The sequence below is a fragment of the Variovorax ureilyticus genome (assembly GCF_037889935.1).
Lineage (GTDB): Bacteria > Pseudomonadota > Gammaproteobacteria > Burkholderiales > Burkholderiaceae_C > Variovorax > Variovorax ureilyticus.
On sequence record NZ_JBBKZU010000006.1, the window covers coordinates 279195 to 334330 of the forward strand.

At 65.9% G+C, this 55136-nt stretch carries 57 protein-coding genes and 1 other RNA gene (2 of these 58 cut by a window edge); 38 read left to right on the top strand and 20 right to left on the bottom strand.

Annotated elements, in window-relative coordinates; all coding sequences use genetic code 11:
• The 14 genes from glnL to ompA form a co-directional block, all read right to left on the bottom strand.
• Positions 1-64 carry the 5' end (the start) of a nitrogen regulation protein NR(II) gene (gene glnL / locus WKW77_RS15950; protein ID WP_340357830.1) on the bottom strand. It extends 1013 nt beyond the left edge of the window, so the window shows 64 of its 1077 coding nt (coding positions 1-64); its start codon is at positions 62-64; its stop codon lies beyond the left edge, outside the window.
• Positions 64-576 carry a hypothetical protein gene (locus tag WKW77_RS15955; RefSeq protein ID WP_340357831.1) on the bottom strand — a complete coding sequence of 171 codons (513 nt, stop codon included), beginning with the start codon at positions 574-576 and terminating at the stop codon, positions 64-66. The genes glnL and WKW77_RS15955 overlap by 1 nt, the downstream gene beginning before the upstream one ends.
• A 206-nt stretch (positions 577-782) precedes the next feature.
• Positions 783-2198, bottom strand: a complete 1416-nt coding sequence (glnA, locus tag WKW77_RS15960) for a type I glutamate--ammonia ligase (protein ID WP_340357832.1) — start codon at positions 2196-2198, stop codon at positions 783-785.
• A 147-nt stretch (positions 2199-2345) separates the two neighbouring features.
• Positions 2346-3146: a competence/damage-inducible protein A gene (locus WKW77_RS15965; protein WP_340357833.1), complete on the bottom strand. Its 801-nt coding sequence runs from the start codon at positions 3144-3146 to the stop codon at positions 2346-2348.
• Positions 3143-4015, bottom strand: coding sequence for an EI24 domain-containing protein (locus WKW77_RS15970; RefSeq protein ID WP_340357834.1), 873 nt, complete (start codon positions 4013-4015; stop codon positions 3143-3145). Before WKW77_RS15970 ends, WKW77_RS15965 begins: the two co-directional genes overlap by 4 nt.
• A gap of 45 nt (positions 4016-4060) precedes the next feature.
• Positions 4061-5032, bottom strand: coding sequence for a sterol desaturase family protein (locus tag WKW77_RS15975; RefSeq protein WP_340357835.1), 972 nt, complete (start codon positions 5030-5032; stop codon positions 4061-4063).
• Positions 5033-5063: 31 nt separating this feature from the next.
• Positions 5064-5858 carry a polysaccharide deacetylase family protein gene (locus WKW77_RS15980; protein WP_340357836.1) on the bottom strand — a complete coding sequence of 265 codons (795 nt, stop codon included), beginning with the start codon at positions 5856-5858 and terminating at the stop codon, positions 5064-5066.
• Positions 5845-6813: a YVTN family beta-propeller repeat protein gene (locus tag WKW77_RS15985; protein WP_422823211.1), complete on the bottom strand. Its 969-nt coding sequence runs from the start codon at positions 6811-6813 to the stop codon at positions 5845-5847. The genes WKW77_RS15980 and WKW77_RS15985 overlap by 14 nt, the downstream gene beginning before the upstream one ends.
• Before the next feature lie 47 nt (positions 6814-6860).
• A complete protein-coding gene (locus WKW77_RS15990) occupies positions 6861-7619 on the bottom strand; it encodes a pseudouridine synthase (protein WP_340357838.1) in 759 nt (252 codons plus the stop codon).
• On the bottom strand, positions 7619-9238 hold the full coding sequence (gene ggt / locus WKW77_RS15995) for a gamma-glutamyltransferase (RefSeq protein ID WP_422823212.1): 1620 nt from the start codon (positions 9236-9238) through the stop codon (positions 7619-7621). The genes WKW77_RS15990 and ggt overlap by 1 nt, the downstream gene beginning before the upstream one ends.
• A gap of 169 nt (positions 9239-9407) precedes the next feature.
• Positions 9408-9795, bottom strand: a transfer-messenger RNA (tmRNA) gene (ssrA, locus tag WKW77_RS16000).
• Positions 9796-9807: 12 nt separating this feature from the next.
• Positions 9808-10479 carry a phosphoglycolate phosphatase gene (gph, locus tag WKW77_RS16005; protein WP_340357840.1) on the bottom strand — a complete coding sequence of 224 codons (672 nt, stop codon included), beginning with the start codon at positions 10477-10479 and terminating at the stop codon, positions 9808-9810.
• On the bottom strand, positions 10479-11198 hold the full coding sequence (gene ubiG / locus WKW77_RS16010; protein ID WP_340357841.1) for a bifunctional 2-polyprenyl-6-hydroxyphenol methylase/3-demethylubiquinol 3-O-methyltransferase UbiG: 720 nt from the start codon (positions 11196-11198) through the stop codon (positions 10479-10481). Before ubiG ends, gph begins: the two co-directional genes overlap by 1 nt.
• Positions 11199-11297: 99 nt before the next feature.
• Entirely contained in the window at positions 11298-11945 is a 648-nt protein-coding gene (ompA, locus tag WKW77_RS16015; protein WP_340357842.1) for an outer membrane protein OmpA, read from the bottom strand.
• A 224-nt stretch (positions 11946-12169) separates the two neighbouring features.
• On the opposite strand from ompA, the gene gyrA reads away from it, so the two are divergent.
• The 23 genes from gyrA (at position 12170) to WKW77_RS16130 (ending at position 35792) form a co-directional block, all read left to right on the top strand.
• The gene (gene gyrA / locus WKW77_RS16020; protein ID WP_340357843.1) at positions 12170-14818 is read left to right on the top strand and encodes a DNA gyrase subunit A; all 2649 of its coding nucleotides are present in this window, start codon (positions 12170-12172) and stop codon (positions 14816-14818) included.
• A complete protein-coding gene (locus WKW77_RS16025; protein WP_340357844.1) occupies positions 14815-15405 on the top strand; it encodes a DUF2059 domain-containing protein in 591 nt (196 codons plus the stop codon). Before gyrA ends, WKW77_RS16025 begins: the two co-directional genes overlap by 4 nt.
• Positions 15402-16523 (top strand): 3-phosphoserine/phosphohydroxythreonine transaminase, encoded by a 1122-nt coding sequence (serC, locus tag WKW77_RS16030; protein WP_340357845.1) that lies wholly within the window; start codon positions 15402-15404, stop codon positions 16521-16523. The genes WKW77_RS16025 and serC overlap by 4 nt, the downstream gene beginning before the upstream one ends.
• A gap of 20 nt (positions 16524-16543) precedes the next feature.
• Positions 16544-17659: a prephenate dehydratase gene (pheA, locus tag WKW77_RS16035; protein WP_340357846.1), complete on the top strand. Its 1116-nt coding sequence runs from the start codon at positions 16544-16546 to the stop codon at positions 17657-17659.
• A 10-nt stretch (positions 17660-17669) separates the two neighbouring features.
• A complete protein-coding gene (locus tag WKW77_RS16040) occupies positions 17670-18548 on the top strand; it encodes a prephenate dehydrogenase (protein WP_340357847.1) in 879 nt (292 codons plus the stop codon).
• Between the two features lie 15 nt (positions 18549-18563).
• Complete coding sequence (locus WKW77_RS16045; protein ID WP_340357848.1) at positions 18564-20558, top strand: bifunctional 3-phosphoshikimate 1-carboxyvinyltransferase/cytidylate kinase; 1995 nt, start codon at positions 18564-18566, stop codon at positions 20556-20558.
• A gap of 159 nt (positions 20559-20717) precedes the next feature.
• The gene (gene rpsA / locus WKW77_RS16050; protein WP_340357849.1) at positions 20718-22406 is read left to right on the top strand and encodes a 30S ribosomal protein S1; all 1689 of its coding nucleotides are present in this window, start codon (positions 20718-20720) and stop codon (positions 22404-22406) included.
• 68 nt (positions 22407-22474) lie between these two features.
• Positions 22475-22792: an integration host factor subunit beta gene (locus WKW77_RS16055; RefSeq protein WP_340357850.1), complete on the top strand. Its 318-nt coding sequence runs from the start codon at positions 22475-22477 to the stop codon at positions 22790-22792.
• 68 nt (positions 22793-22860) lie between these two features.
• A complete protein-coding gene (locus WKW77_RS16060; RefSeq protein ID WP_340357851.1) occupies positions 22861-23181 on the top strand; it encodes a LapA family protein in 321 nt (106 codons plus the stop codon).
• Entirely contained in the window at positions 23171-24355 is a 1185-nt protein-coding gene (gene lapB / locus WKW77_RS16065; RefSeq protein ID WP_340357852.1) for a lipopolysaccharide assembly protein LapB, read from the top strand. Before WKW77_RS16060 ends, lapB begins: the two co-directional genes overlap by 11 nt.
• Before the next feature lie 115 nt (positions 24356-24470).
• Positions 24471-24818: a ComEA family DNA-binding protein gene (locus WKW77_RS16070; protein WP_340357853.1), complete on the top strand. Its 348-nt coding sequence runs from the start codon at positions 24471-24473 to the stop codon at positions 24816-24818.
• Between the two features lie 180 nt (positions 24819-24998).
• The gene (locus tag WKW77_RS16075; protein ID WP_340357854.1) at positions 24999-25967 is read left to right on the top strand and encodes a TRAP transporter substrate-binding protein; all 969 of its coding nucleotides are present in this window, start codon (positions 24999-25001) and stop codon (positions 25965-25967) included.
• A 3-nt stretch (positions 25968-25970) separates the two neighbouring features.
• Positions 25971-26567, top strand: a complete 597-nt coding sequence (locus tag WKW77_RS16080; protein ID WP_340357855.1) for a TRAP transporter small permease — start codon at positions 25971-25973, stop codon at positions 26565-26567.
• Between the two features lie 155 nt (positions 26568-26722).
• Entirely contained in the window at positions 26723-28036 is a 1314-nt protein-coding gene (locus WKW77_RS16085) for a TRAP transporter large permease (RefSeq protein WP_340357856.1), read from the top strand.
• Positions 28037-28063: 27 nt separating this feature from the next.
• The gene (crcB, locus tag WKW77_RS16090) at positions 28064-28441 is read left to right on the top strand and encodes a fluoride efflux transporter CrcB (protein ID WP_340357857.1); all 378 of its coding nucleotides are present in this window, start codon (positions 28064-28066) and stop codon (positions 28439-28441) included.
• Positions 28442-28480: 39 nt separating this feature from the next.
• Positions 28481-31429: a monovalent cation/H+ antiporter subunit A gene (locus WKW77_RS16095; RefSeq protein ID WP_340357858.1), complete on the top strand. Its 2949-nt coding sequence runs from the start codon at positions 28481-28483 to the stop codon at positions 31427-31429.
• Positions 31429-31782: a Na+/H+ antiporter subunit C gene (locus WKW77_RS16100; protein ID WP_340357859.1), complete on the top strand. Its 354-nt coding sequence runs from the start codon at positions 31429-31431 to the stop codon at positions 31780-31782. The genes WKW77_RS16095 and WKW77_RS16100 overlap by 1 nt, the downstream gene beginning before the upstream one ends.
• Before the next feature lie 41 nt (positions 31783-31823).
• Positions 31824-33479, top strand: coding sequence for a monovalent cation/H+ antiporter subunit D (locus WKW77_RS16105; protein ID WP_340358001.1), 1656 nt, complete (start codon positions 31824-31826; stop codon positions 33477-33479).
• Positions 33479-33973 (top strand): Na+/H+ antiporter subunit E, encoded by a 495-nt coding sequence (locus WKW77_RS16110; protein ID WP_340358002.1) that lies wholly within the window; start codon positions 33479-33481, stop codon positions 33971-33973. Before WKW77_RS16105 ends, WKW77_RS16110 begins: the two co-directional genes overlap by 1 nt.
• A complete protein-coding gene (locus tag WKW77_RS16115) occupies positions 33970-34248 on the top strand; it encodes a K+/H+ antiporter subunit F (RefSeq protein WP_093163386.1) in 279 nt (92 codons plus the stop codon). Before WKW77_RS16110 ends, WKW77_RS16115 begins: the two co-directional genes overlap by 4 nt.
• A 28-nt stretch (positions 34249-34276) precedes the next feature.
• Positions 34277-34636, top strand: a complete 360-nt coding sequence (gene mnhG, locus WKW77_RS16120; RefSeq protein WP_340357860.1) for a monovalent cation/H(+) antiporter subunit G — start codon at positions 34277-34279, stop codon at positions 34634-34636.
• A gap of 66 nt (positions 34637-34702) precedes the next feature.
• Positions 34703-35014 (top strand): hypothetical protein, encoded by a 312-nt coding sequence (locus WKW77_RS16125; protein ID WP_340357861.1) that lies wholly within the window; start codon positions 34703-34705, stop codon positions 35012-35014.
• Between the two features lie 223 nt (positions 35015-35237).
• Entirely contained in the window at positions 35238-35792 is a 555-nt protein-coding gene (locus WKW77_RS16130) for a DedA family protein (protein ID WP_340357862.1), read from the top strand.
• A gap of 44 nt (positions 35793-35836) precedes the next feature.
• Here WKW77_RS16130 and WKW77_RS16135 read toward each other — a convergent pair whose 3' ends face one another.
• The gene (locus WKW77_RS16135; RefSeq protein WP_422823201.1) at positions 35837-37177 is read right to left on the bottom strand and encodes an MFS transporter; all 1341 of its coding nucleotides are present in this window, start codon (positions 37175-37177) and stop codon (positions 35837-35839) included.
• Between the two features lie 148 nt (positions 37178-37325).
• On the opposite strand from WKW77_RS16135, the gene cyoA reads away from it, so the two are divergent.
• From cyoA to WKW77_RS16170, 7 genes are read left to right on the top strand one after another with little or no spacing between them, the layout of a single operon-like run.
• Positions 37326-38390, top strand: coding sequence for a ubiquinol oxidase subunit II (gene cyoA, locus WKW77_RS16140; RefSeq protein ID WP_340357864.1), 1065 nt, complete (start codon positions 37326-37328; stop codon positions 38388-38390).
• Positions 38391-38392: 2 nt separating this feature from the next.
• Entirely contained in the window at positions 38393-40396 is a 2004-nt protein-coding gene (gene cyoB, locus WKW77_RS16145) for a cytochrome o ubiquinol oxidase subunit I (protein WP_340357865.1), read from the top strand.
• Positions 40389-41030 carry a cytochrome o ubiquinol oxidase subunit III gene (gene cyoC, locus WKW77_RS16150; RefSeq protein WP_340357866.1) on the top strand — a complete coding sequence of 214 codons (642 nt, stop codon included), beginning with the start codon at positions 40389-40391 and terminating at the stop codon, positions 41028-41030. Before cyoB ends, cyoC begins: the two co-directional genes overlap by 8 nt.
• On the top strand, positions 41027-41431 hold the full coding sequence (cyoD, locus tag WKW77_RS16155) for a cytochrome o ubiquinol oxidase subunit IV (protein WP_340357867.1): 405 nt from the start codon (positions 41027-41029) through the stop codon (positions 41429-41431). The genes cyoC and cyoD overlap by 4 nt, the downstream gene beginning before the upstream one ends.
• Positions 41431-42216: an SURF1 family protein gene (locus WKW77_RS16160; RefSeq protein WP_340357868.1), complete on the top strand. Its 786-nt coding sequence runs from the start codon at positions 41431-41433 to the stop codon at positions 42214-42216. Before cyoD ends, WKW77_RS16160 begins: the two co-directional genes overlap by 1 nt.
• On the top strand, positions 42200-43567 hold the full coding sequence (locus tag WKW77_RS16165; RefSeq protein WP_340358003.1) for an ATP-binding protein: 1368 nt from the start codon (positions 42200-42202) through the stop codon (positions 43565-43567). Before WKW77_RS16160 ends, WKW77_RS16165 begins: the two co-directional genes overlap by 17 nt.
• Positions 43551-44093, top strand: coding sequence for a response regulator transcription factor (locus WKW77_RS16170; RefSeq protein WP_340357869.1), 543 nt, complete (start codon positions 43551-43553; stop codon positions 44091-44093). The genes WKW77_RS16165 and WKW77_RS16170 overlap by 17 nt, the downstream gene beginning before the upstream one ends.
• 156 nt (positions 44094-44249) lie before the next feature.
• Here WKW77_RS16170 and WKW77_RS16175 read toward each other — a convergent pair whose 3' ends face one another.
• A complete protein-coding gene (locus WKW77_RS16175; RefSeq protein WP_340357870.1) occupies positions 44250-45071 on the bottom strand; it encodes an alpha/beta fold hydrolase in 822 nt (273 codons plus the stop codon).
• Between the two features lie 211 nt (positions 45072-45282).
• Between WKW77_RS16175 and WKW77_RS16180 the strand changes: the two genes are divergently transcribed.
• On the top strand, positions 45283-45807 hold the full coding sequence (locus tag WKW77_RS16180) for a DUF2306 domain-containing protein (protein ID WP_340357871.1): 525 nt from the start codon (positions 45283-45285) through the stop codon (positions 45805-45807).
• 6 nt (positions 45808-45813) lie between these two features.
• Here the strand turns inward: WKW77_RS16180 and WKW77_RS16185 are convergent, their stop codons facing one another.
• Complete coding sequence (locus tag WKW77_RS16185) at positions 45814-46002, bottom strand: hypothetical protein (protein ID WP_340357872.1); 189 nt, start codon at positions 46000-46002, stop codon at positions 45814-45816.
• Positions 46003-46186: 184 nt separating this feature from the next.
• Between WKW77_RS16185 and WKW77_RS16190 the strand changes: the two genes are divergently transcribed.
• From WKW77_RS16190 to WKW77_RS16200, 3 genes are all read left to right on the top strand, one after another.
• The gene (locus WKW77_RS16190; RefSeq protein ID WP_340357873.1) at positions 46187-46513 is read left to right on the top strand and encodes a hypothetical protein; all 327 of its coding nucleotides are present in this window, start codon (positions 46187-46189) and stop codon (positions 46511-46513) included.
• A gap of 107 nt (positions 46514-46620) precedes the next feature.
• A complete protein-coding gene (locus tag WKW77_RS16195; RefSeq protein ID WP_340357874.1) occupies positions 46621-48057 on the top strand; it encodes a DHA2 family efflux MFS transporter permease subunit in 1437 nt (478 codons plus the stop codon).
• Positions 48058-48108: 51 nt separating this feature from the next.
• On the top strand, positions 48109-48327 hold the full coding sequence (locus WKW77_RS16200; RefSeq protein WP_340357875.1) for a hypothetical protein: 219 nt from the start codon (positions 48109-48111) through the stop codon (positions 48325-48327).
• Here WKW77_RS16200 and WKW77_RS16205 read toward each other — a convergent pair.
• Positions 48324-49547, bottom strand: coding sequence for an NAD(P)/FAD-dependent oxidoreductase (locus tag WKW77_RS16205; protein ID WP_340357876.1), 1224 nt, complete (start codon positions 49545-49547; stop codon positions 48324-48326). The genes WKW77_RS16200 and WKW77_RS16205 overlap by 4 nt on opposite strands.
• 76 nt (positions 49548-49623) lie before the next feature.
• Between WKW77_RS16205 and WKW77_RS16210 the strand changes: the two genes are divergently transcribed.
• From WKW77_RS16210 to WKW77_RS16225, 4 genes are all read left to right on the top strand, one after another.
• On the top strand, positions 49624-50763 hold the full coding sequence (locus tag WKW77_RS16210; protein WP_340357877.1) for an FAD-dependent monooxygenase: 1140 nt from the start codon (positions 49624-49626) through the stop codon (positions 50761-50763).
• Positions 50764-50778: 15 nt separating this feature from the next.
• On the top strand, positions 50779-52419 hold the full coding sequence (locus WKW77_RS16215; RefSeq protein ID WP_340357878.1) for a (2,3-dihydroxybenzoyl)adenylate synthase: 1641 nt from the start codon (positions 50779-50781) through the stop codon (positions 52417-52419).
• Complete coding sequence (locus WKW77_RS16220) at positions 52416-53117, top strand: glutathione S-transferase family protein (RefSeq protein ID WP_340357879.1); 702 nt, start codon at positions 52416-52418, stop codon at positions 53115-53117. The genes WKW77_RS16215 and WKW77_RS16220 overlap by 4 nt, the downstream gene beginning before the upstream one ends.
• A gap of 115 nt (positions 53118-53232) precedes the next feature.
• Positions 53233-54126: a RibD family protein gene (locus WKW77_RS16225; RefSeq protein ID WP_340357880.1), complete on the top strand. Its 894-nt coding sequence runs from the start codon at positions 53233-53235 to the stop codon at positions 54124-54126.
• Positions 54127-54135: 9 nt separating this feature from the next.
• Here the strand turns inward: WKW77_RS16225 and WKW77_RS16230 are convergent, their stop codons facing one another.
• Positions 54136-55020, bottom strand: coding sequence for a class I SAM-dependent methyltransferase (locus WKW77_RS16230; protein ID WP_340357881.1), 885 nt, complete (start codon positions 55018-55020; stop codon positions 54136-54138).
• Positions 55017-55136, bottom strand: partial view of a glycosyltransferase family 4 protein gene (locus WKW77_RS16235; RefSeq protein WP_340357882.1) — the 3' end only. It continues 945 nt past the right edge of the window; the window shows 120 of its 1065 coding nt (coding positions 946-1065); its start codon lies off the right edge, out of view; the stop codon is at positions 55017-55019. The genes WKW77_RS16230 and WKW77_RS16235 overlap by 4 nt, the downstream gene beginning before the upstream one ends.

Consider the following 55136-nt stretch of genomic DNA (forward strand, 5'->3'; position numbering starts at 1 on the left):
GGGTGGAGAGCAGGTCGAAGGCCTGAAAGCGTTTGCCGCGGCCCGCCGGCTTGCCAAAAGCCATCAGCGGTTGGCCGCGGCAGGCAATCGGCCGATTTCGCGCTGGATGCCGTCGATGTCGCTCTGGTTGCGGTCGATCTCGGCCTTCATCTCCGCGACGCGGTCCAGGTACTTCTGGTAGTTCTTGGATTCGCTGCCCTGCTTTTCGGGCTCGCCGTTGTTGTATTCCTTGAGCAGTTGCGCCCGGCGATCCTGCGCCTTCTTGAGCTCGGATTCGAGCACCGAACGTGCTTCGCCGTCTCGCGCGCGCTGGTCGGCGCTGTCGACGCGCGGGCTGCCGGCCGGTGAGCGTGCGGCGGACGCCCCGCTCGACGGCGCGGCCGACGCCACCGGCCGCGTGCCCTGCACGACGGTGACGTTGCCGCCTTCCATGATCTTGCAGCCGCGCTGCTGAGCCAGCGTCGCGTTGTTGGTGTATTCGTTGCCGCAGCGCCAGACGCGCTCCTGCGCAGCGGCTTGCAAAGTGAGGCCGCCAAACGCAACGGCGGCCAGCAGGAAAGCGGAAAGAGTCTTCATGATCGTCGATGGAGTGCGCTCAGCTGGACATTTTGATGCAATTCGATGCCCGCCCACCCGAAGCGTTCCCCCTGAAAAGGAAAAGCCCGTCAAAGACGGGCTTTTGTTCGTGAAACACCGTGGAACCGGCTCCGCCGGTCCGCTGGTGTTGCCCCCGGTAGGGGTTGGCGGCTACACGAAGTGAGCAAGCCTGGGGGCGAGCAACATTACAGCGAGTAGTACATGTCGAACTCGACCGGGTGGGCGGCCATGCGGAAGCGCGTGACTTCCTGCATCTTGAGTTCGATGTACGCGTCGATGTAGGCATCGGTGAACACGCCGCCCTTAGTCAGGAACGCACGGTCCTTGTCGAGGTACTCGAGCGCCTGGTCGAGGCTGTGGCAGACGGTCGGGATCAGCGCGTCTTCTTCCGGCGGCAGGTGGTAGAGGTCCTTGCTCGCGGCTTCGCCCGGGTGGATCTTGTTTTCCACGCCGTCGAGACCGGCCATCAGCATCGCGGCGAAGCCGAGGTACGGGTTCATCATCGGATCGGGGAAGCGAGCCTCGACGCGGCGGCCCTTCGGGTTCGCCACGAACGGAATGCGGATCGATGCCGAGCGGTTCTTGGCCGAGTAGGCCAGCTTCACCGGGGCTTCGAAGCCGGGCACCAGGCGCTTGTAGCTGTTGGTGCCGGGGTTCGTGATGGCGTTGAGCGCACGGGCGTGCTTGATGATGCCGCCGATGTAGAACAGCGCGAATTCGCTCAGGCCGGCGTAGCCGTCACCGGCGAAGAGGTTCTTGCCGTCCTTCCAGACCGACTGGTGCACGTGCATGCCGGAGCCGTTGTCGCCGACGATCGGCTTGGGCATGAAGGTCGCGGTCTTGCCGTAGGCGTGGGCGACGTTGTGGATCACGTACTTCTGCAGCTGGACCCAGTCGGCGCGCTGGATGAGCGTGCTGAACTTGGTTCCGAGTTCCATCTGGCCGGCGTTGGCCACTTCGTGGTGATGCACTTCGACCGGGATGCCGAGCGATTCGAGCACCAGGCACATTTCCGAACGCATGTCCTGGAAGCTGTCGACCGGGGGAACCGGGAAGTAGCCGCCCTTGACCGCCGGGCGGTGGCCGGTGTTGCCGTGCTCGTATTCCTTGTCGGTGTTCCACGAGGCCTCTTCGGAGTCGATCTTCACGAAGCAGCCGGACATGTCGTTCTTCCAGCGCACGCTGTCGAACACGAAGAACTCGGGCTCCGGTCCGAAGTAGGCGGTGTCGCCCAGGCCCGATGCCTTCATGTAGGCCTCGGCGCGCTTGGCGAGCGAACGGGGATCGCGCTCGTAGGGCTTGCCGTCGGTGGGATCGACCACGTCGCAGGTCAGGATCATCGTCGTCTCTTCGAAGAACGGATCGATGTTCGCGGTGTTCGGATCGGGCATGAGCAGCATGTCCGAGGCTTCGATGCCCTTCCAACCGGCGATCGACGAACCATCGAAGGCGTGGCCCGAATTGAACTTGTCTTCATCGAAGTGCGAAACCGGCACGGTCACGTGCTGTTCCTTGCCGCGGGTGTCGGTGAAGCGGAAGTCGACGAACTTGACCTCGTTTTCCTTCACGAGTTTGAGTACATCGGCGACGGTCTTTGCCATCAGGTTCTCCTGGTTTGGATGGTGGTTGGTATGACGGGGGAAAGGGAATGCAGTTTCTATGCCATTGTCACTGGCGCGCAGAAGGCTTTGGTGCACTCATGCACAGCCTGGAACATGCAAGTTGTAACCAAATTGGTGCGTCGACACTCATCGCACCAATTCGGGGCCGAGACGTGCATCAAAGCCGTGCAGGCCCTGCAGAAGTTGTGCGTAGGCGGCCTCGACCTTGTCGGCGTCGCCCTTGACGCCGAGCTCGATGTGGCGGCCGTGTTCGGCATGGTCCACACTCGGCAGGCTGAAGACCTTGATGCCCGGATGCTCGCGCTCGATGGCCTCCATGAGCGGCGTCAGCGTCGCTTCCATTGAGCCGAAGACGATCACCGATTTCTCGACGGCGCGCCCGCGCGCGAAGAGGCCGGCATAGCGCTCGTCGAGCACCGACTCGATCATCGGCCAGGCCATGACCGGGAAACCCGGCACGAAATGCACGTCGCCGACACTGAAGCCCGGGATCTTGTTGTACGGGTTGCGGATGATCTTCGCGCCCAGCGGGAACACGCCCATGTTCAGGCGATGCACGTTGTCGGGGCGATCCGGTTCGTAGGGCACCCCCTGCTCGCGCGCGGTGTCCTGCATGCGCTCGCGGATCAGCACCTCGGCCTCCGGATGCAGTGCCAGCGGGACGCCGAGCGCCGCGGCCGCGCATTGGCGCGTGTGGTCGTCGGGCGTGGCGCCGATGCCGCCCGTGGAGAACACCACGTCGCCCGATGCGAAAGCGCGGGCGAGCGCCGCGGTGATGCGCGCCGGAACGTCGCCGACGTACTCGGCCCAGGCGAGTTGCAGCCCGCGTGCAGCGAGCAGTTCGATGACCTTGGGCATGTGCTTGTCCAGGCGCTTGCCCGACAGGATTTCGTCGCCGACGATGATCAGACCGAATGATCGGCTCATGGTGCGCTCCATTGGCTTGCGGCGGCCTTGGCGTCCGCCATGTCGATAGCTGGCGGCGCGACCGCGGCGACCGCCTGCTGGAGGCGCAGTCTTGCGAGCGCGTCGAGGCAGTAGTGGGCGAACCAGAGCGCGGAGAACGCGAACACCAGCGTGTAGATCCAGATGGCCATCGGCGCGAGCACGAAGAACGCCGCCGCGAACAGCAGGCCCGATGCCCAGACGATGCTCGGCGCCGCGCCCAGATAGCCGCACAGCACGCCGATCCCCAGCAGTTGCATCCGGTGGGTGCGCAGGAGCGTGTTGCGTTCCTCCGCCGTGGCGTGCTCGGCCAGCGCGTCGAAGCTCATCACCCGATAGGTGAGCCAGCCCCAGATCAGCGGCGGAAGAACCAGCACCAGCGGCGGAATGAGCCACAGCGGCATCGAGACCACGAGCGCAAGCATGGCAAGGACGGTCAGTCCGAACGAGCGGGCCGCACTGCCGATGAAGGACGCTCCCTTCTTCTGCTCCAGCTCAGGAAATCTGCGTTCGGCGACCAGACGGGTCAGCGCCGGCGCCATGAATCCGGCCACGATCAGCAGCGACACGACCACGATCAGCGGCGTGACCGCCAGCACCACGAGCAGCGGCGCGAGGATCGCCTTGACGTCGCTGGAGAAGATGCCGCCGATCCATGCCCACACGCCCGAGAGCAGCGGCCACGCATCGAGCGCCTGCCGCATCCAGGCGACCGAAGCATCCCAGTAGAAGTAGCCGAGCACCGCCGAGATGACCACCATCAGTCCGAGCGGAAGGAACGACAGCACGATCACCCGAGGGTGCATGCAGTAGGCGACCGCGCGCCAGAACGAATCGAGAAGAAGTCGCATGGGGGCCCGAGGATAACGCCATCGCGTGAAGCGAAAAGCTGCGTTTCAACCCCTGCCCGCCAGCCGCTTGAGACCGAGCCACTGCTGCGACCAGAAGCCGCGGCCGTAATCGCGGACACGGCCTTGCGCGTCGGGTTCGACCTGGTCGCGAATGCCGGTCGGGTCGTAGCGGTCGTCGAAGTTCACGGTGCGGAACAGCATGTCCCACCAGGGCAACAGAACACCGAAGTTGTGTCCGCCAAGCGTGCGCGGCCCCTCGGATTCGTGCCCGATCCCGATGCTGTGGTGCACACGATGGAAACGCGGGCTGATCCAAAGCCGTTCGCCGAGCCTGCCAAAGCTCAATCGGAGATTGGCGTGCTGCAGGCTTTGACTGAGCTGGGTGAACGCCACGATCGCGATGAATTGCCCGGGCGCGACGCCGATCAGCTGCGCAACGATCACGATGATCGCGTCATGGATCACGTCGTCGAGCAGATGGTTGCGGTCGTCGCTCCACATCGTCATCTGCCGCTGCGAGTGATGCAGCGAATGCAGCGCCCACCACCAGTTGAAGCGATGCTGCCCGCGGTGGATGAGGTATTCGACGAAATCGATCACCACCAGGTACGCCGCGAAGGCAACCCACGGGATGTCGGTGACGCCAGGCCAGAGCGCGTCCAGGTGCATCGTCCCCCAGCCGGCGGCGCGGACCATGCCGAGCGCGTCGTCGAACAAAGGCGTCACCGCGAAGAACATCGCCAGCCGGAAGAGGCCCAGCCGATGGATCAGCGTGTACAGCACATCCGTGCGGATCGCAGGCCGGTCGACCACCGGCTCCACCGGCTTCCAGCGCTGCAGGGGGCCGATCACCGCAACGAGCACCGCGATCTGGATCAGCCCGACCAGCAGCCAGCCGGTGGCATCGAAGGCATCTTCGACCCGGCCGCCGAGGCCGATCGCATAGACGATCGGCTGCACCACGGCCTCGAACAGCCATTGCTGCAGTGCCGAGAATTGATCGGTGAGCCACTCCATGGCGATGCGATCCGGTTCAGGCGCCGATGGTTCAGGAATGCGCCGCGATCCACTCGCGGTACGCCGGATGCTGCCGAAGCGTCTGGAAGCAGAAGCCCCGGGCCTTGAGGCCGACGATCAGCGGTTCGAGGACGGCCGGCGCCCACGGGTCCTTGCGCGACCAGATGCCGAGGTGCGCGAGCAGGATGTCGCCCGGCCGGATGGTGTCGAGCGCCTGCTGGAGCAGCTTCTCGTTGCTGTATTTCTCGCTCGGCAACTCGTCGCCGAGGAAGCCTGCGGGCGCCCAGCCGACATGCTCGTAGCCGCAATTCTTCGCGGCCTGCAGCAGCTTCGGCGAGGTCTTGCCGCCGGGCGCGCGGAACAGCGGCAGCGGCTTCTTGCCGGTGACGAAGGCGAGCCGATCGGCGGCTTTCGTGATGTTCTCGCAGTACTGCTTCGCGTCCCAGGTGAATTCGCGTCCGGCAAAGGCGCCGGCCGTGGGCTTGATGCGAAAGCGCGGCTCGATGCCCTTGAGGTCGCCGCGCCAGTAGGCGTGGTCGTAGGTGTGGGAAGCGAACTCGTGGCCCTCGGCGGCCCTCGCTTTCCACCAGGGCGCCCATTGAGTGTCGAGGCTGTCGCCGCCGCTCTCTGTGCGCTCCGCCGCGGCGAAGAAGGTCACACGCACGTCCTGGCGCTTGAGCACATCGGCCACCAGCGGCGCGATGCCCATGTGGCCGGTGTCGAAGGTCAGGTAGACGGGCTTGCTGCAGGTGTCCTGCGCCGACGCATTGCCTGCCAGAGCGGCCGACAGCAGCAACGCGCCGAGCGCGCGCCTACGACTTGGCATGGTCGAGGGTCCAGACACCGTGCGGCGAGCGGCCGACGTTCACCTGCCGCAGGACCTTGTTGCCGACGAGATCGACCACGGTGAGCTTCTTGGCCCAGCGCGAGGTCACGTAGAGCGTCTTGCCGTCGGCGGAAACGTCCATGCAGTCCGGGCCGCCCGGCACGGCATAGGTGTCGGTGACTTTGAGGGTCGCGATGTCGATGCGGCTGATCGTGTTGGCCACCCGGTTGCTGATGAACACGCTGCGCCCGTCGCCGGCCGAGCGGAAGGCATGCGCGCCCTTGCCCGTCGGGAGCTTGCCGACCAGCTTGGGCTGCGGCCCCGCGACATCGAACACCTGCACGCCATCACTGCCGGTGAGACCCACCAGGAGGGTCTTGCCGTCATGGATGCCGAAGATGTCGGCCGGCATCGGGCCGGTGGGCATGCGCCAGCGGATGGTCTGCGAAGGAAGGTCCACCGCGATCAGCTCGTCGCTGTCCTGCATCGTCACGTAAGCGGTGGTGCTGCGTGGGTCGATCCAGATGTGGCTCGGCGTCTTGCCGGTGGGAATGCGCTTGACGAGCTTGGGCTCCTTGCCGTCCCAGCGGTAGACGTCGACATGGTTCAGTCGGTTGCCCGCGGTGACGAACCACTTCATGTCCGGCGAGAAGCGCAGGTGGTACGGATCGATGATCCCGTAGACCACGCGCTGCACTTCGGCCGTGCGCGGATTCAGGAAGGTCAGCGAATCGCCTGCCGAATTGGCGACGATCAGCGACATCTCATCCGGGGTCAGGTAGAGGTGGTGCGGCTCCTTTCCGGTCGGGATGCGGACTCTTTCGGTCCACGAGGCGGGATCGATCACGCTCACCGTGGCATCGAGGGAGTTCAGCACGAAGACGGGAGGCGGCTCCGCGGCATGCGACGCCAACGCCGCACAAGCAAACAAAAAGGCCGCAAGGCGGCCTGTCAGGTGGGAAGTGAGACGCAAGGGAGGTTTCCGAAAGAAGATTTGGGATTTTAACGATCGACCCCTGCGGCTGGCTGACTTGCGCGCGCGTTTCGCAACGCTTCGACTTGAGCCATGTCAAGCCAACGCCATTGGCCCGGCGCCAGATCTTCCGGGAGCGCCAGCATGCCGATGCGCGAGCGGTGCAACGCCTCGACACGATTCCCCACGGCGGCCAGCATCCGCTTGACCTGATGGTACTTGCCTTCGGTGAGCGTCAGGCTCAGATGGTGCGGCCCGGCGATCTCGCAGGCCGCAGCGCGCACCGGCTTCGGATCGTCGTCGAGCACCACGCCTGCCAGCAGGCGCTCCACCTGCTTCGCGTCGATCGGATGCTTGGTCGTCACTTCGTAGACCTTCGGCACGTGGTGCTTGGGCGAACCCATGCGGTGGATGAACTGGCCGTCGTCGGTCAGGAGAAGCAATCCGGTCGTATCCTGATCCAGCCGGCCGATCGCCTGCACGCCCTGCACCGCGCCCTTGTTGGGCCTCTGGCGCAGCGGGGAAGGCAGCAGCGTGTAGATGCTCGGATAGGTCGACGGCTTCTGGGAGCACTCGGTGCCGGCAGGTTTGTGCAGCATCAGGTAGGCCTTCTCGTGATACGCCCACTCGGTGCCCTGCACGGCGAACCGTAGCCCTGCGGTCTCGAAATCCTCGGCGGGGTTCGTGACCGAAGCGCCATTCACCGAAACGTACCCCTGCTGGATCAGCCCCGCACACACCCTGCGCGTTCCGAAGCCCTGCGTGTAGAGGATCTCGTCGATGTGCATCAGTACCCCAGGGCCAGTCCGGTGTTGCGGCGCGGGTCGTTCGCGCCGTAGAAGCGGTTGTTGCCGACCGGCGAGCCACCGAGGGTGGGCGCGCCCACGATGATCGCCTCCGCATGGTTGGTCGGCTGAGGCGGCCCGAATTGGTGCCCCATGCCCTCCAGGATCTTGCGCGTATCGGGCGACAGCGCGAACTTCTCCACCTCGGTCGCCTCCGGAAGCCATTGTTGATGGAAGCGTGGCGCGTCCAGCGCCTCCTGCACGTTCATGCCGTAGTCGACGACGTTGAGGATCGCATGCAGCACCACGGTCGTGATCCGGCTGCCGCCGGGCGTTCCGACGACGAAGACCGGCTTGCCATCCTTCGTCAGGATCGTCGGGGTCATCGAGCTCAAAGGGCGCTTGCCCGGTGCGATGGCGTTGGCCTGCCCTTGCACCAGTCCATACATGTTCGGGACGCCGGCCTTCGAGGTGAAATCGTCCATTTCGTTGTTGAGCAGCACGCCCGTGCCCGCCGCGGTGACCTTCGCGCCGAACCAGTCGTTGAGCGTGTAGGTCACCGACACCGCATTGCCCCAGCGATCGATGATCGAATAGTGCGTGGTGTTGGTACCCTCGTGCGGCGGGACGCCCGGCTTGATCTCCAGCGACACCCCGGCCTTGGCGGGATCGATGACGGCGCGGATGCCGTCGGCATAGCCCTTGTCGATCAGCCGGCCCACAGGATTGCTGACGAAATCCGGGTCGCCGAGCTGGGTGTTGCGGTCGGCGTACGCATGGCGCATGGCCTCGATCTGGTAGTGCACCGCCTGCGCCGAACGAAAGCCCAGTTCCTTGAGTGGATAGCCCTCGAGGATGTTGAGCATCTCGCAGAGCACCACCCCGCCCGAACTCGGCGGCGGCGCCGAGACCACGTGGTAGCCGCGGTAGTCGCATTCGACCGGCGGGAGCTCGCGCGTGCTGTACCGGTCGAGGTCGGCCTGCGTGATGACCCCCTTGCCCGCCCGGCTCGAGGTCACGATCGCCGCAGCCACGGGGCCCTTGTAGAAGCCGTCCACGCCATTGCGGGCGATGGCCTCGAGGGTTCTTGAGAGGTCCTTCTGGACGAGCTTCTGGCCCACGGCAAAGGGCTCGCCCTTGTTCAGGAAAATGGCCGCGGAGGCCGGATCGTCGCGGAAATTGCCCGTCGCGGTCGACAGCATGTCGATATCGCCCTGAGTCAGTTCGAAGCCCTGTTCCGCCAGTTCGATCGCAGGCGAGATCAGCGCGCTGCGCCCCATGGTTCCGTACTTTTCGCGCGCCACCTCCAGTCCCGACACCGTCCCCGGCACGCCGACCGCGAGATGGCCGAGCGTGCTCAGGTTCCTGACGACATTGCCGTCCTTGTCCAGAAACATGTCGGGCTTCGCGGCGAGCGGCGCCTTCTCGCGGAAGTCCAGGAAGGTCTTGCGCCCATCGGCGAGTTGAAGGGTCATGAATCCGCCGCCGCCGAGGTTGCCAGCCGCCGGGTACACCACGGCCAGTGCATACCCCACCGCCACGGCGGAATCGATGGCATTGCCACCGCGCCTCAGAACATCGACCCCGACCTTCGACGCGAGATGCTGGGCAGTCACGACCATGCCGCTTTCGGCCGCGACCGGCGCCTGCGAAGCGGCATCCACCTGCGACGCGGCAGCCAGGACGAGAACGGCGCCGACCGCCTTGCGGAGCGCGCGGCTCCATCGAAGTTGTCTCATGTCAAAGAAGACCGGCGCCGATGGGTCATCCACCGGCGCCGGTTGCATTGATTGGTGGAGCTGGGGGGATTTGAACCCCCGTCCGTAAGCCTTCTTCGCGCAGTTCTACATGTTTAGCGATCTGTTTTGGATCTCGCCGCCGGTGTCGCGCAGTCGCACGCTACACCGGCCGCCAGCACCCTATGTTCTCGCCCTGACCCAAGGTACCCGGATCAGGGCCAGCCGATGTAGATTAACTTTGCAGCCGGGAGGCGTCGGATTGCTCCTTCACCCCCTTGCCCAGCCCATCGGCCTGCTGTTGCAAAGCTCACTGGCAATTAAGCAGCGAGTGCGAAACGTTCGTCGTTTGCAGTTAGTTTGTTTGAATCTGTTTAACGAGCGCATTCAGCTCGACATGCCCCGCTGCGATTCCGAACCCACGTCGAAACCAGTGCAGCCCCAAGCCTGCTATTTTAGGCCTGATTGAGTAGTTGCAAGAGCTCAAGGGGCGAGGCGATGGCCGCGTCGGCGTCCCAGCGCGCCACTTCCGCCTGTTCGCCCATGTAGCCGTAGGTGGCGGCGATCGTCCGCATGCCCGCCGCGCGCCCCGCCAGGATGTCGCGCTCATCGTCGCCGACGTAGACGCAGGCTTGCGGCGCCACGCCGAGCCGCCTCGCCGCCTCGAACAGAGGCTCGGGATGCGGCTTCGAGTAGGGGGTCGTATCGCCGCTGATGATCGCGCCGGCGCTGCCGAACAGCGGGATCGCGCGCGTGAGCGGATCCGTGAAGCGCACGGATTTGTTCGTCACCACGCCCCAGCGCAAGCCGCGCTCGCACAACGCCTCGACGAGTTCGGCCACGCCGGAAAAGACCTGCGTATTGCGCAGCATCCTCGCCTCGTAGTTGAGAAAGAACTCCTCCCGCAGGCTCACGAATTCGGGTGCGTCCGGCGTGATGCCGAAGGCAATGCCCAGCATGCCCCGCGCACCGGCACCGGCCATGGGGCGGTAGCGCTCCAGCGGCAGGGAGGCGAGCCCCCTGGCGACGCGCATCTGGTCCGCCGCCGCACCGAGATCGGGGGCGCTGTCGATCAGCGTGCCGTCCAGATCGAACAGGATGGCCTGCGTATCCCGTCCACCCCCCATCACTGCACCTGCCCCGGCTTTTGCGTGGCGATCATGTAGTTCACGCTGGTGTCGCCACTCAGCCAATAGCGCCGCGTGATGGGGTTGTGCTCCATCCCGCGCGTCTGGCGGAGGTCGAGTCCGGCTGCCCGGCAGTACGCCGCGAGTTCGCTCGGACGGATCAGCTTCTGGTATTCGTGGGTTCCGCGCGGCAGCAGGCCCAGCAGGTACTCGGCCCCGACGATGGCAAACAGGAACGACTTCAGGTTGCGATGGATGGTCGAGAAGAACACCCAGCCTCCTGGCTTCACCAAATCGGCACAGGCCTTGACAACCGACGCAGGTTGCGGCACGTGCTCGAGCATCTCCATGCAGGTCACGACATCGAAATTCCCTGGCTGCTCGGCGGCGAGCGCCTCGGCGCTGACGGCGCGGTACTTCACGCCCCGGGTGCTGGCCTCCAGTGCATGAAGCTGCGCGACCTTGAGCGCCTTGTCGGCGAGATCGATGCCCAGCACCTCGGCACCCTTGCGCGCCATCGAGTCCGCCAGGATCCCGCCGCCGCAGCCGACGTCGAGCACCTTGCGCCCGGCAATCGGTGCAATACCGTCGATCCACTCCAGACGCAACGGGTTGATTTCGTGCAGCGGTCGAAATTCGCTTTCGACGTCCCACCAACGGTGGGCCAGCTCTGAAAATTTGGCGAGTTCGGCCGGATCGGCATTCACGGTATCGGTCATGTGCTGATTATGAATCGGGTCGAATTCGGGCCATTGCCAGCGCCGAGCAGACATAAAAAAACCCCGCCGAGGCGGGGTTTCATCAGCGATTCGGAAGAATCACTTGTTGGGACGGGTACCCACCACTTCGATTTCCACGCGGCGGTTCTTGGCGCGGCCTTCGGCGGTGCGGTTGTCAGCGATCGGCTGGGTCTTGCCCTTGCCTTCGGTGTACACGCGGTTCTTTTCGATGCCCTTCGAGACCAGGTAGGCCTTGACGGCTTCAGCACGGCGAACCGACAGCTTCTGGTTGTATTCCTTCGTGCCGATCCAGTCGGTGTGGCCAACCGCGATGATCACTTCGAGGTTCACGTCCTTGATCTTCGAGACGAGGTCGTCCAGCTTGGCGCGGCCTTCCGGCTTGAGGACGTACTTGTCGAAGTCGAAGAACGCGTCAGCAGCGAAGGTCACCTTCGAAGCAGCGACTGCCGGGGGAACCGGAGCCGGAGCGGGAGCAGGAGCTGCAGCAGCCGGGGCGGGCGGAACGAGCGCGCCGTCGCAGCCAGCAGCGGCGGTAGCCGGCGTCCAGTTGGCATCGCGCCAGCAGAGTTCGTTGGTGCCGTTCTTCCAAACCAGTTCGCCAGTGCCGTTTTGCCAGTTGTCGATCACCGGACCACCGTTCGCGGCGGTGACACGGTTCTGCGCGCCGGCGGCAGTGGCGAGCGCAGCGACTGCAAACATCATCGCCACTTTATTCAGTTTCTTCATGGTTCTCCTCTTGGGGAAAAAGCCGCAGCCGCGCTGCGAATCAAGGACGCTTTAAGTGACCACCACCCAAAACGTTGAGGCGATTGTGCCATAGGGTCTTTCGCAAACAGCCCGGCAGACGCCCCCGAAGCGTAGGACGGAGGCGGAATAGCCGCCTTGTGTTGCGGCGGTGCGACACCGTCCGCAGCGTAAAATTTCGCCTCCTTGCCGTCAGACCGCCGTTCATGACCTCGTTCGCCAAAGAAACCCTCCCTATCAGCCTCGAAGAGGAAATGCGCCGCAGCTACCTCGACTACGCGATGAGCGTGATCGTGGGACGCGCCCTTCCCGACGCCCGGGACGGCCTCAAACCGGTGCATCGCCGCGTGTTGTATGCGATGCACGAACTCAACAACGACTGGAACCGCCCCTATAAGAAATCGGCGCGTATTGTGGGCGACGTGATCGGTAAGTATCACCCGCACGGCGACCAGTCTGTCTACGACACGATCGTCCGATTGGCGCAGAACTTCTCGATGCGCCACATGCTGGTGGACGGTCAGGGCAATTTCGGATCGGTGGATGGCGATATGGCGGCAGCCATGCGATATACCGAGATCCGGCTGGCGAAAATTGCGCATGAAATGCTCGCCGATATCGACAAGGAAACTGTCGATTTCGGCCCGAATTACGACGGCTCCGAAAAAGAGCCATTGGTATTACCGAGCAAACTGCCGAATCTTCTGGTCAATGGCGCTGGCGGCATCGCAGTCGGCATGGCGACCAATATTCCCCCGCACAACCTGAACGAGGTGGTGGACGCATGCCTTCACCTGCTGCGCCACCCCGACGCCGGCATCGACGACCTGATGGAGATCGTGCCGGCCCCGGACTTCCCGACCGCCGGGATCATCTACGGCATCAACGGCATCAAGGAGGGCTATCGCACCGGCCGCGGCAAGGTCGTGATGCGGGCCAAGTGCCACTTCGAGGAAATCGATCGCGGCCAGCGGCAGGCGATCATCGTCGACGAGCTGCCCTACCAGGTCAACAAGAAGACACTGCAGGAGCGCATGGCCGAGCTCGTGCACGAGAAGAAGATCGAAGGTATCAGCCACATCCAGGACGAATCCGACAAGTCGGGCATGCGCCTGGTGATCGAGCTCAAGCGCGGCGAAGTGCCCGAGGTCGTGCTGAACAACCTCTACAAGCAGACGCAGCTCCAGGACACCTTCGGCATCAACATGGTGGCGCTGGTCGACGGCCAGCCCAAGCTCTGCAACCTGAAGGACCTGATCGAAGTCTTCCTGCAGCACCGGCGCGAAGTGGTGACGCGGCGCACCATCTTCACGTTGCGCAAGGCGCGCGAACGCGGGCATGTGCTCGAAGGCTTGGCCGTCGCGCTGGCCAACATCGACGAGTTCATCGCGATCATCCGCAATGCGCCGACACCGCCGGTCGCGAAGGCGGAGCTCATGACGCGCGCCTGGGACAGCAAACTCGTGCGCGAAATGCTCACCCGCACGCGCGCCGACGGCGGTGTGGTCAACGCCGACGACTATCGGCCGGATGGCCTGGATCGCGAGTTCGGCCTGGCCTCCAACGGCCTCTACAGGCTGTCGGACACCCAGGCGCAGGAAATCCTGCAGATGCGCCTCCAGCGCCTGACCGGCCTCGAGCAGGACAAGATCGTCGCCGAATACAAGGACGTCATGGCCGAGATCGACGACCTGCTCGACATCCTGGCCAAGCCCGAGCGTGTCTCGATCATCATTGGCGACGAGCTGACCTCCATCAAGCAGGAGTTCGGTCAGAGCAAGCTCGGCACGCGCCGAAGCCAGATCGAGCACAGCGCGTTCGACCTGTCGACCGAAGACCTGATCACGCCGACCGACATGGTCGTGACGCTCTCCCATGGCGGCTACATCAAGAGCCAGCCCCTAGGCGAATACCGTGCCCAGAAGCGCGGTGGACGCGGCAAGCAGGCGACGACGACCAAGGAAGACGACTGGATAGACCAGTTGTTCATCGCGAACACGCACGACTACATCCTGTGCTTCTCGAACCGCGGCCGGCTCTACTGGCTCAAGGTCTGGGAAGTGCCGGCCGGCTCACGCGGCTCGCGCGGACGCCCGATCGTCAACATGTTCCCGCTGCAGGAAGGCGAAAAGATCAACGTCGTCCTCCCGCTCACGGGCGAGAAGCGCACCTTCCCTGCCAACCATTTCGTCTTCATGGCGACGTCCATGGGCACCGTGAAGAAGACGGCGCTCGACGAATTCAGCAATCCGCGCAAGGCCGGCATCATCGCGGTCGACCTCGATCCGGGCGACTACCTGATCGGCGCCGCGCTGACCGATGGCGCCCACGACGTCATGCTCTTCTCCGATGGCGGAAAGGCCGTGCGCTTCGACGAAAACGACGTCCGCCCCATGGGCCGCAACGCCCGCGGCGTGCGCGGAATGACCCTCGAGGACGGCCAGGGCGTGATCGCGATGCTTGTCGCCGAGGACGAGCAGCAGAGCGTCCTCACCGCGACCGAAAACGGTTACGGAAAGAGGACAAGCATTACCGAGTACACGCGCCATGGCCGCGGAACCAAAGGCATGATCGCCATTCAACAAAGTGAACGGAACGGCAAGGTGGTAGCGGCGACCCTCGTCCATACCGACGACGAGATCATGCTCATCACCGACAAGGGCGTGCTGGTGCGCACCCGCGTCGCCGAGATTCGCGAACTCGGTCGCGCGACGCAAGGCGTCACGCTGATCGGACTCGACGAAGGCGCCAAGCTCAGCGGGCTGCAGCGCATCGTCGAGAATGACGCGAACGTCGAAAACGAGTCCGGCGCCGACGACACTTCCTCAACATCTTCAACGGAGAATCCTCAGTGAAAAAAGTCAAACTCGCGCTCCTGACGGCTGCGCTCGCCGCAAGCTCGCTGGCCATGGCCCAGGACAAGGCTGCGCTCGTGAAGCAGTTCGTCGATCTGCAGCGCCCCGGCGTCGAATCCCTGGCGCGCGGCCTGGTCGAGCAGTCGAGCGCTCCGATCGCTGCGGCCGGCTCGCAGTACCTGCAGACACAGGTTCCCGCAGAGAAGCGCGAAGCGGCCGCCAAGGCAGCCGATGCCGAACTCAAGAAGTACTTCGACGACGCCTACCCAATCGTGCGCGACAAGGCAGTGCAACTCGCACCGGGCGCACTGGGCCCGATCATGGAGCAGAACTTCAGCGAAGATGAACTGAAGCAGCTGCTGGCCTGGATCAGCTCGCCGCTCAGCAAGAAGTACCAGGAAATCAATCCGAAGCTGCAGCAAGCGCTCACCGAAAAGCTGGTTGCCGAGACCCGCGCAACGATCGAACCGAAGATGGTGGCGCTCGACAGCAGCGTCGCCAAGGCTCTCGGCGCGCCGACCAATCCGCAAGCTGGCGGCGGTGCAGCTCCGAAGGCTGCGCCCGCCAAGGCGCCCGCCAAGAAGTGACGCGGCCGACGAGTCCGCGCCCCTACAACTTCTCTGCCGGTCCGGCCGCAATGCCGGATGCGGTGCTTGAACGCGCCGCTTCCGAAATGCTCGACTGGCAGGGCAGCGGCATGGGCGTGATGGAAATGAGCCATCGCGGCAAGGAATTCGGCGCGATCTGCACGCAGGCCGAGGCGGATCTGCGCTTTCTCCTGGCGGTGCCTGAGAACTTCCACATCCTGTTCATGCAGGGCGGCGGGCTCGGCGAGAACGCCATCGTTCCGATGAACCTCTCGCGCGGGACCCGCGCGGATTTCATCATCACGGGCAGTTGGAGCACCAAGTCCCACAAGGAAGCCCAGCGCTATTGCACCGCGAACATCGCCGCCACCAATGCGGCGGACCAGCACACGCGCCTGCCCGATCCGGCATCGTGGCGGCTTTCCGATGATGCTTCGTACGTGCACGTCTGCTCCAACGAGACGATCCACGGCGTCGAGTTCCAGGAGCTTCCGGACCTCGCCGCCCTCGGCAGCAAGGCACCCCTGGTCATCGACTTCTCCTCGCACGTGGCGTCGCGCCCCGTCGACTGGAACCGCGTCGGCCTGGCCTTCGGCGGCGCGCAGAAGAACCTCGGACCTGCCGGACTGACGATCGTGATCGTTCGCGACGACCTGCTGGGGCATGCGCTCGACATCTGCCCGAGTGCCTTCAACTACAAGACCGTCGCGGACAACGGCTCGATGTACAACACGCCGCCGACCTGGGGCATCTACATCGCCGGACTGACCTTCCAGTGGCTGCGTGCGCAGACGGAGGGCGAACTCACGGGAATGGCGGCCATGGAGGCGCGCAACATCGCGAAGGCCCGTCTGCTTTACGACTTCATCGACGCCTCGCCCTTCTACGTCAACAAAGTCGACCCGTCCTGCCGTTCGCGGATGAACGTGCCGTTCTTCCTCAACGACGAGAGCCGCAACGACGCCTTCCTCTCGGGTGCACGCGAGGCAGGCCTGCTGCAGCTCAAGGGACACAAGTCCGTCGGCGGCATGCGGGCCAGCATCTACAACGCGATGCCGCTCGCCGGCGTGCAGGCACTGGTGAGCTACATGCGAGAATTCGAGCGGTCGCATGCCTAGAGGGCATGTGCACCCGACCGATGACCGCACCCGCTCCACAGCCCCAGCACCCTGACAACGCCTCCCTCGCCGATCTGCGCGTGCAGATCGACTCGCTCGACCAGCAGCTTCTCGACCTCCTGAACCGGCGCGCCCACGTGGCCGAACAGGTGGGAGAGGTCAAGAAGCGCGAGGGCACTCCCTACTTCCGTCCCGATCGCGTCGCCCAGGTGATCGAGAAGATGCAGCAGAGCAACCAGGGCCCGCTCAAGTCGCAGCATGTCGCCGCGATCTGGCGCGAGATCATGTCGGCCTGCCTCGCCCTCGAGTCGCCCCAACGGGTCGCGGTGCTGGGTCCGGAAGGCACCTTCACAGAGCAGGCGGCGATCGAGTATTTCGGCGGCGCCGCCGACCTGATCTACTGCGCAAGCTTCGACGAGGTCTTCCATGCGACGGCCGCCGGCAGCGCCCAGTACGGCGTCGTCGGTGTCGAGAACTCCACCGAAGGCGTGGTCGCCCGGTCGCTGGACCTCTTCCTGCACTCGCCCACCCATGTGGTCGGCGAAGTCAGCCTGCTCGTGCGCCACCACCTCCTGCGCAGCACCAACTCGCTGGAAGGCATCGAAGCCGTCCTGGCGCACCCGCAGGCCCTCGCCCAGTGCCAGACCTGGCTTTCCAAGCACCTGCCGAACGCCGAGCGCCGTGCGGTTTCCAGCAACGCCGAAGGCGCCAGGCTGGCCGCCGGCAACCCCGCCTGGGCAGGTCTTGCAAGCGAGCGTGCCGCCACGCGCTTCGGGCTGCACATCGTCTCCCACGCGATCCAGGACGATTCCTACAACCGCACCCGCTTCGCCGTGATCTGCCTGCCGCAGACGCTGGCGATGCCGCCGGCGACGGGCAAGGATTGCACGAGCCTCGTCGTCTCCGTGCCCAACCGACCCGGCGCCGTGCACGACCTGCTGGTGCCGCTGAAGACCAACAACGTCTCGATGACCCGGTTCGAATCGCGTCCCGCGCGCACCGGCCAGTGGGAGTACTACTTCTACATCGACCTCGACGGCCACCCCACCCAGCCCAACGTCGCGGCCGCGCTGACCGAACTTCGCAAGCTCTGCGCGTTCTACAAGGTCATCGGCGCCTATCCGGTCAATTCCTGAGGCACGGACGATGTTTGAACAACTCGGCCTGATCGGCTGCGGCCTCATGGGCGGCTCCTTCGCGCTCGCGCTCAAGCGGGCAAAGCTCGTGAAGCGGGTCGTCGGCTACAGCAAGTCGCCTTCGACGACGGAACGCGCGAAGCAACTCGGCGTGATCGATGTCGCGGCGCCCTCCGCCCTGCTCGCGGTGTCGGGCGCCGACCTGGTGCTGATCGCCGTGCCCGTGGGCGCCTCCGAGCAGACGTTCAAGGCGATCCGCCACGGGATCACCGACCAGATGCTCGTGATGGACGTGGGCTCGACCAAGGGCGACGTGATCGAGGCCGCCCGCCGCGGCCTGCAGGACCAACTGTCGTCCTTCGTGCCGGCCCATCCGATCGCCGGCAAGGAGGTCGCCGGCGTCGAACACGCCGATGCCGGCCTCTATACCGGCAGGCAGGTCGTGCTCACGCCGATCAAGACCACCCTGCGTTCCAACGTCCAGCGCGCGACGCAGGTCTGGAGCGGGATCGGCGCGAAGGTTCGTACCATGACGCCCGACGAGCACGACACCACCTTTGCGGCTGTGAGCCATTTGCCGCACCTCATCGCCTTCGCCTTCACCAGCGGCATTGCCACGCAACCGCAGGGCGAGCGCTTCCTGGAAATGGCCGGCCCGGGGTTTCGCGACTTCACGCGCATCGCGGCCAGCGACCCGGCCGTGTGGCGCGACATCCTCATGGCCAATCGGGAGAAGGTGCTGCTCCAATCCCAGACCTTCCGGGACGCGCTGCGGCAATTCGAGGCGCTGCTGGCGTCCAGCGATGCGCAGGCGCTCGAGAACGCCATTGCGGCCGTGAGCCAGGTGCGAAGCCAGTGGCAACCCGGCGCAATGGGCTCACCCGAATAAGCCACGCGCACTGACATGTACGCCACGCCATTCCTGGACATTCCCGCGCTCAACGGCGCATCCGGCACCGTCCAACTGCCGGGATCGAAAAGCATTTCCAACCGCGTGCTGCTGCTGGCCGCGCTCGCCAGCGGCACCACCACGATCCACGACCTGCTCGACTCGGACGACACGCGGGTCATGCTGGACGCCCTGGCGGCCCTGGGCTGCGTCATCGGACGCGATGGCACGACGGTGAAGCTCGAAGGTCTCGGCGGCGCGCTGCGCAGCACCAGCGCTTCGCTGTTCCTCGGCAATGCAGGCACCGCCATGCGTCCGCTGACGGCCGCGCTCGCGCTGCTCGGCGGCGAGTTCGAGCTCAAGGGCGTGCCGCGCATGCACGAGCGGCCGATCGGCGACCTGGTCGACGCGTTGACCCAGCTCGGCTGCCGGATCGACTACCTTGGCAACCCTGGCTATCCGCCACTCGCGATTCACCCGGTCGCGATCGACACCCTGCAGCTCGACGCCCCGATCCGCGTGCGCGGCGATGTGTCGAGCCAGTTCCTCACGGCGCTACTTCTCGCGCTGCCTCTGGCCGCGCGGCGTGACATCGTGATCGACGTGGTCGGCGAGCTGATCTCCAAGCCCTACATCGAGATCACGCTCAACCTGCTCGCCCGCTTCGGCATCGCGGTGCGCCGCGACGGCTGGCAGCGCTTCACGATCCCGGCCGGCAGCCAGTACCGCTCGCCCGGCGAGATCCATGTCGAGGCCGACGCATCCTCGGCCAGCTATTTCATTGCACTCGGTGCGATCGCCAACGGTTCGGGCATTCGGATCGAAGGCGTGGGGGCCGAATCGATCCAGGGAGACATCCGCTTCATCGACGCCGCTCGGCAGATGGGCGCGCGGATCGACAGCGGTCCCAATTGGCTTTCGATTTCTCGCGACGCGTGGCCGCTGAAGGCGATCGACATCGATGCCAACCACATCCCCGACGCCGCGATGACGCTCGCCGTGATGGCGCTCTATGCCGACGGCCCGAGCACCCTGCGCAACATCGCCAGCTGGCGCGTGAAGGAGACCGATCGCATCGACGCGATGGCGAACGAGCTCGCGAAGCTGGGTGCGACCGTCGAAGCCGGGCCGGACTTCATCCGCGTCCACCCGCTGCCCGCGGGCGCCTGGCAGGCGGCCAGCATCCGCACCTACGACGATCACCGGGTTGCGATGTGCTTCTCGCTCGCGGCCTTCAATCCGGACGGAAAACCGGTGCGCATCCTCGAGCCGCATTGCGTCGCCAAGACCTTCCCCGAGTATTTCGAAACGCTGTTCTCGGTGGCGCGGACCGTAGAGGTTCCCGTGATCTGCGTCGACGGCCCGACCGCCTCGGGCAAGGGCACGCTCACGATCGAGGTAGCGCGACGGCTGGGCTATCACTACCTGGACTCGGGTTCGCTCTACCGCGTCACGGGCATCGCGCTGCGGCGCGCTGGCCTCGCCCCGGACGCGGAGCATGAGGCCCGGATCGCGGAGATCGCCCACGCGCTGCCGCTCTGCTTCAGCGAGGGCAAGGTCCTGCTCGCCGGCGAGGACGTCAGCGACGCGATCCGCACCGAAGCCGCGGGCATGGACGCATCGCGCGTATCGACGCTCCCCGGGGTGCGCACCGCCCTCGTCGACCTGCAGCGAAGCTTTCGCAAGTTGCCTGGACTCGTCGCCGACGGCCGCGACATGGGCACCGTGATCTTTCCCGACGCCAAGCTCAAGGTCTTCCTGACTGCAAGCGCCGAACACCGGGCCGAGCGGCGCCATAAGCAATTGATTTCAAAGGGAATTTCGACTACACTCGACAGTCTTCGCGCCGATTTGGAAGCGCGTGATCTGCGGGACTCTTCCCGCAGTGTCGCGCCTTTGAAGCCAGCGCAGGACGCCCGCCTCCTGGACAACTCCCATCAAACGGTCGAGCAATCGGTCGGTCAGGTGTTGCACTGGTGGCAGGAAATACAGCCGTTCAAGGCCTCTTGACCGGCGTTTCGGTCCAGCAGGTCCCCACCGCGCGTCAGCGCACCGGCCTGCTGGTTGTTCAACCCCAACCGGGCCTCAAGCCCAAACAACCGCCGTCTCCAGACCCAATCCAGGCGCAATGGTGCGTCTGCAAACCCTGCGTGACGGAAGGAACACACAATGTCTGAATCTTTTGCCGACCTGTTCGAAGAATCCCTGAAGCGCTCCGAAATGCGCGCCGGCGAGGTCATCACCGCCGAAGTCGTGCGTGTCGAACACAACCACGTCGTGGTCAACGCAGGCCTCAAGTCCGAAGCCTACGTGCCGATCGAGGAGTTCAAGAACGACAAGGGTGAACTCGAAGTCCAGGCCGGCGATTTCGTCTCCGTCGCCATCGGCAGCGTCGAGAACGGCTACGGCGACACCATCCTCTCGCGCGACACGGCCAAGCGCCTCGCTTCGTGGCTCGCGCTCGAGAAGGCCCTCGAATCCGGCGACTTCGTCACCGGCACGACGAGCGGCAAGGTCAAGGGCGGCCTCACGGTGCTGGTCAACGGCATCCGCGCCTTCCTGCCGGGTTCGCTGATCGACACCCGTCCGATCAAGGACCTGACGCCCTACGAGAACAAGACCCTCGAGTTCAAGGTCATCAAGCTCGATCGCAAGCGCAACAACGTGGTGCTCTCGCGCCGCGCCGTGGTCGAAGCCAGCATGGGCGAAGAGCGCGCCAAGCTGATGGAAACGCTCAAGGAAGGCGCGATCGTGCGCGGCGTGGTCAAGAACATCACCGAGTACGGTGCGTTCGTCGACCTCGGCGGCATCGACGGTCTGCTGCACATCACCGACATGGCATGGCGCCGTGTCCGCCACCCGAGCGAAGTGGTGCAGGCCGGCCAGGAAATCACCGCCAAGATCCTCAAGTTCGACACCGAAAAGAACCGTGTCTCGCTGGGTCTCAAGCAGATGGGCGACGACCCGTGGATGGGCGTTTCGCGCCGCTACCCGCAAGGCACCCGCCTGTTCGGCAAGGTCACGAACATCGCCGACTACGGCGCGTTCGTCGAACTCGAGCCGGGCATCGAAGGCCTGGTGCACGTGTCCGAGATGGACTGGACCAACAAGAACATCGCCCCGAACAAGATCGTCTCGCTGGGCGACGAAGTCGAAGTCATGGTCCTCGAGATCGACGAAGACAAGCGCCGCATCAGCCTCGGCATGAAGCAGTGCAAGGCCAACCCGTGGCAGGAGTTCGCGCAGAACACCAAGCGCGGCGACCGCGTCAAGGGCCCGATCAAGTCGATCACCGACTTCGGCGTGTTCGTGGGTCTGGCTGCCGGCATCGACGGCCTCGTCCACCTGTCCGACCTGTCGTGGAACGAGCCGGGTGAAACCGCCGTGCGCAACTACAAGAAGGGCCAGGAAGTCGAAGCGATCGTGCTGGCCGTCGACGTGGACCGCGAGCGCATCAGCCTGGGCATCAAGCAGCTCGACAGCGATCCGTTCACCACATTCACGACCGTGAACGACAAGGGCCAGATCGTCACCGGCAAGGTCAAGACCGTCGACCCGCGCGGTGCCGAGATCGACCTCGGCGACGACATCGTCGGCTACCTGCGCGCCAGCGAAATCTCCCGCGACCGCGTGGAAGATGCCCGCAACGTGCTCAAGGAAGGCGACGAAGTCACGGCCGTGGTGGTCAATGTGGATCGCAAGACCCGCAACATCCAGCTGTCGATCAAGCAGAAGGACATGGCCGACCAGCAGGAAGCCATGGCCAACCTGAGCCAGCAATCCGCGCGTGAAAACGCCGGTACGACCAGCCTGGGCGCCCTGCTGCGCGCCAAGCTGGACGGCAACAGCGACAAGTAAGCTGAGTCCGGGGACAGGGCAGGCCTTCGGGCCGCCCTGTCCTTTTTTTCGTCCTCCACGTTTCTGCCATGACCCGTTCCGATCTTGTCGAAGAACTCGCCGCACGCTTTGCACAACTGACGCACCGCGACGCCGAATACGCCGTCAAGACCATCCTCGACGCGATGAGCGACGCACTCGTGCGCGGCCACCGCATCGAGATCCGGGGCTTCGGCAGCTTCACGGTGAACCGGCGCCCTCCGCGCATCGGACGCAACCCGCGTTCGGGCGAGAGCGTGCAGATTCCCGAAAAGCGCGTGCCGCACTTCAAGCCGGGCAAGGCCTTGCGCGAGGCGGTCGATGCGCGGAGCGCGGAACTCGACGCCGAGAAGCAGAAGCGCGCATAAAGCGACGCGCCTGCCCTGCGAGTCCAGCGACATGCAGGCATAGAATTCCCCCGCCAACGGGGAAGCGCATGAAATATCTCCTGTGGCTGCTGAAGGCAGCCATTTTTTTTACCCTCTTCGCCTTCGCGCTGAACAACCAGCACGACGCGACGGTCTACTTCTTCTTCGGGACCTCCTGGCGCGCCCCGCTGGTGCTAGTGGTCCTGGCCGCCTTCGCGGGCGGCATGGTGGTCGGCGCCCTCGGCATGCTGCCGGGATGGTGGAAGCATCGCAGCGCGGCGGCACAGCAGTCGCCCGCCCCGGTCGTTCCGCCGCCAGCCTCGGCAACCGCTCCCCCCGCCACCGTTTCCGCCGCCGACCTTCCCGCCGTACGCCAACATGGACTTTGACCTCAGCTGGCTGCTGCTCGGCCTTCCCATCGCCTTCGTTCTCGGCTGGCTCGCGTCGCGCTTCGACCTGCGCCAGCTCAGGATCGAGAACCGGCAGGCGCCCAAGGCCTACTTCCGCGGCCTGAACTTCCTTTTGAACGAACAGCAGGACCAGGCGATCGACGCCTTCATCGAAGCCGTCCAGAACGATGCCGACACGCAGGAGTTGCACTTCGCCCTCGGCAACCTGTTCCGCCGCCGCGGCGAGTACCAGCGTGCGGTGCGCGTGCACGAACACCTGCTCGGACGCGGCGACCTGAGCCGTGCCGATCGCGATCGCGCGCAGCATGCGCTGGCACAGGACTTCCTGCGCGCAGGGTTGCTCGACCGCGCCGAAGCCGCACTGCAGAAGCTCGAAGGCACGCGCTACGAGAACGAGGCCCGGCTCTCGCTCCTTGCCATCTACGAGCGTTCGCGCGAATGGGCCCAGGCGGAAGACGTGGCGCAGAAGCTCGACGAATCGGAACAGGCCAGCTACAGCGCGCGGCGCGCCCACCATCTCTGCGAACAGGCCGCCGAGCGCGTCGCCGCTGCGGACCTGGACGGGGCAGCGCAATTGCTTCGCGAGGCCGCGACGCTTGCCCCCCAGGCGCCGCGTCCCGCCATCGACACCGCGACGCTCCAACTGCGCAGGGGCGACGCCGCCGCTGCCTTCGAGACGCTCAAGTCGCTCAGCGAGCGCGCACCGCTTGCGTTGCCGCTGTACGCAGCGATGCTCCAGCAGGCTGCGGTCGCGTCGCAGCGATCGGGCGAAGCGCTCGCCCTGCTGCAGCGCCGGTACGTTGCCTCGCCATCGATCGATGTGCTCGAGGCCATCATCGCCCTCGGCGGCACGCCGGCGCTGCCGGACGATGCACGCACCGCCGATGCCCCCCCGCCCGAACCGCGCGACGGCTACATCGCTCACCTTGCACGCCAGACCTCGCTGGTGGCCGCATCGCGCTGGCTCGCCAGCGAGCGATTCCAGCACGAGCAGTTCCATCCGCAGGTCCAGCGCTCCCTCGATCAGGCAACGCGTCCCCTGATGCGGTACCGCTGCGCCGCGTGCGGATTCGAGGCGCACCAGTACTTCTGGCACTGCCCCGGTTGCCAGGCCTGGGACAGCTATCCGCCGCGTCGCGTCGAAGAGCTCTGATCGCGGCGGCCTGCAAGCGGCCGCCGCCCTCCCCGCTATCATGTGGACGCCGCGCGCGATCTGTGCGCGGTGGAGCGCTTCGCGTTCCTCACACAACAATCTCAGGGAGTTAGTCATGTTCAAGAAGATCCTGGCCGCCACGGCCATGCTGTTTGCCGTCGCCTCCTGGGCCGCGGTCGATGTCAACAAGGCCACCGAAGCCGAGCTCGACAGTCTGAAGGGCGTAGGCCCGGCACTTTCCAAACGCATCATCGAAGCCCGCAAGCAGGGCGAGTTCAAGGACTGGGGCGACTTCATGAGCCGGGTCAAGGGCGTGAAGGACAAGTCGGCGACCAAGCTTTCTGGAGAGGGCCTCACGGTCAATGGGCAGTCCTTCAGCGGGCACGCGCCTGCGAACAAGGCCAAGGAGAACGATGCGAAGAAGGTGGTGCCGACCGCGCACAAGGCGCCGGCCAAGCCCTGAGATCCATCCATGCGCACATCGATGCGCTGAATCGAAGGCCGCCCTCGGGCGGCCTTTTCGCTTCCTTCGCTGACCCCGGGCCAGACCGGGCAAGTGGCAGGGAAATGCCCGAGCGATGGCGCACAACTTGCAACGTATGCTCCCCGTCGACTTTTCCACCATGCACATTCCGGAGAGCTCATGATTCACAAGTTCGGCATCGCCCTGGCGGGTCTCACCCTCGGTGCAGCAGCGTTCGCACAGGCCAAGTGGGACCTGCCCACGGCCTATCCGCCCGCGAACTACCACACCGAGAACATCGTCCAGTTCGCGAAGGATGTCGACGCGGCGACCGGCGGCAAGCTCAAGATCACGGTGCATTCCAACGCCTCGCTGTTCAAGGCGCCCGAGATCAAGCGCGCGGTGCAGAGCGGCCAGGCGCAAGCCGGCGAGATCCTGCTCGCCAACTTCGCGAACGAGAACCCGATCTATGCGCTCGACGGCGTGCCCTTCCTCGCCACGACCTATCCTGAAGCGAAGAAGCTCTACGGCGCTTCCAAGCCCGCGATGGAGAAGCTGCTTTCCGCCCAGGGGATCAAGGTGCTGTTCATGGTGCCCTGGGCGCCGCAGGGCATCTACTCGAAGAAGGAGATCGGCTCGGTGGCCGACCTGCGCGGGATCAAGTGGCGCGCCTACAGCCCGGCCACCGCGAAGATTGCCGAACTGATCGGCGCGCAACCCGTACAGATCCAGCAGGCCGAGCTCAGCGCCGCGATGGCCACGGGCGTGATCGAAAGCTACATGAGCTCGGGCTCGACCGGCTACGACACCAAGACCTACGAGAGCATCAAGAACTTCTACGACACGCAAGCCTGGATTCCGAAGAACGCCGTGCTCGTGAACGCCAAGGCCTTCGACACGCTCGACCCGGTGACCAAGGACGCGGTCACCAAGGCCGCCGCCGAGGCCGAAGTGCGCGGCTGGAAGACTGCGCAAGAGAAGAACGACGAGTACAAGCGCCTGCTGACCGAGCGCGGCATGAAGATCCACAAACCCTCGCCCAAGCTCGATGCGGACATGCGACAGGTCGGCGGCATCATGCAGGCCGACTGGCTGAAAGTCGCAGGGCCCGATGGCGCAGCCATCGTGGACGCCTACAAGAAGAACTGACCCATGACGCAGTCTTCGGCCGGGCGCCCCGCAGGTGTCGCTCTCGATGAGAGGCGCGCGGGTCGCGCTCGCGTGTGGCTCGATCGCCTGTACGACGGCGCCGGTGCACTGGGCGCAACCTGCGTGTTTGTCATCTTCGTGCTGATGGTCCTCGGCGGCGTCGGGCGTCAGATGAACTGGCATGTGAGCGGACTCAACGACGTGGTCGCGTGGCTGTGCGCCGCCGCCGGCTTCTTCGCCATGGCGCACGCCTTCCGTCATGGTGATTTCGTCCGCGTGACGCTGCTGCTCGAAGCCGCGTCGCCAAGGGTTCGGCGTGCGCTCGACGTCGGCTGCCTGCTGATCGCGGCGATCTCGGTGTCCTACCTGACCTATGCGGCCACCAGCTTCACCTGGGAGAGCCATGAGTTCGCCGAGATGGCCACCGGCCTCGTGGTGATACCGATCTGGATTCCGCAATCGACCTTCGTGCTCGGCTGCTGGCTGCTCCTGATCGCGATGATCGACGAGCTCGTGGGTGTGCTGCGCGGCGACAAGCCGAGCTACCAGCGCGCGGTCGAAGAACGGCATGCGGCAGGCGACTTCTCCTCCGATGTCTAGGCTCACCCCCAGGCTCGCGCACTTCGTGTCGCTCTCCACCCCCTCGCCGGGGGCAATCCCTGCGGCCCGGCAAAGCCGGTTCCGCGGGATTCCTGGTCTTGGCCGTGTCGGTTTCATGCGCCGCGAATCGCGGGGCACTCTGGTGGACCACTGAAATGCTCGAAACGCTTCTCATGGGCGCGCTGCTGCTCGCCATCATGCTGGTGCTGCTCGCCGGCGGCGTGTGGATCGCGATGACGCTCGCGATCGTCGGCTGGGTCGGCCAGGCCTTCTTCACCCAGACGCTGCCCGCCAAGAATCTCTTCTCTTCGTTCTGGGAGTCGAATGCCTCCTGGGAGCTTGCCGCGCTGCCGCTCTTCATCTGGATGGGCGAAATCCTCTTCCGCACGAAGCTGAGCGAAGAAATGTTCGAGGGCCTGCGGCCATGGCTCAACCGCGTGCCGGGGCGCCTGATGCACACGACGATCCTCGGCTGCGGCGTGTTCGGCTCGGTCTCCGGTTCATCCGCCGCGACCTGCGCGACGATCGCGAAGGTCGCGCTGCCGGAACTCGTGCGCCGCGGCTACAACGAGAAGCTCGCGATCGGCTCGCTCGCCACTGCGGGCACGCTGGGCATCCTGATCCCGCCGTCGATCACGATGGTGGTGTACGCCGTCGCAGCCGACGCGTCGATCATCCGCATCTTTCTCGCCGGCTTCCTGCCCGGGCTGCTGCTGATGCTGCTCTTCTCGGGCTATATCGGCTGGTGGAGCCTGCGCCATCCCGACCAGGTCCCGCCCGCCGATCCACCGACGAGCTTCCGCGAGAAGATCCGGCTCTCGGGCAACCTGATCCCCTGCACGCTCCTGATCGTCTTCATCGTGTGGGTACTGGTCGCCGGCTGGGCCACCGCCACCGAGTGCGCGGCGTTCGGCGTGCTGGGCTCGCTCGCGATCGCCGCATGGGGACGCAGCCTCACCTGGCAGAACTTCAAGGACGGGATCATGGGCGCCACGCGCACGAGCTGCATGATCATGTTCATCCTTGCGGGCGCGGCCTTCCTGACCAAGACCATGGCCTTCACCGGCATCCCGCGCGAGCTGGCGGAATGGGTGGACAGCATGCACCTTTCGCCCTACGCGCTGATCGGCGCGCTGGTGCTGGTCTATCTCGTCCTCGGCACCGCGCTCGACGGGATCTCGATGATCGTGCTGACCAGCGCCGTCGTGCTGCCGATGATCCAGAAGGCGGGGTTCGACCTCGTGTGGTTCGGCATCTTCATCGTGCTCCTGGTCGAGATCGCGGAAGTCACGCCGCCCGTCGGCTTCAACCTGTTCGTGCTGCAGAACATGACCGGCAAGGACAGCAATGTGATCGCGAAGGCGGCGATTCCGTTCTTCTTCTGTCTCGTGCTCTGCATCGCCCTGATCACGGTGTTCCCGAGCATCGTGACCATCCTGCCGGACGTCGTGATGGGCGCGGAGAAATAGGCGGCGCGGCACGACGACAATCGCCCCATGCTGCTGAACGTCCTCGTCATCTGTGTCTCCGCGTGCGTTGGCGCGCTGCTGCGCTGGGGCTTCTCCACCTGGCTCAACCCGGGCGGTTGGCTGCCGTGGGGCACGCTGGCCGTGAACCTGATCGGCGGCTACCTGGTCGGCCTCGCGATCGCAGGTTTCACGGCACTGCCCGACATCAACCCGGCATGGCGATTGGTCGTGGTCACGGGGTTCCTGGGTTCTCTCACCACCTTTTCAAGCTTCTCCGCCGAGGTCGTCGGCATGATGGTGGCCGGGCGGCCAGGAGACGCGGTGGTGACGGTCGCGCTGCACCTCGGCGGCTCGCTGCTGCTCACGTGGCTCGGGTTCAGAACGGTGCAATACCTCATGGCTTGAGCGGAGATCGCAGAGGGTCGATCGATAGAATCGATCGCAATGCCCCTTGTCTTTCTGGTCGCACTTCCGTTCATCGCCAGCGTGCTTGCCGCGCTGCTGCCCTCGGACGCGCGCAATCGTGAATCGACGCTCGCAGGGCTCGTCGCGCTGGGGTGCGCGGTGCAGACCGCGTGGTTCTTCCCGAAGGTCGCCAGCGGCGAAGTGATCCACCAGAAGATCGAGTGGCTGCCCGTCTTCGGACTCGATCTCGTCTTCCGCATGGATGGCTTCGCGTGGCTGTTCTGCATGCTCGTGCTGGGGATCGGAACGCTGGTGGTGCTGTACGCGCGCTACTACATGTCGCCGTCCGATCCGGTGCCGCGCTTCTTCTCGTTCCTGCTTGCGTTCATGGGCGCGATGGTGGGCGTGGTGCTGTCGGGCAACATCATCCAGATGGTGCTGTTCTGGGAACTCACCAGCCTCTTCTCCTTCCTGCTGATCGGATACTGGCACCACCGGCGCGACGCACGCCGCGGCGCGACCATGGCACTCGTGGTCACCGGCGCAGGCGGTCTGTGCCTGCTGGCCGGCGCATTGATCCTGGGACGCATCGCGGGCAGCTACGACCTCGACGTGGTGCTCGCATCGGGCGATGCGATCCGCGCGAATCCGCTCTACCCCGCCGCACTCGTGCTGGTGCTGCTCGGCGCCTTCACCAAGAGCGCGCAGTTCCCGTTCCATTTCTGGCTGCCGCGCGCGATGGCGGCGCCCACGCCCGTTTCGTCCTACCTGCATTCGGCCACGATGGTGAAGCTCGGCGTGTTCCTCATGGCACGCCTCTGGCCGGTGCTGTCGGGCACCGAGCCATGGTTCTGGCTGGTGAGCGGCGCCGGCGCGATCACGCTGCTGCTCGGCGGCTACGTGGCGATGTTCCAGCGCGACCTCAAGGCGCTGCTGGCGTACTCGACAATCTCGCACCTGGGGCTCATCACCCTGCTGCTGGGCCTGAACAGCCCTCTCGCGGCGGTGGCGGCGGTCTTCCACATCATGAACCACGCGACCTTCAAGGCGTCGCTCTTCATGGCCGCCGGCATCATCGACCACGAGAGCGGCACGCGCGACATCCGCAAGCTCAGCGGCTTGCTCAAGCTGATGCCGATCACCGGCACGCTGGCGATCATCGCGAGTGCGTCGATGGCGGGCGTGCCGCTGCTCAATGGCTTCCTGTCGAAAGAGATGTTCTTCGCAGAGACAGTGTTCATCGAGGCCACGCCGTGGGTGAGCCGCAGCCTGCCGATCGTCGCGACGATCGCCGGTCTCTTCAGCGTGGCCTATTCGGCGCGCTTCGTGTTCGACGTGTTTTTCGGCCCGCCCTGCGCGCCTCCCGAGGTGCCCAGGCAGCCGCACGAGCCGCCTCACTGGATGCGGGTACCCGTGGAACTGCTGGTGCTGATCTGCCTGGTGGTGGGGGTGGCGCCTGCCTGGTCCGTCGGCGCGTTTCTGGCGACGGCCGCACGACCGGTGGTCGGTGGCACCTTGCCCGAATACAGCCTTGCGGTATGGCACGGGTTCAACCTGCCTCTGCTCATGAGCTTCATCGCCCTGATCGGCGGCGGGATGCTCTATCTGATGCAACGCCGCGGCCGCGAGCGCGGCGCGCTGGCGGAAGCGACGCCATTGCTGCACCGCTTCGACGGCCAGCGCATCTTCGAGAACCTGCTTGCGCGGCTGAGCGAGACCGGTCGCCGCAGCCGCCGCATCCTTGGCACGCGGCGCCTGCAGATCCAGTTGCTGCTGCTCGTCGGCGTTGCGATCGCGGGCGCGGGCGCGTCGCTCCACTTCACGCCGGCCACGAGCGGTGCGCGCGAGTTGCTGCCTTTCTCGCCCATGTTCGCGATGACCTGGCTGATCGGCTGCACCTGCGCCATCGCCGCCGCACAGCAAGCCAAGTTCCACCGCCTCGCATCGTTGATGCTGGCCTCGGCCGCCGGGCTGGTGAGCTGCATCACCTACATCTGGTTCTCCGCGCCCGATCTCGCGCTCACGCAGCTCGTGGTGGAGGCGGTGACGACGGTGCTGATCCTTCTCGGCCTGCGCTGGCTGCCGATGCGCACCGCGACACCCGAGCCCACGTGGACCTGGCTGCGCCAGTGGGGTCGGCGCGGCCGCGACCTGGCGATCGCCATCACCGCCGGCGCAGGCCTCGGCTCGATCGCCTGGATGATGATGACGCGCACCTTCCCGCAAAGCATCTCGCCCTTCTTCCTCGACAACGCGCTGACGCGTGGCGGCGGCACCAACGTGGTCAACGTCATGCTCGTCGACTTCCGCGGCTTCGACACCTTCGGCGAGATCACGGTGCTCGGTGTCGTGGCGCTGACGGTCTATGCGCTGCTGCGCCGCTTCCGTCCTGCGCCGGAATCCATGGCGCTGCCGCCGCAGCAGCGCGCGCATCCGGACGACGGCAGCAGCGACCTGCTCAATCCGCGCCGCGCCAAGGACACCGCGGTCGGCTACCTGATGGTCCCGGCGGTGCTCGTGCGGCTCTTGCTTCCGCTGTCGGTGCTGGTGTCGGTCTACTTCTTCATGCGCGGCCACAACCAGCCCGGCGGCGGCTTCGTGGCGGGACTGGTGATGTCGGTGGCCTTGGTGCTCCAGTACATGGTGTCGGGCACCGAATGGGTGGAAGAGCATCTGCGCATCTATCCGCGGCGCTGGATCGCCGTCGGGCTGCTGCTCGCGCTGATCACGGGCGACGGCGCGATCCTCTTCGGCTACCCCTTCCTCACCACGCATACCGCGCATCTGCACCTGCCGCTCGTCGGCGAAGTGCATGTGCCGAGCGCGCTGTTCTTCGACACCGGCGTGTTCGCGCTGGTGCTGGGTGCCACCATGCTGATCCTCACCGCGCTCGCGCACCAGTCGATCCGCAGCCACCGCTGGTCCGACGAGCAGGCCGAGAAGGAAGCCGAGCGCGCCGTCACGGGCGAAGCCAAGGACGCAGCCTGATGGAAATCGTCCTCGCCATCGCCATCGCCGTCCTCACCGCCTCGGGCGTGTACCTGCTGCTGCGTCCGCGCACCTTCCAGGTGATCATGGGCCTCACGCTGATCTCGTACGCGGTCAACCTGTTCATCTTCAGCATGGGCCGCCTCAAGGTCGACAGCGAACCGGTGCTGACGCCGGGCTTCGCCGCCACGCTCGCCAACACGGCAGACCCGATGCCGCAGGCCCTGGTGCTCACCGCCATCGTGATCGGCTTCGCGATGACCGCGCTCTTCCTGGTGGTCCTCCTCGCCTCGCGAGGGCTGACCGGCACCGATCACGTCGACGGTGAAGAGCGCCGGGGGACCGACCCGTGACCGGCTTCTTCCACCTGGTCGACCGCATGCTCGAGTTCAGCATGCCGCACCTCGTCGCCGCGCCGATCCTGGTCCCGATGCTGACCGCCGCGCTCATGCTGCTGCTGCGCGAGGAGCGCCGCCGGACCAAGTCGGCGCTCAGCGTGGCCTCGGGCCTGATCGGCCTCCTGGTCGCGCTCGCGCTGCTGCGCTGGGTCAACGCGCCGGCGACCGGAGGCGGCCCCGGCTCGATCGGCGTCTACCTGCCAGGCAACTGGCAGGCGCCTTTCGGCATCGTGCTGGTCGCGGACCGGCTCTCGACGATGATGGTCGCGCTGACCGGTGTCGTGGCGTTCGCGGCCTCGATCTACTCGACCTCGCGCTGGGATCGCGCGGGCGTCCATTTCCATCCGCTGCTGCAACTGCAGTTGATGGGCCTCAATGGCGCCTTCCTCACCGGCGACCTGTTCAATCTCTTCGTCTTCTTCGAAGTGATGCTCGCCGCCTCGTACGGCCTGCTGCTGCACGGATCGGGACGCGGCCGCGTGCATGCCGGCCTGCACTACATCGCGATCAACCTCGCGGCGTCGTCGCTGTTCCTCATCGGCGCCGCGATGCTCTACGGCGTGACCGGCACGCTCAACATGGCCGACCTCGGCGTGAAGATCGCGCACATCAACCCAGCGGACCGCGGGCTGGTGCATGCGGCGGCAGCCATCCTCGCCACGGCCTTCTTCGCCAAGGCGGGCGCGTGGCCGCTCAATTTCTGGCTGGTGCCCGCCTACAGTTCGGCGGTCTCGCCCGTTGGCGCGGTGTTCGCGCTGCTGACCAAACTCGGCATCTACACCTTGCTGCGGCTCTGGACGCTGATGTTCGCCCCCGACGCCGGCGCTTCGGCGGGATTCGGGCAGCCCGTGCTGATCGCGATGGGCCTGGCGACGCTGTTCGTCGGCGCGCTCGGCATCGTGGGCACGCAGCGCCTGTCGAACCTCGCCGGCTTCAGCGTGCTGGTCTCGGCCGGCACGCTGCTGACCGCGGTCGGCTTCGGCCGGACGGCCGTGTGGGCCGGAGCGCTCTACTACCTGCTCAGCTCGACCCTGGCGGTGAGCGCCTTCTTTCTGCTGATCGACATGATCGAACGCTGGCGCAATGCCGGCATGAGCATCGCACCACACGAGGGGGCGGATGAGGTGCCCTTCCTTTCCGCCGACCTGCGGCATCTGGACAACGTGAACCTCGACGATGACGCGCAGGCGCTCTCCGGCCGCGCGATACCGGCCGGCGTGGCGTTCCTCGGGCTCGGCTTCGTCGGCTGCACGATCCTGCTCGCCGGCTTGCCACCGCTGTCCGGCTTCCTCGGCAAGTTCGCGATGCTGTCGGCTCTGCTCGACGCCAAGCGGGTCACACCGGCGGCCTGGAGCTTCCTGGTGCTGTTGCTGATGTCCGGCTTCTTCACGCTCATCGCGCTCAGCCGCACCGGCATCCGGCACTTCTGGACGCAGGAGCACGGCAACCTGCCGTCGCTGCCCGCCCTGGAGGTGATCCCCGTCGGGTTGCTCCTTGCCGCCTGCCTCGCGCTGGCGCTCGGCGCCGGGCCGGCCATGCAGCATGCGGTCGCCACGGCCGACGGCCTGCGCACGCCGACGGCCTATCGAGATGCGGTGCTGCATGCGCGCGAAGTGACCAGCCCGCCGTCGAAACCCGGAGTCGCCAGATGATCAAGCGCTGGCTGCCCTTTCCGCCGCTGTCGCTGGGCCTCTTCGTGGTCTGGCTGCTGCTCAACCAGTCGCTCGACGTCGCAACGCTGCTTCTGGCCGCGATCTTCGCCATTGCGGTGCCGCTGCTGACACAGTCGCTTCGCCCGCGAGGGACCGTGCGCATACGCCGGCCGGGCACGGCGGTGAAGCTCGCCTTCGTGGTGGTGCACGACATGGTCGAATCGGCGATCACCGTTGCGCGCCTTCTGCTGACCCGCCGCAATGACGAGATGCAGTCGCGATTCGTGCGCGTTCCGCTCGAACTGCGCGATCCCAACGCGCTCGCAGCGCTCGCGATGATCGTCTGCCTCACGCCCGGCACGGCGTGGGGCGAGATCTCGCTGGACCGATCGAGCCTGCTGATCCACCTGTTCGACGAGCGTGACCCGGAGGCCTTCATCGCGCTCGTGAAGTCGCGCTACGAGCGCCCGCTGATGGAGATCTTCGAATCATGACGCCAGTCCTCTTCTGGGCGCTCAAGCTCGCTCTCTTCCTGCTCGCGGTGGCGATGCTCTGCGCGGTCACGCGCCTGCTCATCGGCCCGACTGCGCAGGATCGCGTGATGGCGCTCGACTGCCTCTACATCAATGGCATGCTGATGATGCTGGTCCTCGGCATCAACTACACCAGCAACGTCTACTTCGAGGCCGCGATGCTGATCGCCTTGTTCGGCTTTCTCGGCTCGACGGCGCTGGCCAAGTTCCTGCTGCGCGGCGAGGTGATCGAATGACGCTCACCGCCAGCGATGGAGAACCGAAATGAACGGCCTCATCGCCACGCCACTGCCCCTGTGGGCGGAAATCCTGACCGCCGCCTTCGCGGTGCTGGGTGCCGGCTTCGCGGCCATTGGATCGTTCGGCCTCGTGCGGCTTCCGACCTTCTTCCGCCGCATCCACCCGCCCACGCTGGGTGCCACGCTCGGCGTCTGGAGCATCACGCTCGCGACCGTCATCTACTTCTCGGTGCAAGGTGGCAGCCTGTTCCTGCACGCCATCCTGATCACGCTTTTCGTGGCTTTGTCGGCGCCGGTGACCACCATCTTCCTGATGCGCGCCGCGCTCTTCCGCGAGCGGCTCAAGGGCGGCAACGTCCCCAGCGCAGATTCCCGCCAGCCCTGAAGACCGGGCCCCAGCCATGCAAAAAAGGCGGATCATTCCATCGCAATGTTTCCTGGAGTTCGTGCCATGAAGGCTCTCGTTCTGACAGCGGCGCTCGCCGTCGTCCAACTGGTCGCGTTGAATGCGCAGGCGCAGGTCTTCGGTGTGGACGACGGCGGCGCGGCGCGCACCGAGCGCGCCCGGCAAGGGAAAGCCGCCGCGCGCAATCCGCAGGCGAGCGAAGGCAATCCGATCCCCGATGCAGCGCCCAGGGCTTCGACCGACGAGCGCGCCGCGGCACGCGCCAAACGCGCCAAGACCGGCGCGCAGGCGGCGCGCGGACCTCAGATGGGCGAAGGCGATCCGATCCCTCGCCCTGCGCCCGCCACCAGCCGATAGCTCACTGCCGCGCGCGCAGGCCGCCGCGCGCACCATGATGTCGGCCACCCGTTGCATTGCAAACGACCGGCCCATGCCGCGAGCCTCATCGTGAGCACGAAGCTACGGCGTTCGCGGTGATTGATCGGCGACCCGAGCAGGGCTGGATGAGTTGCCGGCGGATGGTCGACGAATGCCGCCCGACGCGAAACCGTTCGCCCGCGCTTGCCTGCATCATTGGCGCATGCATCTGTCCGAATTCCTGCAGAACTACGGCTACCTCGCCGTCTTCCTCGGTGGCCTGTTCGAGGGCGAAACCATCCTCATGCTGGGCGCGTTCGCGGTGCACCAAGGCTATTTGTCGCTGGGCCCGTTGATTGCCTGCGGTGCTGCGGCGGCGTTCTGCACCGACCAGTTCTACTTTCATCTCGGTCGCCGCAAGGGCACGGAGCTGCTCGCGAAGCGCCCCAAACTGCGCTCGTACGTCGAGCGGATCGATGGTTTCGTCACGCGGCACCCGGTCGCGACGATCTTCGTGATGCGATTCGCCTGGGGCCTGCGGATCGCGATGCCGCTGACGCTCGGCATGGGCCGCATGGCGGCGCTGCCCTACGCCGCGTTCTGCGCGATCGCTGCGGTGGTCTGGTCCGCAGTGATCAGTCTGTTCGGGATCAAGGTCACGGGATGGATCCATGCCCTGGTCGGCCATCTGCGCCCCCACGAACACACGCTGATCGCCTCGGCGCTGGCGATCACCGTGGCGCTTGCATTGTTCAGGCAGTGGCGCACCCGGCGCTGAAGGCCGGGCGGAGAGCGGGCCGCTGGCGCGGCCCCACGTGGATCTCAGTCGTTTTCGCCGCGCTCGAGAATCGCGCGGTTCACGTACAGAGCGGCGAGCGTACACAGGGCGCCGGAGAGCAGGTAGACGCTGACATAGCCCAGGCCGAAGCTCGAAGACAGACCGAGCGCGACGAGCGGCGCGAAGGCGGCCCCGATCAGCCAGGCCAGATCGTTCGTCAGCGCAGCGCCGGTGTAGCGGTATTGCTTCTCGAAGTTCGCGGTCACCGCGCCTGCGGCCTGGCCGTAGGACAGACCCAGGATCAGGAAGCCCACCAGGATGAAGACGTCCTGGCCGAGCTTGCCGCCATCCAGCAGCGTCGGCGCGAAGCCGCTGAAGACCGCGATCAGCACCGCAAGGCTGCCCAGCGTGTTGCGACGGCCCATGCGGTCGGCGATCACGCCCGAAGCCACCGTGCCGATCGCACCGAGCAGCGCACCGACCATCTGGACCACCAGGAATTCGCTGATCGACTGGGTCGAGAACAGCGAGATCCACGAGAGCGGGAACACGGTGATCAGGTGGAACAGCGCGTAGCTGGCAAGCGCGGCGAAGGCGCCGATGACGATGTTGTAGCCCTGCGACCGCGTCATCTCCAGCACATTGGTCGGCTGGAGTTCCTTGGATTCGAGCGCGCGGTCGTATTCGTTGGTGGACACCAGTCTCAGGCGCGCGAACAGGGCCACGACGTTGATGGCAAACGCGACGTAAAAGGTGTAACGCCATCCCCAGTCGAGGAAATCCTCCGTCGAGAGGCTCGAGTAGAGGTAGGCAAACAGCGCACTGGCCAGGAAGAAGCCCAGCGGCGCGCCGAGCTGGCCCAGCATCGCATACCAACCACGGCGATTCGGCGGCGCATTCAGAGCCAGCAGCGATGGAAGACCATCCCACGACCCTCCCAGCGCCAGGCCCTGGCCCACGCGCAGGATCGACAGCAGCACGATCGACGCCGTACCCAGGCTGGCGTAGCCCGGCAGGAAGGCGATCCCGGCGGTGGAGATGCCAAGCAGGAACAGCGCCATCGTCAATTTGGCTTCGCGTCCGAAACGGCGCTGGACCGACATCGAGATCAACGTGCCGAGCGGCCGCGCAATGAAGGCGAAGGAGAAGATCGTGAAGGCGAGAAGCACCCCGTCGAGGCGGTTCTCGAACGGGAAGAACACCGCCGGGAACACCAGGACCGAGGCGATCCCGTAGACGAAGAAGTCGAAATACTCCGATGCACGGCCGATGACCACACCGACCGCGATCTCGGAGGGCGTGATGTGCGAGTGATCATCCCCTTGATGGAGGGTCTCGCTGATTTCGGTATGGGCGTTGGTGGGACTGATGCCGGACATCATCATTTCTGCAAAGGTTCGTAAGTCATCCTAGGACCCCGCGAGGTTCTCACCGATTCGGGATTGCCGCCATAGGACAAAACGTCCAATATCCGGCACCTGCCAAACCAAGTAGATTCTGGACTCTTTGCCCAGCAAAAGCTCACTCTTCGGCATGCCTCCCCTCACCAAACTCCGCGGACTGCTGTTGCTGCCGCTCGCCCTGTTGGCGGGCTGCAACATGGTGGTATTGAACCCTTCCGGCGACATCGCCCGCCAGCAAGGCCAGCTGATCGTCATTTCCACGGTGCTCATGCTCCTCATCATCGTGCCGGTGATCGGGCTGACCATATTCTTCGCCTGGAAATACCGCCAGTCCAACAAGGAGGCGAAATACCAGCCGGAGTGGGATCACTCCACCGAACTGGAACTCGCGATCTGGGCCGCACCGCTGATGATCATCATCGCGCTGGGCGCCATCACCTGGATCAGCACCCACACGCTCGATCCCTACCGTCCGCTGCGACGCCTCGAGGTCAACCGTCCGATCCCCGACAACGTGAAGCCCCTGACCGTCGAAGTCGTTGCGCTCGACTGGAAGTGGCTCTTCATCTACCCCGAGCAGGGCATTGCCACCGTCAATGAACTGGCGGCGCCCGTGGACCGGCCGATCGAATTCAAGATCACGGCTTCCTCGGTGATGAATGCCTTCTACGTTCCTGCGCTGGCCGGCATGATCTATGCGATGCCCGGCATGGAGACCAAGCTCAACGCGGTCATCAACCAGCCGGGCGAGTTCGAGGGCTTCTCCGCCAACTACAGCGGTGCAGGCTTCTCCGGCATGCGCTTCAAGTTCCATGGCGTGACCCACGAAGGCTTCGACCAGTGGGTCCAGAAGGCCCGCGCGGAAAGCACCGAGCTCAGCCGCGAGGTCTACCAGAAGCTCGAGCGTCCCAGCGAGCGCGAACCCGTGCGCCGCTTCGGCACCGTGGCCCCCGACCTGTACGACGCGATCCTCAACCGCTGCGTCGACCGCAACAAGATGTGCATGAAGCAGATGATGGCCATCGACGCGACCGGCGGCATCGGCGGCGCGCCCGGTGCGTACAACGTCGCCAGGAAGCCCTGGCAGCCTGATGAGAAGAATTCCCCGATCCGCAGCTACGTGACGGCCATGTGCACCGTCGAAGACCCTGCCGGCATCTCGATCCCGCGTACCAACTTTCGCATCGAAGAGTAACGATGTCCGAACATCTTGATTTGACGAAGCTGATCTTCGGCCGTCTCAGCTGGGAAGCGATTCCGCTTCACGAACCGATTCTCCTGGTGACCTTCGCCGCCGTCGTGCTCGGCGGTATCGCGGTCCTCGGCGCGATCACCTACTTCCGCCTCTGGGGCACCCTGTGGCGCGACTGGATCACCAGCATCGACCACAAGAAGATCGGCATCATGTACGTGATCCTCGGTCTCGTCATGCTGCTGCGCGGCTTCGCCGACGCGATCATGATGCGCGCCCAGCAGGCCATCGCCTTCGGCGACTCGGCCGGCTATCTCCCGCCGCACCACTACGACCAGGTCTTCACCGCCCACGGCGTGATCATGATCTTCTTCGTGGCGATGCCGCTGGTCACGGGCCTGATGAACTACGTCGTGCCGCTGCAGATCGGCGCGCGCGACGTGGCCTTCCCGTTCCTGAACAACTTCAGCTTCTGGATGACGACCTTCGGCGCCATCCTGGTGATGGCATCGCTCTTCGTCGGCGAATTCGCGCGCACCGGCTGGCTGGCCTACCCGCCGCTCTCGGGGCTGGACTTCAGTCCCGACGTGGGGGTCGACTACTACATCTGGTCGCTCCAGATCGCGGGGGTCGGTACCTTGCTCTCGGGCGTCAACCTGATCGCGACCATCGTGAAGATGCGCGCTCCCGGCATGACGCTCATGAAGATGCCGGTGTTCACCTGGACCGCCCTGTCCACCAACATCCTGATCGTCGCTGCCTTCCCGGTGCTGACCGCAGTGCTCGCGCTGTTGTCGCTCGACCGCTACGTTGGAACGAACTTCTTCACCAACGACCTCGGCGGCAATCCGATGATGTACGTCAACCTCATCTGGATCTGGGGCCACCCGGAGGTGTACATCCTGGTCCTGCCGGCCTTCGGCATCTTCTCCGAGGTGGTGGCGACGTTCTGCGGCAAGCGCCTCTTCGGCTACGCCTCGATGGTGTACGCGACGCTGGTGATCACGATCCTCTCGTACCTCGTGTGGCTGCACCACTTCTTCACGATGGGCTCGGGCGCGAGCGTGAACTCCTTCTTCGGGATCACGACGATGATCATCTCGATCCCGACGGGCGCGAAGATCTTCAACTGGCTGTTCACGATGTACAAGGGCCGCATCCGCTTCGAGCTGCCCATGATGTGGACCATCGCCTTCATGATCACCTTCGTGATCGGCGGCATGACCGGCGTGCTGCTGGCGGTGCCCCCGGCCGACTTCGTGCTGCACAACAGCCTGTTCCTGATCGCGCACTTCCACAACGTGATCATCGGCGGCGTTCTGTTCGGCCTGCTGGCCGGCATCACCTACTGGTTCCCGAAGGCCTTCGGCTACAAGCTGGATCCGTTCTGGGGCAAGTGCTCGTTCTGGTTCTGGGTGGTGGGCTTCTACGTCGCCTTCATGCCGCTGTACGTGCTCGGACTGATGGGCGTGACGCGCCGCCTGAACCACTTCGAGGACCCGTCGCTGCAGATCTGGTTCGTGATCGCCGCCTTCGGCGCCGTGCTGATCGCGCTGGGCATCGCCTCGTTCATCATCCAGCTCGTGGTGAGCTTCTTCCGCCGCGAGCAGCTGCGCGACAACACGGGCGATCCGTGGGACGGCCGCACGCTGGAGTGGTCGACCTCGTCGCCGCCACCGGCCTACAACTTCGCGTTCACGCCGCGCGTGCATGACAACGACGCCTGGGCCGACATGAAGAAGCACGGCTTCGTCCGCCCGACCGACGGCTTCATCCCGATCCACATGCCCAAGAACACCGGCGCCGGCTTCATCATCGCGGCGTTCGCGACGGTCATGGGCTTCGCACTCATCTGGCACATGTGGCTGATCGCCGGCATCGGCTTCGTCGCCATGCTGTCCGCCGTCATCGTCCACACCTTCAACTACAAGCGCGACTTCCACATCCCCGCGGAAGAAGTCGTCCAAACCGAAGGCGCACGCACCCGCCTCCTGGCCGCCCATGTCTGACGCTACCGCACTCTCCCCCGCCGGCGCCGCGAGCGCCAGCCCCAGTTCGCGCTTCTACCTGAAGACCGAGCACCACCCGGAAAACGGCACGCTGCTCGGGTTCTGGCTCTACATCATGAGCGACTGCCTGGTGTTCGCCTGCCTGTTCGCGGTCTACGGCGTCCTCGGGCGCAGCTATGCGGCCGGCCCCTCGGGCGCCGATCTCTTCGATCTGCGGCTGATCGCGCTGAACACCTCGCTGCTGCTGCTGTCCTCGATCACCTACGGCTTCGCGATGCTCGAGATGCAGCGCAACAAGGTGAAGGCCGTGATGATCTGGCTGGTCGTCACCGGCCTGCTGGGCGCCGGCTTCATCGGCATCGAGCTCTACGAGTTCGCGCACCTGATCCACGAAGGCGCGGGCCCGCAGCGCAGCGCGTTCCTGTCGTCGTTCTTCGCGCTGGTCTCCACGCACGGCCTGCACGTGACCTTCGGCATCATCTGGCTGATCGTCCTGATGAGCCAGGTGGCCAAGCACGGCTTCATCGCCGAGAACCGCCGCCGCCTGATGTGCCTGTCGATGTTCTGGCACTTCCTGGACGTGGTCTGGATCGGCGTCTTCACCTTCGTCTACCTGATGGGAGTGCTGCCATGAGCGCGCACGACGCAACCTCCGACCACCACGGCCACGATCACCACGACGACCATGGCCATGACGATGGCGCACCGCACGCCACCTTCAAGGGCTACATGACGGGCTTCGTCCTGTCGATCATCCTGACGGCGATCCCCTTCTGGATGGTGATGGGCAACGTGTTCGAGAAGCCCGGCACGACCGCGATCGTCATCCTCGCGTTCGCGGCGGTGCAGATCGTGGTGCACATGGTGTACTTCCTGCACATGGATTCGAAGTCCCAGCATGGCTGGACGATGCTGGCGTTCATCTTCACCGTCGTGGTGGTCGTCATCACCCTGACCGGCTCGTTGTGGGTCATGTACCACATGAACAACAACATGATGCCGCACATGTCGACGGAACAGCACCACAAGCCTTGATGACCGAGCGCGGCCCCCGATCCGCGCCCTTCCTGATCGCGCTCGGGATCTGCGCGGCGCTGGTCTTCACGGGGCTGGTCGCCCTCGGCCTCTGGCAGGTCGAGCGGCGGGCCTGGAAACTGGATCTCATTGCCAAGGTCGACCAGCGCGTCCATGCGCAGCCCGTTGCGGCGCCCGGCCCCGGGCAATGGCCGCAAGTCAGCCTGGCCGCCGACGAATACCGTCGGGTCTCGGCCACCGGCACCCTCCTTCACGATCGCGAAACGCTGGTGCAGGCCACCACGGCTCTCGGCGGCGGCTACTGGGTGCTGACGCCGCTGCAGCGTGCAGATGGCAGCGTCGTGCTGATCAATCGGGGCTTCGTTCCGCCGGAGCGCCGCGATCGCGCGAACCGCGGCGATAGCGCGCCGAGCGGCGAGACCACCATCACCGGGCTGCTGCGAATGACCGAACCGGGCGGCAGCTTCCTGCGGCACAACGACCCAACCCCAAACCGCTGGTACTCGCGCGACGTGAAGGCCATCGCGGCCGCGCGCGGGCTCGACCAGGTCGCGCCGTTCTTCATCGACGAGGGCGCTCATGTCGACCAGAGCGCCGCAGCACCGAGGCAGCAATCCTGGCCCGTCGCAGGGCTGACGGTCATCAGCTTTCCGAACAGCCACCTGACCTACGCGATCACCTGGTTCGCCCTGGCACTCATGATCCTCGCGGCCGCCTGGTACGTGGCGCGGGATGAGCTTCGGCTACGCCGAAGCCGCATGCGCGAAGATGCGCGCCATGACTGACACGACCGCGATCGCGCCCCCGCCCGCGCCCCAAACCGAGAGCGCCTCGGGCTCGCGCTTCGGCGACGCCACCGGCCTGAAGAACATGCAGCAACTGATCCAGCTGCGCTGGATCGCGGTGGTCGGCCAGGTCGCGACGATCCTCGTCGTCCACTTCGGCTTCGGCATCCGGCTGCCGCTCGACCAGATGCTGGCGGTGCTGGCCGGCCTCGCCGCCTTCAATGCGGCAAGCCAGTTGCGCTGGCGCATCCCGCGCGACGTGACCAACACCGAGCTGTTCATCGCCCTGCTGGTGGACGTCGGCATGCTCACCGCGCAGCTCTATCTGAGCGGCGGCGCGGCCAATCCCTTCGTCTTCCTGTACCTGCTGCAGGTGATCATCGCCGCGGTGCTGCTGGAGTCGTGGTCGACCTGGACGATGGTCGGCGTGACCATCGCGTGCTTCGCCGGCCTCGCACTCTTTTCCGAACCGCTGCCGCTGTCGACGGACCCGGGCCAGGGCCTGTTTCGGCCCTACGTGGTCGGGATGCTGATCTGCTTCGCGCTGGTGGCGGCGCTGCTGGTGGTGTTCATCACGCGCATCAGCCGCATCCTGCGCGGCCGCGACGCGCGCCTCGCCGACCTGCGCCAGCGTGCGGCCGAAGAGGAGCACATCGTCCGCATGGGCCTCCTGGCCTCCGGTGCGGCGCACGAACTCGGCACGCCGCTCGCCACGCTCGCCGTGATCCTGGGCGACTGGCGCCACCTGCCTCACTTCACCTCCGACCCGGAACTGCTGGAAGAGGTCATCGAGATGGAAGCGCAGGTCAAGCGGTGCAAAACCATCCTGAGCGGCATCCTGCTGTCGGCGGGCGAAGCACGCGGCGAGAACTCGGAGGAAACCACCGTCAGCACCTTCCTTGACGACCTCGTCGAGGAATGGCGCACCACGCGCGCCGCCAACTCGTTCGCCTACGAGAACCGCTTCGGCCACGACCTGCCCATGGTCTCGGATTCGGCCCTGAAGCAGATGATCTGCAACGTGCTGGACAATGCGCTGGAGGCTTCGCCGCAATGGGTGGGCCTCACGGCCGCGCACGACGGCGATGCGCTGACCCTGACGGTCTCGGATGTCGGCCCCGGTTTCGCGCCGGAAATGCTGGCGCAGTTCGGAAAGCCTTATCAATCGAGCAAAGGCCGGCCCGGCGGCGGGCTGGGCCTGTTCCTCGTGGTCAACGTGGCGCGCACGCTCGGCGGCAGCGTCACGGCGCGCAACCGTCCCGAGGGCGGCGCGGTCGTCACGCTGACGCTGCCGCTGGCGGCGATCACGCTCGAAGAGGACGACGAAGAAAACGATGGACACCGACCCTGAACGCCTGCTGCTGATCGTGGAGGACGATGCGGCCTTCGCGCGCACGCTCGGCCGCTCGTTCGAGCGCCGGGGCTACACGGTCATGCACGCGTCGAACGTCGATCAGGTCGCGGAGCTGCTAAAGGACCATTCGCCCGGCTATGCAGTGGTCGACCTGAAGCTCAACGGCGACGCCTCGGGGCTCGCGTGCGTGCAGACGCTCAACCGGCACGACCCTTCGATGCTCATCGTGGTGCTCACGGGCTTCGCGAGCATCGCCACCGCGGTCGAGGCGATCAAGCTCGGCGCCTGCCACTACCTCGCCAAGCCGTCGAACACCGACGATATCGAGGCCGCCTTCGGGCGCGCCGAGGGCACCGTCGACGTCGAACTGACCAACCGTTCGACATCGATCAAGACGCTGGAGTGGGAGCGCATCCACGAGACACTCGCCGAGACCGGCTTCAACATTTCCGAGACCGCACGCCGGCTCGGCATGCACCGGCGCACGCTGGCGCGCAAGCTCGGCAAGCAGCAGGTCAAGTAGGCCGCGCGCGGGGCGGCAGCGCGACTTGTACCGGGGTTTTGTGGATAACGTTGTGTGTAGTGCGTGGAGGCGATGTCACGGAGGTCGACGCCATGCGGGTTGCCGCTGAATTGCCTCCGAAAGAGGCAGCGGACCCGCATGTCCGCGCGAGGCTCCTCAGCCCTTGATGAAGGCGAGAAGATCGGCGTTGAATTCGTCGGCCTGCGTGGTCGCCAGCCCGTGCGAGCCGCCGGGGTAGACCTTCAGCGTCGAGCCCTTCACCAGCTTCGAAGACAGCATGGCCGAGGCGCCGATCGGCACGATCTGGTCGTCGTCGCCATGCGCGATCAGCGTGGGCACGTCGAACTTCTTCAGGTCCTCGGTGAAGTCGGTTTCGGAAAACTGCCTGATGCAGTCCAGCAGGCCCTTGTGCCCGCCCATCATCCCCTGGAGCCAGAACGAATCGCGCACGCCTTGCGACACCTTCGCGTTCGGCCGGTTGTAGTTGTAGAACGGGGTCGTGAGATCCATGAAGAACTGCGAGCGGTCGGCGGTCACGCCCGCGCGGATGCCGTCGAAGACCTCCAGCGGCAGCCCGCCGGGGTTCGCGGCGGTCTTGAGCATCAGCGGCGGCACCGCGCCGAGCAGCACCGCCTTGGCGACGCGCGACGTGCCGTGCCGTCCGATGTAGCGCGTGACCTCACCGCCGCCGGTGGAGTGGCCGACCATCACCGCGTCCCGGATGTCGAGCTTGTTCATCAGCTCCGCAAGGTCGTCGGCGTACGTGTCCATGTGATTGCCGTCCCATGGCTGGCTCGAACGGCCATGACCACGGCGATCGTGCGCGATGACGCGATAGCCGCGCTCGCCGAGGAACACCATCTGCGCATCCCACGCATCCGCGGTGAGCGGCCAGCCGTGGGAGAACACGACCGGCTGGCCTTTGCCCCAGTCCTTGTAGTAGATCTGCGTGCCGTCTTGGGTGGTGATGGTGCTCATGCGGTCCTTTCCGTGGTTGTGCTGGGAGGGATGGAGGGAGGTCCACGCCCGATCGGGCGGGGCAGGGGAGCGTAGACGAGCGACCTTCTTTTTGGAAGCGCCGGGGCGCGCCGCGCGATACGACCAACGGCGGATGGCGCGACCCGCAGCCGGCGCGCTATAAGCTGGCGCGCACCTTGCGTGCCGAAGTCACCCCGAACGAGGAGCCCGCATGTTCTATGGTTTGACGCCCCTGGGAACCGTCCACACCGCCATCAGCCTCGTGGCGGTGATCGCCGGGCTCATCGCCTTTTTTCGTTTCAAGGAAATTTCGCTGAACACTCGCGCCGGTCGGGTGTACGTGGTCACGACGGTGCTCACCTGCCTCACCGGCTTCGGCATCTTCCAGCACGGCGGCTTCGGCAAGCCGCATGCGCTGGGCGTCATCACGCTGGTCGTGCTCGCGGTGGCCTGGCAGGCAGGTCGTTCGAATGTCTTCGGGAGGCTGTCGCCCTACGTGGCGATGGTCGGCTACTCGCTGACCTTCTTCTTCCACATGATTCCGGGCGTCACCGAGACCGCGACGCGCCTGCCGCTGGGCGCACCGTGGGTGGCCGACCCGGATGCGTCGCCGGCGCTGCAGGCGATCATCGGCGGTCTGTTCGTCGTCTTCCTGATCGGTGCGACACTGCAGGTGCTGCGCCTGCGCGCCACTCGCGCGGAAGGCGCGGCCGATGTACTTCGCGTGCTGGGTTGAACGGCCTCAGAGGCGTACGAAATACTTGAAGCCGAGAACAACCACGACACCGAGAACGGCGAAAAAAACAAGCCGGCCCCAGCGCGCGACAGGCTGGTTGTAATCCGGCATTTCATTGCGATGGAGACCGGGAAACGAGGTGGTGTCCGGCTTGTCCCGATGCCAATCGTGGAAGTTGTCGCGGTTGGTATTCATGTAATACATTTTAACTACACTTACATGGATTCCTACACGGGGTAGGACCTGACTGACGCCCGCTGCGCAAAAACGCACGCTTCACCGGGGCGACGCAACACTTCACGAGATTTCGCGCCGGCATCACGGGGCGTTTACCCCCCGTGCGCAGCATGAAGGCTCCTTCATTCCACGGGAGATCGTCATGAAGAAACATGCGTTCGCAGCGGGCGCCATCGCCCTGCTTTTGCTGGGCACCCTCGCCCTTCCGGCCCAGGCCAGTCCCTACGGCTACGACAACCGCGCAACGGTCGTCCCGCCGCCGCCCCCGCGCGGCTACGTCATGACGCCGGGCTACCGCTACGTGCAGCCCGCGCCGCATGGGTATGGCCACGACACCCGCTGGGAATACCGCCGCCGATGGGGCGATCGCGACCACGATGGCATTCCGAATCGCTACGACCGTGATCGCGACGGCGATGGCGTTCCCAACCGCTACGACCGCCGCCCCGACAACCCGTACCGCTACTGACCGTCCCATCCGCCGGGCGGGAGGTCGCCCGGCGGATATCGACGCTGTCCGGCGTCTCTGCTAAGGTTTTGTGTACAGCATCCACAAACCTTCAGGAGACTGCTCCCATGCCCCCGCATTCCATGGACGACCGCCGGCGCTGGCTCGCGCTGATGGTTCTGTGCCTCGGCGTCCTGATGATCGTGCTCGACACCACGATCGTGAACGTCGCGCTGCCCTTGATCCGCGAGGATCTCGGCTTTTCCGAGACCTCGCTGGTCTGGGTGGTCAATGCCTACATGCTGAGCTTCGGCGGATTCCTGCTGCTGGGCGGGCGGCTCGGCGATCTCTACGGGCACCGGCGGCTCTTCCTGCACGGCATCACCCTGTTCACGCTCGCCTCGCTGGCCTGCGGACTCTCGAATTCACAGGCGCTGCTGGTGGCGGCGCGCGCGGTGCAGGGACTGGGCGGCGCGGTGGTGTCCGCCGTGGCGCTGTCGCTCATCATGAATCTCTTCACCGAGCCCGCCGAACGCGCGAAGGCCATGGGGGTCTACGGCTTCGTCTGCGCGGGCGGCGGCAGCATCGGCGTGCTGCTGGGCGGGCTGCTCACCGGCGCGCTCAGCTGGCACTGGATCTTCCTCGTCAACCTTCCGATCGGCGTCGCGGTCTACGCACTCTGCACGGCCCTGCTGCCCGACGCACGCGGACACGCGGCCGGCGAACGCCTCGACGTCGGGGGCGCGGTGACCGTCACCGCCGCGCTGATGCTCGCCGTCTACGCGATCGTCAACGGCAACGAGGCGGGGTGGACGTCGACGCAGACCCTGTCGCTGCTCGGCGTGTCGCTCGTGCTGATGGCGATCTTCCTTTTTATCGAATCCCGCGTGCAGCATCCGCTGATGCCACTGCGGCTTTTTCGCCTTCGCAACGTGTCGACGGCCAACGTGATCGGCGTGCTCTGGGCGGCGGCGATGTTCGCGTGGTTCTTCATCTCGGCGCTGTACCTGCAACTGGTGCTGGGCAGCACGCCGATGCAGGTGGGCCTCGCCTTCCTTCCGGCCAATCTCATCATGGCGGCGTTCTCGCTCGGGCTCTCGGCACGGCTGGTGATGCGGTTCGGCAACCGCGGGCCGCTCTCCTTCGGCCTGCTCCTGGCGGCAGCGGGCCTCGCCCTGTTCGCGCGGGCGCCGGTCGACGGCAGCTTCGTCGTGGATGTCCTGCCGGGCATGACGCTGCTCGGCATCGGCGCGGGCATGGCGCTCAATCCCCTGCTGCTCGTGGCGATGAGCGACGTCTCGCCGAGCGAATCGGGCCTGGCCTCCGGCGTGGTCAACACCGCCTTCATGATGGGCGGCGCCCTCGGGCTCGCGGTGCTGGCGAGCGTGGCCGCGGCGCGCACCGGGAATCTGCTCATGGCCGGCATCTCGACACCTGTCGCACTCACTGCGGGATACCAGTCGGCATTTCTCGTCGGCGCGATCTTCGCGGTCGTTGCAGCCGTGTTGGGGGCGGTGCTTCTTCGCGGCCGTGCACAAGCCGCAGGTTCGATGACACGGGCGTAACGTAGGCATCGGCCTACAGAAAATCCGGGGACGCGCGCCCACCATCAAGGCATGAAAAACCCGATCAAACTCGTCATCGACGAGCCTGCGCCCGGATCCTTCATCTGGACGCTGCTCGAAACCGATGCTGGCGGCGCGCCGCGCAAGGTGTTGCGCTCGGCCGAGTACGGAGCGGACACCTACGAGGCCGCGCTCGCGGCCGGTACGCGCATCATGGACGCCGAGATTCGCAAGAACGTCGAGGCGCCCGCGCAGCGCAACAGCTCCTAAGCCAGGAGCGATTTCAAAGGCACGGCCGGATCGGCCGCGACCGCCGGGTCGGGGCTGCGACGGGCTTCGAGCAGCTTGCGGCTCATCATGTGGTCGACCGGTGCGTTCACCGATTCGACGCAGCGCAGCTGCGCCCCGACGTAGTGCAGCAGCGAGAACGACGCGGCGTTCGCGCCCGGCCGGCGGACCGTGAGCGCGCCCGGGGTCCCCGGCACGGGCACCAGCCCGGCCATCTGCAGCCGCAGGCTTCCCTGATCGGACCAGAACCACGGCACCACGTCATGCGGACGCGGTGCTCCGGTGAGCGTCGCGACCGCAGTGCGCGCCTGGTCGTTCGCGTTCTGCACCGATTCGAGCCGCAGCGGCGCATCCGAGCGCTGGTCCGGAAAGCGCGTGCAGTCGCCGATCGCGAGGATCGCCTCGTCGCTGGTCTGCATGAAGGCATCGACCACCACGCCGTCGGCGCATTCGAGCCCTGCCGCCTGCGCGAGCGCGATCTCGGGCACCGCGCCGATCCCGAGCAGCAGGAGGTCGATCGGCTGGGGCTGGCCATCGATCTCGATCGCGGTCAGGTGATGGCCGTCGATCTGCAGCACATCCGTCTTCACCCCGACGCGGATGTCCATGCCCGCCGCGCGATGCGTCGCCAGCACATGCGCCGACAGCTCCGGCGACACCGCACGGCCCAGCAGCCGCGGCGCGCTTTCGAGCACCAGCACCTGCTTGCCGAGCGCCAGCGCGGTCGCCGCCACTTCGAGCCCGATGAAGCCACCGCCGAGCACCGTCACATGCTGCGCTGCAGCGAGCTTGTCGCGAAGCTGGACCGCTTCATGCGCCGCACGAAGAAGGGCGACGTTCTCCAGCCCTTCGAGCGCCGAGATGCGGCGTGCGCGCGTGCCGGTGGCGAGCACCAGCCGCTCCCATTCCAGCACCGCGCCCGACTTGAGCGTGACGGTACGCGCCTCGCGGTCGATGGCCTCCGCCGCGTCGCCCAGGTGCAGCGTGACGCCCGCTTCCGCATACCAGGCTTCGGCCCGATGCTGCTGTGGCACCTCGTCCGGGCTCTTGAGGAAGGTCTTGGACAGCGGTGGCCGGTGATAGGGAATGGCCGCCTCCTCGCACACCATGTGGATGCGCGCGCCCTGCCCCGCTTCCACGAGGCCGGCACAGAGTTGGGCGGCCGCATGGCCGCCGCCGATGATGACGATGTTCGAATTCATGATGGTTTCCGTGACGTGTCCGCCACTGTAGCTTTAGCATGGCGGTCACTACCACAGCGAACACAGAGACAACGAGATGAAGATACGCATCATCGGCGGCGGCCCCGCGGGCCTGTTCTACGCCTACCTGATGAAGCAGGGCGATCCGTCGCACGACATCCGCGTCTACGAGCGCGATCCCGAAAGCGCCACCTACGGCTGGGGCGTGGTGTTCTCCGACGTCGCGCTCGCCTTCGTGCGCGACATCGCGCCCGCGCTCTACGACGCGATGACGCACAACCAGGAGGTGTTCGACGAGATGGCGGTGGTGCACCAGGGCGTGCATGTCACGCTCGCGCACAACACCTTCCACCGCATGGCACGCATCGACCTGCTGAAGGCGCTGCACACGCACTGCCGCAAGATCGGCGTCGCCATCGAGTTCGAGCAGCGCGTGGAAGACATTGGTGCCTTCGCCGATGCCGACCTGATCGTCGCCGCCGACGGCGCCAACAGCGCGATCCGCACGCGCTTCAAGGAGCACTTCGAGCCCACGCTCGACGAGCGTCCGAACCTGCTCGCGTGGTATGGCACCACGCAGCTCTTCGACCCGCTGTCGCTCATCTTTCGTCAGAACGCCGACGGACTCGCGATCGCGCACACCTACCGCTACAGCCGCACCCACAGCACCTTCCTCGTCGAAGTCGACCCGGCCACTTTCGAGAAGGCCGGACTCGGCCGCATGAGCGAAGCCCGGAGCCTCGCGTGGTGCGAGAAGGTCTTCGCCGAGGACCTGCAGGGCCACCCGCTGCTGTCGAACAAGTCGAGCTGGTTCCGCTACACCATCGTGAAGAACCGCCACTGGCACTGGCGCAACATCGTGCTCATCGGCGACGCGCTGCGCACCGGCCATCCATCGGTCGGTTCCGGCACCCGGCTCGCGATGCAGGACTCGATCGCGCTCTTCGATGCGTTCAAGACCTGCGGCAACGATGTGCCGAAGTTGCTGGAGGAATTCGTTCGCATCCGCCAGCCCGGCTCCGACTCGCTTCAGAAGGCCGCGATCAAGAGCACCGAGTGGTACGAGAACCTGGGCCCCAAGCTGCCGCTCGATCCGATCTCCTTCGCCTACGACTACGTCACGCGCAGCGGCCGCGTGGACCATGACGATGTGCGCAAGCGCGATCCGGAACTCGCTGCGGCGTACGAGAAACTGCACCCCGAACTCAGCTTCTGACCGGAGGGATCCACCATGCTCGAAGGCTGCGTGCCCTGGCCCGCCGAGGCGGCCGACAAGTTCCGAAAGCTGGGGCTGTGGGAAGACATCACGGTCGCCGAGATGGTCGAGCGCACCATGCGCACGATGCCGGACAAGACGGCGGTGGTGTTCAAAGAGCGGCGCATCAGCTACGCGGACCTGGTGCGATCGTCGCAGCGGCTCGCCGTGGCCCTGCTCGACCTCGGCCTGAAGCCGCGCGACCGCGTGGTGATGCAGTTGCCGAACGTGCCCGAATTCGTCATCGCCTACCTCGCGCTCAACCGGATCGGCGCGATCCCGGTGATGGCGCTGCGCGCCCATCGGCACAACGAGGTGCGCCACTTCATCCGTGCCTCGGGCGCTGCGGCGTACCTGGTGCCCGACGTGATCGGCAGCTTCGACTACCGGGCGATGGCGGCGGAGATGGCGGCGGAGTCTCCGCACCTGCGCCACGTCATCGTCGCGGGCGAGCCCGCGCCGGGGCAGCGCGCGCTGGCGCCGCTGATCGACGGCAGCACGATCGACGCCCACGCGCTCGGGCAGCGCCTCGACGCGGTGCGCCCCTCGCCCGACGACGTCTCGACCATGCTGCTCTCGGGCGGCACCACATCGGTGTCGAAGCTGATCCCGCGCACGCACAACGACTACGTGCTCAACGCGCGCCTGTGCGCGCACACGGCAGGATTCGACCGCGACACGGTGTTCATGGCGATCCTGCCGCTCGGACACAACTACAACCTCGCCTCGCCCGGCATGCTCGGCACCTTCCATGCGGGAGGCACGGTGGTCATCGCCGCGAGCACCGACATCGAAGAGATATTCGCCACCGTCGAGCGCGAGCGCGTCTCGGTCATCGCGAGCGTGGTGCCGCTGATCTCGAACTGGATCAACAGCGACGTGCCGGCGCGCTTCGACCGCTCGACGATCAAGGTGATCCAGAACGGCGGCGCGCGACTCGCGCCCGAGCTGCGCATGCGCCTGCGGGAACAGTTCCACTGCACGCCGCAGGAGATCTACGGCACCGCCGAAGGGCTCATCAACATGACGCGACTCGACGACCCGGATGATCTGCTGCTCGAAAGCTCTGGCGCGCCGGTGAGTGAATACGACGAGATCAAGGTGCTCGACGACGACGACCGCGAAGTGCCCGACGGCGAGCCCGGCGAGTTGGTCACGCGCGGCCCCTACACCATCCGCGGCTACTACAACGCGCCGGAGAAGAACGCGGAGGCCTTCACGCCAGACGGCTTCTACCGCATGGGCGACATCGTGCGAAAGCGCGGGCGCCACGTCTTCACCGAAGGCCGGCGCAAGGACCTCATCAACCGCGGCGGCGAGAAGATCAGCTGCGACGAGATCGAGAACCTGATCTTCGGCATGCCGCAGGTCAAGGTGGTCGCGCTGGTCGGGCTACCCGACCCCGTGTTCGGCGAGAAGGCCTGCGCCTGCGTGATCCTGCAGCCGGGTGCGACGCTCGGCTTCGACGAGCTCATCGCCTACCTGCGCCAGCAGAAGATCGCGTCCTTCAAGCTGCCGGAGCGGCTGGAGATCATGCGGGAGTTTCCGGTGAGCCCGGTGGGCAAGATCCTCAAGCGCGAACTGCGCGAACGGATCCTGGCGCAGGCGAACGCATGATCGTCCTCTACCACTGCGTGAGCGCTCGTTCGTTCCGGCCGCTCTGGATGCTCGAGGAACTGGGCGCCAGATCGGGCAAGGATTACGAACTGCGCATGCTGCCCTTTCCGCCGCGCATCCTGCAGCGCAGCTATCTCGAGATCAATCCGCTGGGCACCATTCCCTACCTGATCGATGGCGAAACGCGAATGACCGAATCGGCCGCGACGTGCCAGTACCTCGCGCATCGCTGCGATCCGGACAACGCACGCGGGCTCGCCTTACGCCCGGATGAACCTGGCTTCGGCGCCTGGCTCAACTGGCTGCACCATGGCGAGGCCACGCTCACCTTTCCGCAGACCATCGTGCTGCGCTACCGATACTTCGAGCCCGACGAACGCAAGCTTCCGCAGGCCGCCGAGGACTACGCCAGGTGGTTCCTGGCTCGGCTGCGCGGCATCGACGCGGTACTTCAACAGCATGACTATCTTTGCGCCGACCGCTTCACCGCTGCCGACGTCTCGGTGGGCTACGCGCTCATGCTCGCCGGCGAAGTGCGCCTGTCCGAGCACTTCCCGCCGGCGGTTGCAGCCTATTGGGAGCGCCTGCAGCAGCGCGAAGGCTATCGACGCGCGCTCGCCGAGCAACATGCCGCAGCGCTCGCGCAGGGCGTTTCGCCATCGCCCTCCCCCACCGGCGCGCCGCCGGCTCGGCGTTGACGCCACAGCGCCGGTGCGCGAGGCCGAACCGGCGTGGCGGTAGGCGCGCGGCCACGCCTGCGCGGGTATCCTCCCGACAGGCACGACACGGTCCCACCCAAAGAATCCGCTCACCATGATGCCCACCCCCACCGCCACGCCCGGCGTCGATGCGCTCTGGCCCCTGTGCCTCGACATCACCCTGCATCGCCGTGGCGAACTGGCGCGCCTCCCGTGGAATGCCAATGCGCCGCTGGCCGGCGACGCGGCGCACGGCTTCTCCCTGCGCGGCGTGTGGGACGACGCTGCGGTCGAACTCTTCGAACTCATCAAGCCGCTGCTCGACCGGCCGCGCGAAGGCGCCCCGTGGATCATCGGCCAACTCGGCCAGAGCCTCGACGGCTACGTCGCCACCCACAACGGCGACTCGCATTACGTCAACGGCCGCGAAGTGCTGGTGCATCTCCATCGCCTGCGCGCGCTCTGCGATGCAGTCATCGTCGGCGCGAACACGGCAGCCCTCGACGATCCGCAGCTCACCACGCGGCACGTCGAGGGACGGCATCCGGTGCGGGTGCTGATCGATCCGGCGCTGCGGCTGACGCCCACGCTGCGCGCCCTGTCGGACCGGCTCGCGCCGACCCTGCTTGCCTGCGATGCCCGTCGCGCCGCAGAAGCGGCCCGTCGCTTCGGCGCCGATCAGGTGCTCGGCGTTCCCGCGCTGGTGGACGGCGAAGGCCGGCTGAACCTGCGCGCGCTGGTGACCGAACTCGCGTCACGCGATCTGCGGGTTCTCTTCGTCGAGGGCGGCGGCGTCACGGTCTCGCGCTTCATCGCACAGGGCTGTCTCGACCGGCTGCACCTGAGCATCGCGCCGGTCGTCATCGGCTCCGGACGGCCCGGGCTGCAGATTCCGCGCAGTGCCGCGATGCGCGACTGCCTGCGGCCGTCAGGGCGTGTGTTCCGCATGGGCGAGGACGTGCTGTGGGACCTCGACCTGCGCGAGACGGGGCCGCGCCAGAACGGCTGAACGCGCGCCTCAAGGCAAGGTCGCCAGCAGGTCGCGATGACCGACACGCAAGGTCGTCGAGGCGATCCGTTCGAGCCGCCGCGCCATCCAGCCTTCGATCGACGTGACCGCCGGATCCTGCTCCTGCGCTGCGGCCGCTGCGCCTTCGATCATGGCGCGCAGCATGGCCATCGAACGCGCGCCATTTGTGCCGTCGACGTGCCAGTCGCTCGCCGCTTGCGCCACTTCGTAGCCCAAGGCCGAGAGCCTCGCCGCGGCATGCTGAACCGCGTCGCCGCCAAGCGCCGGGCCGAAGCCCTTGTCGCGGCGCTGATGCGAAGCGAACAGGCGATGAATCTCTTCGTCGCCTGAAAGCGGGGGCTGCCATTCGACGCAGCCATCGACGCTCAATGCGAACAGCAGCGCAGCCTCGGCATCCCGCGCGCACTGGGCCAATCCATCGATCCATCGTGCCGACACGAGATCGAGCAGCGCCGACGCGGTGATCAGTCGATGACGGCCGAACGACGCGGCGTCGAAGGGTTGCGCGAGATCGCAGGTCAGCATCTCGACCTCGACCGTCAGCCCGGGCCCTTCGAAGCGGAGACCGCCGTTGCTCGCGACCAGCGACAGGCCCTGTGTCCGGCACCATGACGCCATCGCGCCCGGCACGGCCGCCAGCAATCGCGGATCGTGGTCGACCAGCGTCCAGCGCTGCACGCCGCCGAGCCGAGGCGCGAGTTCGCGCAGGTTCGCGCCGGTGCCGCAGGCCAGATCGAGCACCGTCAACACCGAGTCCCCGCCGCGCAGGCGTGCCGCGAGGCCTCCGAGATCGAACGAACTGGAAGCAGCGCGACGCGCTTCGCGATCGAACGATTCGCGCAATGCCAGCCAGTCGGCGCTGAAGCCGCTCATTCGTCGCCAGCGGTCTGGAGGGCTTCCAGCGCCATCGCAAAGCGGGCCGCGCTGTCCGCCCAGGTCGGCAGCCGGTCACGCGCCGCCCGCGCGCCTGCCGCGAGCTGTTCACGCCA

What these genes read in the sequence shown, in the direction of transcription:
- gph (WP_340357840.1), bottom strand. Translation starts at nt 10,479, where the DNA reads ATGGGGGGTGGACGGGATACGCAGGCCATCCTGTTCGATCTGGACGGC.
- WKW77_RS16220 (WP_340357879.1), top strand. Translation starts at nt 52,416, where the DNA reads ATGATCGTCCTCTACCACTGCGTGAGCGCTCGTTCGTTCCGGCCGCTC.
- crcB (WP_340357857.1), top strand. Translation starts at nt 28,064, where the DNA reads ATGCTGCTGAACGTCCTCGTCATCTGTGTCTCCGCGTGCGTTGGCGCG.
- WKW77_RS15975 (WP_340357835.1), bottom strand. Translation starts at nt 5,032, where the DNA reads ATGGAGTGGCTCACCGATCAATTCTCGGCACTGCAGCAATGGCTGTTC.
- gyrA (WP_340357843.1), top strand. Translation starts at nt 12,170, where the DNA reads ATGACCTCGTTCGCCAAAGAAACCCTCCCTATCAGCCTCGAAGAGGAA.
- WKW77_RS16055 (WP_340357850.1), top strand. Translation starts at nt 22,475, where the DNA reads ATGACCCGTTCCGATCTTGTCGAAGAACTCGCCGCACGCTTTGCACAA.
- WKW77_RS16045 (WP_340357848.1), top strand. Translation starts at nt 18,564, where the DNA reads ATGTACGCCACGCCATTCCTGGACATTCCCGCGCTCAACGGCGCATCC.
- WKW77_RS16195 (WP_340357874.1), top strand. Translation starts at nt 46,621, where the DNA reads ATGCCCCCGCATTCCATGGACGACCGCCGGCGCTGGCTCGCGCTGATG.
- WKW77_RS16100 (WP_340357859.1), top strand. Translation starts at nt 31,429, where the DNA reads ATGGAAATCGTCCTCGCCATCGCCATCGCCGTCCTCACCGCCTCGGGC.
- WKW77_RS16160 (WP_340357868.1), top strand. Translation starts at nt 41,431, where the DNA reads ATGACCGAGCGCGGCCCCCGATCCGCGCCCTTCCTGATCGCGCTCGGG.
- WKW77_RS16125 (WP_340357861.1), top strand. Translation starts at nt 34,703, where the DNA reads ATGAAGGCTCTCGTTCTGACAGCGGCGCTCGCCGTCGTCCAACTGGTC.
- WKW77_RS15955 (WP_340357831.1), bottom strand. Translation starts at nt 576, where the DNA reads ATGAAGACTCTTTCCGCTTTCCTGCTGGCCGCCGTTGCGTTTGGCGGC.
- WKW77_RS16170 (WP_340357869.1), top strand. Translation starts at nt 43,551, where the DNA reads ATGGACACCGACCCTGAACGCCTGCTGCTGATCGTGGAGGACGATGCG.
- WKW77_RS16165 (WP_340358003.1), top strand. Translation starts at nt 42,200, where the DNA reads ATGCGCGCCATGACTGACACGACCGCGATCGCGCCCCCGCCCGCGCCC.
- WKW77_RS16135 (WP_422823201.1), bottom strand. Translation starts at nt 37,177, where the DNA reads ATGATGATGTCCGGCATCAGTCCCACCAACGCCCATACCGAAATCAGC.
- WKW77_RS16205 (WP_340357876.1), bottom strand. Translation starts at nt 49,547, where the DNA reads ATGAATTCGAACATCGTCATCATCGGCGGCGGCCATGCGGCCGCCCAA.
- WKW77_RS16215 (WP_340357878.1), top strand. Translation starts at nt 50,779, where the DNA reads ATGCTCGAAGGCTGCGTGCCCTGGCCCGCCGAGGCGGCCGACAAGTTC.
- WKW77_RS16040 (WP_340357847.1), top strand. Translation starts at nt 17,670, where the DNA reads ATGTTTGAACAACTCGGCCTGATCGGCTGCGGCCTCATGGGCGGCTCC.
- rpsA (WP_340357849.1), top strand. Translation starts at nt 20,718, where the DNA reads ATGTCTGAATCTTTTGCCGACCTGTTCGAAGAATCCCTGAAGCGCTCC.
- WKW77_RS16190 (WP_340357873.1), top strand. Translation starts at nt 46,187, where the DNA reads ATGAAGAAACATGCGTTCGCAGCGGGCGCCATCGCCCTGCTTTTGCTG.
- cyoA (WP_340357864.1), top strand. Translation starts at nt 37,326, where the DNA reads ATGCCTCCCCTCACCAAACTCCGCGGACTGCTGTTGCTGCCGCTCGCC.
- ubiG (WP_340357841.1), bottom strand. Translation starts at nt 11,198, where the DNA reads ATGACCGATACCGTGAATGCCGATCCGGCCGAACTCGCCAAATTTTCA.
- WKW77_RS16175 (WP_340357870.1), bottom strand. Translation starts at nt 45,071, where the DNA reads ATGAGCACCATCACCACCCAAGACGGCACGCAGATCTACTACAAGGAC.
- WKW77_RS16115 (WP_093163386.1), top strand. Translation starts at nt 33,970, where the DNA reads ATGACGCCAGTCCTCTTCTGGGCGCTCAAGCTCGCTCTCTTCCTGCTC.
- cyoC (WP_340357866.1), top strand. Translation starts at nt 40,389, where the DNA reads ATGTCTGACGCTACCGCACTCTCCCCCGCCGGCGCCGCGAGCGCCAGC.
- WKW77_RS16210 (WP_340357877.1), top strand. Translation starts at nt 49,624, where the DNA reads ATGAAGATACGCATCATCGGCGGCGGCCCCGCGGGCCTGTTCTACGCC.
- lapB (WP_340357852.1), top strand. Translation starts at nt 23,171, where the DNA reads ATGGACTTTGACCTCAGCTGGCTGCTGCTCGGCCTTCCCATCGCCTTC.
- WKW77_RS16080 (WP_340357855.1), top strand. Translation starts at nt 25,971, where the DNA reads ATGACGCAGTCTTCGGCCGGGCGCCCCGCAGGTGTCGCTCTCGATGAG.
- glnA (WP_340357832.1), bottom strand. Translation starts at nt 2,198, where the DNA reads ATGGCAAAGACCGTCGCCGATGTACTCAAACTCGTGAAGGAAAACGAG.
- WKW77_RS15965 (WP_340357833.1), bottom strand. Translation starts at nt 3,146, where the DNA reads ATGAGCCGATCATTCGGTCTGATCATCGTCGGCGACGAAATCCTGTCG.
- WKW77_RS16180 (WP_340357871.1), top strand. Translation starts at nt 45,283, where the DNA reads ATGTTCTATGGTTTGACGCCCCTGGGAACCGTCCACACCGCCATCAGC.
- WKW77_RS16230 (WP_340357881.1), bottom strand. Translation starts at nt 55,020, where the DNA reads ATGAGCGGCTTCAGCGCCGACTGGCTGGCATTGCGCGAATCGTTCGAT.
- cyoB (WP_340357865.1), top strand. Translation starts at nt 38,393, where the DNA reads ATGTCCGAACATCTTGATTTGACGAAGCTGATCTTCGGCCGTCTCAGC.
- cyoD (WP_340357867.1), top strand. Translation starts at nt 41,027, where the DNA reads ATGAGCGCGCACGACGCAACCTCCGACCACCACGGCCACGATCACCAC.
- WKW77_RS16225 (WP_340357880.1), top strand. Translation starts at nt 53,233, where the DNA reads ATGATGCCCACCCCCACCGCCACGCCCGGCGTCGATGCGCTCTGGCCC.
- WKW77_RS16105 (WP_340358001.1), top strand. Translation starts at nt 31,824, where the DNA reads ATGCCGCACCTCGTCGCCGCGCCGATCCTGGTCCCGATGCTGACCGCC.
- WKW77_RS16185 (WP_340357872.1), bottom strand. Translation starts at nt 46,002, where the DNA reads ATGAATACCAACCGCGACAACTTCCACGATTGGCATCGGGACAAGCCG.
- WKW77_RS15970 (WP_340357834.1), bottom strand. Translation starts at nt 4,015, where the DNA reads ATGCGACTTCTTCTCGATTCGTTCTGGCGCGCGGTCGCCTACTGCATG.
- ompA (WP_340357842.1), bottom strand. Translation starts at nt 11,945, where the DNA reads ATGAAGAAACTGAATAAAGTGGCGATGATGTTTGCAGTCGCTGCGCTC.
- WKW77_RS16130 (WP_340357862.1), top strand. Translation starts at nt 35,238, where the DNA reads ATGCATCTGTCCGAATTCCTGCAGAACTACGGCTACCTCGCCGTCTTC.
- WKW77_RS16085 (WP_340357856.1), top strand. Translation starts at nt 26,723, where the DNA reads ATGCTCGAAACGCTTCTCATGGGCGCGCTGCTGCTCGCCATCATGCTG.
- WKW77_RS16095 (WP_340357858.1), top strand. Translation starts at nt 28,481, where the DNA reads ATGCCCCTTGTCTTTCTGGTCGCACTTCCGTTCATCGCCAGCGTGCTT.
- pheA (WP_340357846.1), top strand. Translation starts at nt 16,544, where the DNA reads ATGACCGCACCCGCTCCACAGCCCCAGCACCCTGACAACGCCTCCCTC.
- WKW77_RS15990 (WP_340357838.1), bottom strand. Translation starts at nt 7,619, where the DNA reads ATGCACATCGACGAGATCCTCTACACGCAGGGCTTCGGAACGCGCAGG.
- mnhG (WP_340357860.1), top strand. Translation starts at nt 34,277, where the DNA reads ATGAACGGCCTCATCGCCACGCCACTGCCCCTGTGGGCGGAAATCCTG.
- WKW77_RS15980 (WP_340357836.1), bottom strand. Translation starts at nt 5,858, where the DNA reads ATGCCAAGTCGTAGGCGCGCGCTCGGCGCGTTGCTGCTGTCGGCCGCT.
- WKW77_RS16070 (WP_340357853.1), top strand. Translation starts at nt 24,471, where the DNA reads ATGTTCAAGAAGATCCTGGCCGCCACGGCCATGCTGTTTGCCGTCGCC.
- WKW77_RS16075 (WP_340357854.1), top strand. Translation starts at nt 24,999, where the DNA reads ATGATTCACAAGTTCGGCATCGCCCTGGCGGGTCTCACCCTCGGTGCA.
- WKW77_RS16200 (WP_340357875.1), top strand. Translation starts at nt 48,109, where the DNA reads ATGAAAAACCCGATCAAACTCGTCATCGACGAGCCTGCGCCCGGATCC.
- WKW77_RS16060 (WP_340357851.1), top strand. Translation starts at nt 22,861, where the DNA reads ATGAAATATCTCCTGTGGCTGCTGAAGGCAGCCATTTTTTTTACCCTC.
- ggt (WP_422823212.1), bottom strand. Translation starts at nt 9,238, where the DNA reads ATGGTCGTGACTGCCCAGCATCTCGCGTCGAAGGTCGGGGTCGATGTT.